Raw genomic sequence first — 54,286 nt, forward strand, 5'->3', positions numbered from 1 at the left:
GGGGGGGGCGCGGGGGGGCGCCCCCGCCCCGGCCCCCCCCCCGGTCCCGCACCAGCGCGAGGCCCTGCGCCCGGTGCGGGGTGCCGCCGCCTGTCCCGGAGTCCCCTTCCTGGCAGGCGGCGGGGTCTCAGGCGGCGCGCACCTGCGGGGTCAGCCCCCACTCGCGCGCCAGCAGTTCGTGCGACCGCAGCCGGTCGGCGTGATCGAAAGCCACACTGGTGACCACGATCTCGTCCGCGCCGGTGAGCTTGTGCAGCGCCTGCAGGCGGGCGGCCACGGTGGCCGGAGAGCCGACGAACTGGGTGGTGACCCGATCGTCGACCAGGCGGCGCTGCTGATCCGAGAGCGGCGGCGCGGTCTCGGGATCCAGGTATTCGGCGGCACCGGCACCACTGCGGATGCTGTAGACCCAGTGGCCGTAGCTGGAGGCCAATCGCTGTGCGGCGGCATCGGTTTCGGCCACCACCACATCGGCGGACACCACCAGGTACGGGCGTGGGAAGCGGGCCGACGGGCGGAATGCCGCGCGATACGCCTCCACGGTTTCCACGATGGTGCCCGGCGAGACGTGGTAGTTCGCGGCGAACGGCAGCCCCAATCGTCCTGCCAGCTGGGCGCTTTCGCCACCGCTGCTGCCGAACAGCCACGGCTGGATGTCCGCACCCTCACCGGGGATCGCGTGCAGATCGACACCGTCGGGGGTGACGTAGCTGCCGTCCAGTAGCGCGAGGATGTCCTCGACCTGATCGGTGTAGGGCAACGGTTGCGCGCCGGGCAGGTGCAGCGCACCCAAAGCCGCCTTCACCCTGGAGAAGTCGAGCAGCTGGCCGGGGAAGAACGGCGGCGGCAGCACCACGCCGTCACGCACCTCGGTGGGGCGATCCGGCGCGGGCACCGGGGGCACGCCCGCCGAGCGCACCTGTTCGCCACGGTGTCCGGATCGGCCGAGGCCCAGGTCCAGGCGGCCCGGATACAGGGCGTCGATGGTGCCGAATGCCTCCACCACCGAGATCGAGGTGTGGTGGCCGAGTTGCACGGCTGCCGATCCGACGCGAATGGATTCGGTTGCCGCGGCGATCAATCCGATCAGCGTGGTGGGCGCGGCGCTGGCGACCTTGACGAAATGGTGCTCGGCGACCCAGAACCGGTGGTAGCCGAGATGTTCGGCATGCCGGGCCAGCTCGACGGTATTACGAATCGCCTGCTGCGGAGTGGATCCGGCGCTGATGGGCGCCAGATCCAGGACCGAGAGTGGGATGGTCATGCTGCGTGCTCCTTCCGCGGATCCTGTTCGCCCGCTTCGACGGCCAGCGGCAGCCGGTTCTCAGCCGGGGCGAGCGGGCAGGTGGCGTAGTCGGTGAACGCGCAGGGCAGGTTGACCGCGCGATTGAAGTCGAGGGTCAGGGTGCCGTCGGCGTCCGGCTTGGTGAGATCGAGTCGCCGGGCACCGCCGTAAGTGGTGACGCCGCTGGTCGCGTCGGTGAACAGCACGTGCAAGCCGAGGGCCTGATTGCCGAAGACGACGAAGGCGTGCTGCTCGCCGCCGAGTTCGAAAGTCACTGTGCCGGTGGCATTGTGGTGGTGTTCGAGACCGGCCACCACCGCGCCGGTGGTCACGATCTGCGCCACCTCGAATGGCTGGAAGGTACCGGTGACGACCCAGGCCGGATCCGGCCGATACGACGGAATCTCGGTGAAGGCGGCCAGGGTCGGTGAGGCGGGGTCGTGCACGCGCAGGGCGAACAGCCCGCTGCGGCGGATCACCTCGATGACGCGGTCGCCGGTGCGCACCTCGAGGCCCGGCGCGCCCTCGCCCGGGGTGAGCACCACGGATCCGGCGAGTGCCGAACCGTCGAGGGACAGTTCCCCCGATTCGACGGTGACATGGACGTTCTCACCCTCGGCGCGCCAGCGGCCGGGCAGTCCCTCGACGATCTCGTCCTTCGCGTCGAGCCAGTGCAGCGCGGTCAGGCTCAGCCAGCCCAGCGGTTGCCGCGCCCAGGCGGCGCGTTCGGTGCGGAAGGTGGCCCACTGCTGATCGAATTCGGTGGTCGTAGCGGTCATGAGGCGCGTACTCCTTCGGTGCCGTGGTGTGGGTGACGCAACCCCAGGTGGTGACGCAGGGTCGGGCCGGTGTACTCGGTGCGGAAGCTGCCCAGGGACTGCAGTTCCGGGACGACCTGGTCGACGAATTCGTCGAGTCCGGCCGGGGTCAGGTAGGGGACCAGGACGAAACCGTCGGCGGCGTCGGACTGGACGTAGCGGTCGATCTCCGCGGCCACCTCACGCGGCGTGCCCACGAACTGCTGGCGGGCGGTGGTCGCGATGATCAACTCGCGGATGGAGAGATTTTCGGCGGCGGCCTTGGCCCGCCAGGCCGCGGCGATGGCGTGCGGATCCTTGGCGTGCCGGACCCGCCCGCGGGTGATGTTCACGTCGGCGGCCGGATCGACGTCCGGCAGCGGGCCGTCCGGGTCGTAGGCGGAAAGGTCACGGCCCCAAACCTGTTCGAGGAAGGCGAGGGCGGTCTGCGGCGTCACCTGCTGACGGCGCAGGTGGTGGGCACGCTCGTGCGCGTCGGCGGTTGTCTCGCCGAGCACGAATCCGGCGGCGGGCAGAATCTTCAGCTCGTCGCGGCCACGGCCGTACTTGGCCAGCCGGCCCTTCACATCCTGGTAGAACCGCTGCCCGTCCTCGAGTTCGCCGTGTGCGCTGAAGATGACATCGGCGGTGGCGGCGGCGAATTCGCGGCCCTCGTCGGAGTCCCCGGCCTGGATCTGCACCGGATAGCCCTGTGGACTGCCCGGCAGTACGAACTGCCCGTCGATCTCGAACTGTTCGCTGACGAAGTGGACGGCCGGAACCGGCGGCGCGAAAACGCCACGCTCCCGATCGATCACGAGCTCACCCGCGGGGCGGCTGTCCCACAGTGCCCGGGTGGCGTCCACGACTTCGCGAGCGCGGGTGTAGCGCTTGGCGTGTTCGAGGTAGCCGCCGCGCCGGAAGTTCTCGCCGGTGAACGCATCGGAGGAGGTGACCGCGTTCCAGGCGGCACGGCCACCCGAGAGATGGTCCAGGGTCGCGAATTGCTTTGCCAGTTCGAAGGGTTCGTTGAAGGTCGTGTTGATGGTTCCTGCGAGCCCGAGGTGCGTGGTGACCCCGGCCAGCGCGTTGAGCACCGTGAAGGTATCGGGGCGACCGACCACGTCCAGATCGTGGATGCGCTCGCGGTGTTCACGCAGGCGCAGGCCCTCGGCCAGGAAGAAGAAGTCGAACAGGCCACGTTCGGCGGTGCGGGCCAGGTGCACGAAGGAGTCGAAGTCGATCTGGCTGCCCGAGGATGGATCGGTCCACACGGTGTGGTGATTGACGCCCGGGAAGTGAGCGGCCAGGTGAATCTGTTTGCGCAGTCGCGGATCCGGCATGGTGACTCCTCAGGCGGTCGCGTAGCGGGAGGCGGGGCGCGCCAGGCCCAGTCGTCCACGCAGGGTCGGGGTGAGGGCGGGCAGGTGCGGCAGCGCGGCGGGTAGCGCCAGCGGTCGCAGCACCACACCGTCGGCGGCACAGTCGTTTTCGATTCGGCGCAGGATGTCGCGGAGTTCGGCGGTGGTGCCGATGTGGAACACCGTCGGCGGAGCCGGGGTGGCGATCCAGTCCTCCAGCTGGGCGACCTCGGCGGCCGCCGCGTCCACACTGTCGGCGAGATGAATGTCGAGGTCCAGCAGCACGCGCACCCGGTTCGGGTCGCGGCCCGCGGCGGCGACCGCGGTCCGCAGTTCGGTGCGGGTGGCGGCGGCGGACGCGAGATCCGGTGCGGCAATACGGATCAGGTCGGCGCGGTGCACGGCGAGCCGGATGCTGTGCGGGTCGCCGGCGCGCACGGTGACCAGCGGTTGCCCCTGAGGTGGGCGCGGGGTGATGGAGGGCCCCTTCACCGAGAAGTGCGCACCGGTGAAGTCGATGTAGTGCAGTTTCGCGCGGTCGATGAAGCGGCCGGTGGGTTCGTCGCGGATCTCGGCGTCGTCCTCCCAGCTGTCCCACAATCGGGTGACCACCTCGACGGCCTCATCGGCTTCCTGCCAGCGCGAGCGTTCGTCCTGCTCCGGCTTGCGCCCGAACAGCGCGGCCTCGCCCGCCGACACGGTGACCTCCCAGCCCGCCCGGCCCTTGGTCGCGAAGTCCAGGCTGGCAATGGCTTTGGAGAGGTGGAAGGGCTCGGTGTGGGTGACCGACGCCTGCGGGATCAGGCCGATGCGGCGGGTCGCCGCGGCGGCGCGGGCTGCCACGGCCACCGCGTCCAGGCGGCCCGGCACACCCGCCGTCGGCAGCGTGAAGGCGTCCGGCAGGAACGCGAGATCGATCCCGGCGTCCTCGGCGGCCCGCAGCACGTCCACCCAGTAGGGCGCGCCGAACACGTCCTCGGCGCGGGAGTCGGCCCGCCGCCAGGAGGCGGGGTGTACGCCGGTCCCGGACAGTTCCAGGCCCAGCAGCAACGGTGACGGGTGCGGCATCAGGCTGTCCTTTCGAGCGGGGTGGGGACCTCGGGCACGGCGACCCGGGGCACGGCCGCGAGCAGCTCGCGGGTGTAGTCATTGGCCGGATGGTCGAAAAGCTGTGCGGTGTCTGCCGTCTCGACGACGACGCCTTGGCGCATGACGGCGACGCGATCGGCCAGGCGGCGCACCACGGCCAGATCGTGGGAGATGAACAGGTAGGCGAGACCCAGTTCGGCTTGCAGGCGTTCGAGCAGCTCCAGAATCTGCGCCTGCACCGAGACGTCCAGCGCGGACACCGGTTCGTCCAACACCAGCAGCTCCGGGCGCAGAGCCAGCGCGCGGGCGATGGCGACGCGCTGCCGCTGCCCGCCGGACAGTTCGGCGGGACGCCGATCCAGGTAGGCGGCGGGCAGGGCGACTTGGTCCAGGAGCTCCGCGACCTGATCGCGACGCGAGCGCCGGTCGCCGATGCCGAACGCCTGCAAGGGTTCCGCGACGATCTTGCCGATACTGAGCTTGGGGTTCAGCGAGACGTAAGGGTTCTGGTAGACGACCTGGATGCGGCGGCGCAGCGCGCGCAACCCGGACCCGCGCAGAGCCGTGATGTCCTGGCCGTCGAAAGTGACCGTGCCCGCGTCGGATTCGGCGAGCCGGGCGATGATACGGGCGGTGGTCGACTTGCCCGAACCGGATTCGCCGACCACGGCCAGGGTTTCACCGCGATGGATCTCCAGGGAGACGTCGTCGACGGCGGCCAGCGTGAAATCCTTGGTGATGCGGAAGGATTTGCGCAGGCCGGTCGCCGTCAGCAGCGGCGTCGTCCGTTCCCGGGCCGGGCGCGGTGGCACGGCGTCGGCCGCCTCGAGGCTCGGCGCGGCGGCGATCAAACGCCTGGTGTACTCGTGCCGCGGATTGCCGAGCACCTCGGCGGCGGTGCCGGTTTCGACGATCAGGCCCTCGCGCATGACCGCGATCCGGTCTGCGCGTTCGGCGGCCACCGCCAGGTCATGGGTGATCAGTAGTACCGCCGCCCCCGTTTCCTCGGTGCGCCGGGCGAGATGGTCGAGGATGCGGCGCTGCACGGTGACGTCCAGTGCGCTGGTCGGCTCGTCCGCGATCACCAGTTCCGGCCCACACGCCAGCGCGATTCCGATCAGCACCCGCTGGCGCTGACCACCCGAGAGGTCCTGCGGATACTGCCGCGCCCGCAGCTCCGGCCGATCCAGCCCGGCCTCCTCCAGAATCCGCACCGCCTCCAGCCGAGCGGTCCGGCGATCCGCCCGGCCGTGGATGCGCAGCACCTCCCCGACCTGTTCGCCGATGCGCAGCACCGGATTCAACGAGGTGCCCGGATCCTGCGGCACCAGCCCGATGTGCGCGCCCCGAATCCGCCGCAGCGTCCGCTCCGGGGCCTGCTCGATACGCTCCCCGGCGAAGGTGATCTCACCCCCGGTGACCTGGCCACCGTTCAGCAGCCCGATCACCGCGTGCGCGAGAGTGGACTTCCCCGAACCGGACTCACCCACCAACGCGACGGTCTCCCCGCGCCGCACCTCGAGCGATACCCCGCGCACCGCGGCCGTCGTCCCGGTGCTGCCCCGGTATTCGACCTGTAGCCCCTCAATGCTCAACAGGTGATCGGTCATCGCGCACCGTCCTTCTGCAATGCGCGCGCAATGCGCTGGGTGGACAACACCAGGACGACGATGACCAGGCCCGGCAGCGTGGTCAGCCACCAAGCGGTGGCCAGGAACGCGCGCCCGTCCGAGACGAGCGAGCCCCACTCCGGAGTGGGTGGCACCGCCCCGTAACCGAGGAAGCTCAACGAGGCCACGAACAGGACCGCGACCCCGAAGTCGACCGCCGCCAGCGCTGCCACGGGGCCGTAGGCATTACGCAGTACATGCCGAAACAGCACCGTGTGCCACCGCACCCCGGAGGCGAAGGCCGCCTCCACGTACGGTGCGCGCCGCACCCGCAGTACCTCACCGCGCATTACTCGCGCGAACCTGGCGATGAGCGAAACACCCACCGCGATAGCGACATTGCGGGTGCCCAACCCCAGCACCGTGATCATGGCGAGCGCCACCAGCAGGTCCGGGATGGACAACATGACGTCGACGACCCGCATGAGCGCCGAATCCAGCCTGCCACCCGCGGCCCCCGACACCAGCCCGACGAGCGAGCCCACGACCAGACCCAGCAACACGGCGAAGACGGTGGCGCTCAACGAGAGCCCGGTACCGTGCACCACCCGCGTATACAGATCGCGGCCGAGATTGTCGGTACCGAACCAATGCTCGCCGCTGGGCGCGCGCAGTTTCTGCGCCGGAATGCCCCTCAGCGGATCACGACTCGCGAACGCCGACGGCAGGACGGCCCAGGCCAGCACCAACAACACGACGACACCGGAGGCGGCCAGTCCGAGATGGCCGCGCACCCACGTCAGTGCGGCACGGCCGGAAAAGGCTCGAGCCGAGCCGAATCCGCGCGGCCGGTCGGACTGCTCGGCGCGCTCATCGACCGTGTCACCGCGCTCACGCAAGGTCAGGGCGTCAGGCATCGGACGCCTCCCCGTCCTCCACCCAATAGGCGATGCCCGGGTCCAGGAGGGGATGGGTCAAGGTGATGACGCGTAGTTGGGAGCGCGGGCCGGACGGGACGCGCAGGCGCCGGCGCAGGTTGCGGATCAGGTGGCTGGTCGGGCGGTCAGGCATGAGCGCGCTCCTTCGGTGCGTTGCGCTGCACCACACGGGGATCCAGAAGTGGATAGGCGAGGTCGATGAGCAGGTTGACGGTGACGAAGGCCAGCGCGGCGAACACGACGATGCCCTGCACCACCGGGATGTCCTCGTGCAGCACCGATTCCTGGGTCAACCGGCCCAGTCCGGGGCGGGAGAACACGGTTTCGGTGACCACGGAGCCCGCCAACACCTGCCCGACCCAGAGACCCGCGACCGTCAACGCGGGCGCAGCGGCGGGCCGCAGGACATGGCGCAGCTGCACCCACCAGCGGGACGCGCCCTTGGCGAACGCGACCTCCACGAACGGCTGCCGCCACGTGTCGACCAGGCTCGCGTAGAGCACCTGCGCGATCACCGCGCCGACCGGCAGCGCGAGGGTGACGGCGGGCAGGATCGTGCCGCCGAATCCGGTGCCGCCGAACGCGGGTACCAGTCGCAGCCGGAATGAGAACAGTTGCAGCAACAGCAATCCCACCCAGAACGCGGGCAGCGACGCGCCGACGGGCGGCAGTGCGGTCAGCAGACCGCGCAACCACGGCCGCCGGGTATAGGCGGCGGCAAGCGCGAGCGCCGTCCCGCCCGTGATCGCCAGCAGCAGGCCGAGCCCGGCCAGCGCCAGGGTCGAAGGCAAGGCATCGGCCAGCGCGCCGGTGACGGTCTGACCGCTGAAGATCGAGTGTCCCAGATCGCCGCGCACCGCATGCGTGAGCGCCGTCCAGTACTGCGTCCACAGCGGTTGATCCAGGCCGTATCTGGCCCGCATCTCGGCCACCGCGGCGGCGTCGACCGGGGTCCCGGTGGCGGCGTTGGCGGCCATGTCCACGGGATCGCCCGGGAGCAGGTACAACACGATGAACGACAGCGTGAATGCCGCCCACAGCACGCCCACCGCCTGCAGTACCCGTCCGATCACGTAGCGGCCCATGGGATTACCGCCTCAGCCAGGTGTCGTGGAACTGGAGGCGGGCCGAGGCTTCGAACTTGACTCCGGCGGTGTTCTTGCCGACGCCGATGGCTTGGGAGAGTTCGATGGTGGGGATCCACAGGCCCTGGTCGAGGACTGCGGACTGGGCGTCGGCGATGATCTTGGCGCGGGCGGCCGGGTCGGTGACCGAGAGTTGCTGCGACAGCAGGGTGTCCAGGGGTTCGGCGGGGCCGCGGGCGTTCAGGTTGCGCTGGTCGACGGCGAAGGTGGTGCGCAGGATGTCGCCGTCGGCGCGGGTGGAGTTGTAGTAGTCGAAGTCGAAGTCCTTGTTGTTCTGGCGCACATTGGATTCCGCCACCGACAGCGGTTCCAGGCGCAGATCGAAGCCGACGGCCCGCAGCTGCTGCTGGGTGAGTTCGAGAATGGCCTGGTTGCCGGCGAACACCGGGGCGAAGATGACGCTCGCGGTCAGTCGCTGACCGTCCTTGACGCGGATGCCGTCCGCGCCGGGCACCCACCCGGCCTGGTCGAGCTGCTTCTTCGCCGCGTCCGGGTCGTACTTCACCCGAGCCGAAAGGTCCACGTAGCCGGGCGTTTTGGCGGCCAGCACGCTGGTCGCGAGCTGGAACTGCGGGCCCAGCACGGTGTCCACCAGTTCCTTGCGGTTGATGGCGGGCACCAGGGCCGACCGCACCGCCGGATCGCGCAGCGGGCCCCGGGTCACATTGACCTGCAAGCCGAACGGCACGCCCGGGTTGGCGGTGAACTGCACCCGGCCGCCGCCGGACTCGATCTGCGAGACATCCTGGGGCAGTGCGTCACTGATGGCGTCGAGCTGCCCGGAGGCGAGACTGCCGGTGCGCACCCCGGACTCCGGGACCACGGTGAACACGATCTTGTCGAGGTATGCCTCGCCCTGCGTGGCGAACACCGCGGAGCCCCAGGCATATCCGGTGCGCTTGGCCAGCGTCGCGGAGGTGTTCTGCTTCCACTCGGTGTAGGTGAACGGGCCGCTGCCGACATTCGTGCCCAGGCAGCGGTCGTCGGCCGACTTCGCGACGGTGGCATCGGACTGGATGCCGAGCTGCGGGGTCGAGGTCGCCTGCAGGAACTGCGCATTCGGGCCGGTGAAGTCGACTCGCACGGTGTGCGGATCCACCACCGTGCTGCCGCTGTATCCGGCCAGGTAGCTCGCGCCGAGCGGAGCCTTCGCGCCACCGAGCGCCACGATCGAGTCGAAATTCTTGCGCACCGAATCCGCGGTGAGCGGGGTGCCGTCGCTGAAGGTGATGCCGTCCTTCAGGTGGAAGGTGAAGGACTTGGCGTCCGGCGAGACCGTCCAGCTGTCGGCCAGCCACGGCTTCAGGTCACCGGTGGCCGGATCCTGATCGACCAGGGAGTCCACGATCTGCCGGGTCACGTAAATGGTCTGATTGGTGGCCGACTGCGCCGGATCCGAGCAGGTCGGGGCGAGCGACAGGCCATAGCGCAGGGTGCCGCCGGTCTGCGGCGGGCCCGACGGCTCGCCGGTGCCGCCATTGTCACCACCGCTGCCGCAGGCGGCGAGGGTGAATGCGGCGGCGACCGCACCGGTAAGTGCCACAGCACGTCTCATCGGGGATCTCCGGAGGGGTAGCGGTCGGCGCCGAGCGGACGGCTCGGAATGCGGCGACGCAGTTCGGGGGCGACCTCGGCCTGGAACAGTTCGAGGCTGTCGTAGTGCTGGGCCTCGGTGCGGCCGTCGGCGTCGGCACTCAGGTGGATGACCTCGTGGCCGAACCGCTCGTGGTAGCGGCTCACCTTGTCCAGCACCTGCTGCGGGCTGCCGATCAGCGCCGAGGAGCGCGCGGCGAAATCCTCGACCGTCTCGAAGACGATGGGCACGTCGAACTTTCGCGCCACCGCCTGCCGCGCCTCGAAGATCGGCCGATAGAGGTCCAGCGCCTCCTGCGAGGTGCGGGTCACCAGGAAGCCCGCGGTGCCTGCCCCGACCAGCGCCTGCGCCGGGTCATGGCCGTAGGCGGCCCAGCGCTCCCGGTAGTGGTCGATCAGCTCCGCGTATGGCTCGATCGAGTAGGTGACGTTCGCGGAGAACAGCGGATCACCGTGCTGCGCAGCATAATCCGCGGACTCACGGCTGGTGGCGCTGCCGTGCCAGACCCGCAACCGCGGCTGCAACGGCCGGGGCAGCGCCTTGGCCTCGGTCAACGCCGGACGGAAACGACCCGACCAGGTGACGCTCTCGCTCTCCCAGAGCTTGCGGAACAGCTCGTAGCCCTCGCGATTGCGGTCCCACTGGTCATCGGTGGTGACGTGGAACAGCTTGGCCTGCGCCGCACCGTTGCCCTTGCCGATGATCAGTTCCAGGCGACCGTCCGACAGATTGTCGAGGGTGGAGTAGTCCTCGAAGGCGCGCACCGGATCCAGCAGGCTCAGCGTGGTGACACCGGTGAACAGGGCCAGCCGCGAGGTGACGGCCGCGAGATGGCTCAGCACCACCGGCGGGGCGGCGGAGATGAACGGATCCTCGTGCCGCTCCCCCACCGCGAAGCCGTCGTAGCCGAGATCCTCGGCCAGCCGGGCGTTGTCGACCACCCGGCGCAGGCGCTGCCGGGGCGTCTCGGTATCGCCCGTCACCGGGTCGGGGGTGTGCGTGATCAGCGTCAGGAGCAGGAATTTCATGCCGGAATCGCCTCCGAGTCGCGCGCCACGCTCATCCCTTCTTCTTGGGTAGTCCGGGGGGATTGATCTGCGACTGCTTCACCGCTTCGCCGCCGAGGCCCCAGCGGTCGAGCACCTTCTGATACGTGCCGTGATCGATGGCGTACTGGATGGCCTGCCGCACCGGGCCGATCAGCCCGTTGTCCTTACGCGTCAGCGCCGCGATCTCGGCCTGCAGCGCATCGCCCGCGCCCGACCAGGTGGTCAGGATCTTGGTACCGGTCGTCGCGGAGTGGTACTGCGCCGACGGGTTGGGGCCCACATAGCCGTCGATCCGGCCCGACGAGAGCGCCAGGTAGTAATCCGAAGGCTGCTGGTAGTAGGCGAGATCCAGCTTCGGCAGTCCCTCGGCCACGTTCTGGTCGTTCCAGCCGACCAGCAATTGCTCCTGATTGGTGCCGGACGTCACGCCGATCTTCTTGCCCGCCAGCGACTTCCGGTCCTGGTAGGTCCAGGTCGAGTCCTTGGGCACCTCGAGGGCGATATTGTCCAGGCGGTAGGTGGCGAAGTCGTACTTCTCCTTGCGCTCCTCGGTGACCGTGGCATTGCTGACGAACAGGTCCGCCTCACCGGAATCGATCTTCACGAAGTTCTGCGCCCAGTCGCCGTTGCGGCGCTCCGCCTTCAAGCCGAGGATGTCGGCGATCAGAATGGAGATGTCCACCTCGGAACCGACGATGGTGCGGTCGTCGGTGGCGTAGAAGCCGAGCGGCGGCGTCGCACCGATGGTGCCGGTCACCACCAGCGTCCCGCGATCGCGAATCGCCTGCGGCACCTGCGCGGCAATCGAATCCACCTTCTCCGCGTGCACCCGTCCGGCCTGTTCCGGTGACAGGTCGTAGGTCAGGCCGTTCACGCTGCGGGTGTCGGAGGTACCGCCGTCGCCCTTGCCACAGGCACCCACCAGCAGGCTCAGCAGGGTGACGGCGATCAAGGCGCTGGTCCGTCTGCGACGGCTCGCCAGGGACATGGGCGGATTCCTTACCTAGTGGGGACGTCAGAGGACGTGGGCGAGAAAGGCTTTGGTGCGCGGATGCGCGGGGTTGTCCAAGACCTGGGCGGGCGGACCCTGCTCGACGATGCGGCCGGCGTCCATCAACACCACGGTGTCGGCGACCTCACGCGCGAACCCGATCTCGTGGGTGACGATCACCAGCGTCGAACCGCCGCGCGCCAGATCCTTGATCACATCCAGCACCTCGCCGACCAGCTCCGGGTCCAGCGCGGAGGTCGGCTCGTCGAACAGCAGCACCTCCGGCCGCAGAGCCAGCGCCCGCGCGATGGCGACCCGCTGCTGCTGGCCGCCGGACAGGTGGCGCGGATACTCATCGGCCTTGTCCGCCAACCCGACTCGCGCCAGCAGTACCAGCGCCTCGGCATTCACCTCCGCCTTCGAGCGGCGTTGGGTGGCGACCGGCGCGAGCGCCACATTCTCCCGAACCGTCAGGTGCGGAAAGAGATTGAAGCTCTGGAAGACGAATCCGATGCGGGCCCGCTGGCGCAGCACCGCGCGCTCGGGCAGCTCGTAGAGCTTGTCGCCCTTGCGGCGATAGCCGACCAGTTCCCCGCTCACCCGGACCGTGCCGCCGTCCACCTGCTCGAGGTGGTTGATGGTCCGCAGCAGCGTCGACTTCCCCGACCCCGACGGGCCCAGAATGACCGCGACCTCGCCGGGCCGCACCGTCAGATCGATGCCGGACAGCACCTCGTGGTGGCCGAAAGACTTTCGGATGCCCCGCAATTCGATCGCGAACTCGCTCATCGGCGATCACCCTTCACGAAGTGCCGCTCGATATAGAACTGGATGACGCTCAGCACGGTGGTGAGCAGGATGTACCAGACCGTCGCCACCATGAGCAGCGGCACCACCCGGCCATTACGCCCGTAGATCACCTGCACCTGGTAGAACAGCTCGGCGATGGCCATCACCGACACGATCGAGGTGCCCTTGAACAGGCTGATCACCTCATTGGCGGCGTTCGGCAGGATCCCGCGCATGGCCTGCGGGGCCACGATGGTGAAGAACTGCCGGCGCCACGGCAGGCCCAGCGACCGGGCGGCCTCCCACTGCCCCTGATCCACCGAAATGATCCCGGCCCGAATGATTTCCGCCGAGTAGGCGGCCTGATGCAGCGCCAAACCGATGACGGCCGCGGTGAATCCGCTGATCACGCCATTGGTCTGGAACCGGACCAGCTCGGGCCCGAACGGAATGCCCAGCGACAGCGTCTTGTACAGGTACGCCAGGTTGAACCAGAACAGCAACTGCACGATCAGCGGGATCGAACGGAAGGCCCAGATGTAGGTCCACGAGATCGCCCGCAGCACCGGGCTGTTCGACAACCGGCCGATGGCCAGCCAGATGCCGAGGAAGAAGCCCAGCAGCGTGCCCCAGAAGGTCAGCTCCAGGGTCACCTTCAGCGCCGACAGCACCGACGCCGCGGTGAAGTACTGCGCGAAAGTGCCCCAATCCCAGCCCGCATTGGTGATCAGGCCGTGCGCGAACTGCGCGACCAGCACCAGCGCGACCGCCGCCGTGGCCCAGCGCCACGGGTGGCGGGTGCGGACCACGGGCAGTTCGCCGTCGGGGTGCTCGACCGCCGCCACCGACTGCGTGGATACCGCTACGGTGCTCATGAATGCGACGATACGAATTCGGCGGTTTGCTGTCGCCGGTCCCGCTCAGGCTGAATTCAATTGTGTGGCAGATAATTTCCCGAATTCACGCGGGAATAAGGAAATTCAGACCGCGGCTTCGTCGATCTCCGGCGCACCGTCGTAGAGGGCGCGGAAACCGCTGCGGTGGAACACCAGCGGCTCGGACTCCGGGCGCACGCTCACCCGATGTACCCGCAGCAGCACCACCGCGTGATCACCCGCCGGAACCTGTTCGTGCACCGAGGTTTCCAGCCAGGCGGTGGCCCCGCCCACGAACGCCGCATTGCCATTGCCGGTGTGTAGCTCCACATTCCGGAACCGATCCCCGCGCCGCGAACTCAAGCTCCGCGCCGCAGGCTGCTGCGCACTGCTGAGCAGGCTCAGCCCCAGCCGACTGGCATGCTCCAGTCGCGGCCAGGTCTCCGAGGAGTACTGAATGCACACCGACACCAGCGGCGGATCCAGCGAGACCGGCACGAAGGTGCTGGCCACCAGCCCGTACGGGGTCCCGCCGATCCGCGCGCAAACCGCCACCACACCACTGGGGAAGTGCGCGAAGGCGCGTCGCAGGTCGGTGCCGTCCACCGGTGAAAGCGCGGCAGCCGCGCCGTGAATCGAAGTCAGCTCGCCCATCACAGCATTCCAGCACCGGCGCGGGTGCGGCGACAGATTTGAGCTCACCCCGATTACAAACGAACCCCCGTCCGGGTGCATCCGGACGGGGGTTCGAGGGTCTCGAAACGCAGCGTGATCAGTTCGCCGGCGGGGCGATGTGCGGCTGGTTGATCGTCACGAAGTAGTTGTAGGCCGCGGCGATGGCGATCGGCGCGGTCACGAACAGCTGACCGGCGATGGTGCCCAGGAAGCCGACGGTCGCGGCGCCGAACAGGCAGCCGCCCAGCGGGCCGAGGCCGAACAGCGTGGCCAGCGCGCCGGTGGCGACCAGACCCACACCGATGCCCAGGACACAGCCGACGGCCGCGCCACCCAGGCCGCCGACCAGGGTGCCGATGGTGGCGCCGGTGGCGATGGTGTCCTTCATGCGGTTCCAGGCCGCCTGCTCACGGTCGTAGTCCGACTTCCACGGCGCCTGGTCCTCGTAGGGCAGGTTGACGTCCTTGGCGACCGGCGCGTAGGTCGCGTGGTCCATGTCGTACTGCGGGGTCAGGGTCGCGGTGTGATCGGCGATGTCCGCGGCGATCGGGAACGTGAAGTCGTCGACCCGGAACGACAACGGCAGGCTCGCCACCACATTGCCGTTGGCGGCCTTGATCTGGAAGGTGTTGTTGTCGACCACCATCGAACCCGCGTCCGTGCGGATGACGGCATTGGTGTCGGAGGTGGTGGCGGCGTAATCGATGACGCCATTGTCAGCCGGAGCGGCGTTGACGGTGCCGGCGGTGACGCCCATGGCAGTCGCCACCAGTGCCGCGGTCACGGCGAAATTCTTGAAGCGCATCTCTTCTGTTCCCTCATCGAGCAGGTCCGTAGGTGTGGACCGGATGATCGAAACTGGCCGACGCTAACGAATTGTGTCCACGGGGTGCTGCTTCGATGAACTCTCGAGAATTAGGAAACCCGCCCGGCCGAAAGGCCGAGCGGGCTGTCCCGATGAGGTAATGCTGATTCTATAGAGCCCCTTGCTCTTTCAGTTCGCCGTGCAGATCGTCTTACTTGGGCGCGACGACGTGCGGCTGGTTGATGGTGGTGAAGTACTGGATCGCGGCGGCGATGGAGACCGGCGCGGTGATCAGCAGCTGACCGGCGATGGTGCCGATGAAGCCGACGGTGGCCGCACCGACGAGGCAGCCGATGATCGGGCCCGCGCCGAACAGCGCGGCGAGCGGGGCCGAGGCCAGGCCCGCGACACCGAAGCCGAGGACACAACCGACGGCCGCGGCACCCAGGCCACCGACCAGGGTCGCGATGGTCGCGGCCATGGAGATGGTGTCCTTCATGCGGTTCCAGGCCGCCTGCTCACGGTCGTAGTCCGACTTCCACGGAGCCTGGTCCTCGTAGGGGAGGGAGACGTCCTTGGCGGCCGGCGCGTAGGTCGCGTGGTCCATGTCGTACTGCGGGGTGAGGGTCGCGGTGTGATCCGAGATGTCCGCGGCGATCGGGAACTCGAAGTCGTCCACGCGGAACTTCAGGGGCATGCCGGCGACGGTGTTGCCGTTGGCAGCCTTGATCTCGAAGTTGCCGTTCTCCACGACCATCGAACCGGCATCCGTGTGGATGATGGTGTTGGTCTCGGAGTTGGTGGCGGTGTAGTTGATCGGCGCGTTGTCAGCGGCCGGAGCGGCATTCACGGTGCCGGCGGTGACGCCGAGAGCGGCGACGACGAGCGCGGAAACCGCGGTGAATTTCTTGAGGCGCATGTGTTTTGGAGATCTCTCTTCAGATGAGCATCGATGCGTCCCAGGGGAACATTGTCAGGTGTGTCCCCTGGGACGCTGTGATGGAAACCCGCCTTGACTAACATCAAGTGGCAGGCCGGTTCACCTCGAGTGAACTTTTGCTCATCGGTTGCCGAAATGCCTACTTCGCGGCCGTGAAAGGCTGGTTGATAGTCGTGAAGTACTGCACCGCAGCGGCGATCGCGACCGGCGCAGTTACGAATACCTGACCTGCGATGGTGCCCAGGAAGCCGACCGTCGAGGCGCCGATCAAGCAGCCCGCCACCGGACCCACACCGAACAGGGTTGCCAGCGGAGCAGTCGCCGTCGCGAAGACGACGCCACCCAGCACGCAACCGAGCGCCGCGCCACCCAGGCCACCGGCCAGCGTGCCGATGGTCGCGCCCAGGCTGATGGTGTCGCGCAAGCGGTTCCAGGCGGCCTGCTCACGGTCGTACTGGGACTTCCACGGAGCCTGGTCCTCGTACGGGAGCGCGACCGGCTGATAGACCGCGTGCGCCTCGTCGAATTGCGGCGTCAGCGTCGCGGTGCGGTCGGAGACCTGCGCCGCGATCGGGAACGCGAAATCATCGACCCGGAACGACAATGCCGTTCCCGCGACCGTGGTGCCATCGGCCGCCTTGATCTTCAGCGCACCGTCCTCGACCACCAGCGAACCCGCGTCGGTGCGAATCACCGCACCGGTATCGGTGGCCTGATTGGTGAAATTGATGACGCCGGGACCGCTGTCGGCCCCGGCCGGGGCGGCATAAGCGGTACCGGCCGTCACGCCGGTAGCCGCGATCAACAATGCCGCGACCCCGGCGAATTTCCTCATCTGCATTTTGCTTACTGCTTCCACTGCCCGAAATGAACTGTCGGCGGCAAGCATTAAGCAACCTCACAGGATTCTGGAGGTTAAAAACCAGCTTGATTCGATCGGGCCGGGCGGGGGCCGGTTACTTCTCCTTGGCGGCGGCCTTCGCCTGCTTCTTGAATTCCCTTACCTGCGTGAGCGATTCGGCGTCGGTGACGTCGGCGACCGAGCGGCGCGAACCGTCCTCGCCGTAGGCGCCCGCGGCCTCGCGCCAGCCCTTCGCGGTCAGGCCGCGCTGTTTCCCCAAGAGCGCCAGGAAGATTCGGGCTTTCTGGTCACCGAAGCCGGGCAGTTTCTTGATCCGCTTCAGCACTTCCTTGCCGTCCGGATCACCGTCGGTCCACAGCGCCGAGGTCTTACCGTCGTAGTTCTCCTCGATGTAGCGGGCCAGTTCCTGTACCCGCCGCCCCATGGAACGGCCGTAACGGTGGATGGCCGGCGGCGTCGAGGCCAGCTCCTCGAATTCCTCGGGATCGGCGGCGGCGATCTTGTGGATATCGAAGCCGCCCATTCGATCGGCGAGTTTCCACGGGCCGCGGAATGCGTGCTCCATGGGAAACTGCTGATCCAGCATCATTCCGACCAACAGGGCGAAATCATCGGTCGAAAGCAGCTCGTCGGCATCGGATTCCTGCGCAATACACAGCGTGCGGCTCACCATGCCTCGATCATCCCATTGTTCATGCGTTGCGGTGACGCGGGTCACGGCTAGGCTTCAACTCATGCCCGACACCATGGCTAATTCTTCAGTACGAGCCGCGTCGCAACCTGACGCAGGGTCCGGACTGCGACCGGACCGTTTCGACCGTGATGGACAAGATCAACTCGTCGACGTGCACGACCTACAGGCAGCCCTGCCGGGCATCCGGCGGCTGCGGAACTGGGCCCATGAGGCCCTGGCCACCCGGCCCGGTGAGAGCGCCGTCGATATCGGATCCGGCACCGGTTCCGAAGTGCTGACCCTGGCCGACCGGGTCGGCCCCACCGGCACCGCGCTCGGCGTCGAACCCGACCCGGACCTGTTGTTCGCCGCCGAACGCCGCGCGACCCAGGCCGGATCCAGCGCCACCTTCATCAGCGGCGACGCCTACGGCCTGCCGGTCGGCAGCGAGAGCTTCGATGTGGCGTTGTGCGAGCGCGTCTTCCAGCACCTCACCTCCCCGGCCCGCGCGGCCGGCGAGATCGCCCGCGTACTGCGACCCGGCGGGCGCGTGGTGGTCATGGACAGCGACTGGGGCACGGCCATCGTGCATCCCGGCGACCGGCACGTCGTGCACGAGGTCATCGAGACCATGATCGCCGGAACCACCAACCCGTTCGCGGGCCGCCGCCTGAGCGGCCAGCTCACCGCGGCCGGGCTGGTCGTCGACGACATCGCCTCGCACGCACTCATCCAGGACGGCGGTGTCGGTGCGGGCGCACTGGTGGCGCGCGTCGCCGATCGCGCGGTCGCACGCGGCGCCATCAGCCAGCGCCAGCGCGACGAGTTGCTGGCCGATCTGGAGGCCGGTGCGGCCAGCGGTGACATTCACCTGTCGGTAACCATCTTCGCGGTACTGGCGCACAAGCCCAGCTGACCCGGAAACGTAAGAGGCGCGCACCGTTTCGGGGTGCGCGCCTCTTATTTCGTTGTGCCGCTTACAGGCTCATCAGCTTCTCGCTGGCGGCCAGCAGCACGCAGGTGGCCAGACCGTCCATCGCCTTCTCCAGTTCCGCCTCGGACGGGAAGCTGGGGGCGATGCGAATGTTCTTGTCCTCCGGCTCTTTTCCGTACGGGTAGGAGGCCCCCGCGGGGGTCAGCGCGATACCCGCGTCCTTGGCCAGCGCGACCACCTTGCTCGCGGTGCCCTCCAGCACGTCCAGGCTGATGAAGTAGCCGCCCTTGGGCTCGGTCCAGGACGCCACCTTCGACGCGCCCAGGCGATCCTCCAGAATCCGCAGTACCAGTTTGAATTTCGGCTCCAGGATCTCGCGGTGGCGCTGCATGTGCGCCCGCACGCCCTCGGCATCCTTGAAGAACCGCAGGTGCCGCAGCTGGTTCACCTTGTCCGGGCCGATCGTCTTCTTGCCCAGGTGCTTCAGGTACCACTCCACATTCGCGGTGGAGGAGCCGAAGAAGCTCACGCCCGCGCCCGCGAAGGTGATCTTCGAGGTGGAGGCCAGCACGAACACCCGGTTCGGGTGCCCCGCCGCCTCGGCCATGCCCAGCACGTCCAGCACCGGCTCGGCGGTATCGGTGAGCGGGTGCACCGCGTAGGCGTTGTCCCAGATCAGGCGGAAGTCCGGCGCGGCCGTCGGCATCGAAACCAGCTCGCGGGTCACGGCTTCGGAAAAGGTGATGCCGGTCGGGTTGGAGTAGTTGGGCACCGCCCACATGCCCTTGATGCTGGGATCCGAGGCCACCAACTCCGCGATCAGATGCGTGTCGGGGCCGTCACCCTTCATCGGGATCGGGATCATCTCGAAGCCGAGCGCCTCGGTGATGGCGAAGTGACGGTCGTAACCCGGTACCGGGCACAGGAACTTGAGCACCGGCTCGTCGATCCAGCGGCGCACCGAATCCGCGTTGCCGTGCAGCATGGAGAAGACCAGCAGGTCGTTCATGATCTCCAGGCTGGCATTGTTGCCGGCCAGCAGGTTCGACACCGGAATGTTCAGCAGCTCGCCGAAGATGGCGCGCAGCTCCGGCAGGCCGTGCAGGCCACCGTAATTGCGCACATCGGTGCCGTTCGCGTCCCGGTAGTCGGCGGCGCCCGGCAGCTCGAGGAGTTCCTGCGAGAGGTCCAGCTGCTCGGGCGAGGGCTTACCCCTCGTAATATCCAGCGTCAGCTTTTCGGTCTTGAGCTTCGCGTAGTTCGCGGTCTGCGTCTCGTGTTCCGTCACGAGTTCCGCATGGCTCATCAAACCGAATTGCGTCTGCCGAGGCATCTGACAGCCTTTCCAAGGGCGTGGGATCTTGTCGGGGTTCGCGCCCCCCGTTACTCGAACACGGAGGCGCGAACCCAACCGCCCACGTTACTAGGACGCCCCCGGGAATCCGCAGGGATATACGGACTCTGCGCACTGCGACCGGAGACTCCGTGCACTTGCACCCACAAGTGTGCTGCGCCACAAAAAGAAAGGGGACCCAGCGCACCCGGCAGAGCCCGTTGACCCTTGCTGCCTTCCGGCCCTGGGGGAGTTCACAGGATGCGCGCCGCGCTGGATCCGTCGGCCAGTGTAGCGGCTCACCGCGCCCCCCGCCGCCCGGGGTCGATACGATGCCAGCGACAAGCGGGGTGCCCCGCTCAATTCCGGAGGGGAAAGAATCCAATGACGAGTTCCGATCCAGGACAGGGTGGGGCGCACGACCCGGCGAAGGCGCAGGAAACCGCGCAGTGGTGGGCCACCACGCCCACCGGAACCGAGCCCGGCCAGCCGGTCCAGGGCGCGGACCCGACCATGCTGAACTACGGAACATCGGGCATGCCCGGCGCCTACACCCCGCCCGCCCAGCCGATGCCGCCCGCCCAGTCCGGCGGCGGTTATCCCCAGCAGGCGATGCCCGGTTACCCCCAGCCGCCGGTGTCCGACGCCTACGCGCAGCAGCCGATGTCCGGCGGATTCCCGCAGCAGGCCGCGCCGGTCGGTTACGCGCAGCCGATGTCGGGTGGATTCCCGCAGCAGCCGCAGCAGTTCACCCCGCCGCCCCCGGTTCCGCCGGTCGGACCCGGTTACGGCTATCCGGCGCAGCCGCCCCGTTCGGGCGGCAACAAGACTCCGCTGATCATCGCCGCGGTCATCGGTCTCGTGGTGGTGGTCGGCGCGGTCATCGGCATCGTCGCGTTCTCGGGCAGTGACAGCGGCCCGGGCGGCACCAAGAAGGACGCCGGCAAGTACACGATGAACGGTGTCACCAACGGCTGCACCGTGATCGACACCTCGGTGCTGAGCAAGTTCGCCGCCAATTCCAAGGGCACCCCCGAGCACTCCGAGACCAAGCCCACGGATTACTCGGGTGGCCGCTTCGATTGCCGCGCGGGCAACGAGGAGACCACCAAGCCCGACAAGTACGGCTCCACCAACACCAACACCGCCGACCTGACCCTCAATGTGTCCTTCCTGAGCGGTTCGTCGAGCGCGTACAACCGCGCCGAATACGACATGTGGAAGTCCTCCGACACCGGCACCACCGGCAGCGGCCGTACCTCGGGTGACCTCGCCGGCATCGGCGAAGCCGGCTACTGGACGTCCAAGTCCGACGACTACACCTACTTCACCACCACCGACTACACCTGCGCGGTCAAGGACGACAACGCCTCGGTCAAGATCAACATCCGGCTGACCATGTACAAGGGCAAGGACGTCAGCAAGGACGACCTGGCCCAGGTCTGCAAGGACCAGACCCGCAAAGCACTCACGAATGTGAAGAAGAAGTAGCCGCCGACCACGGCATTTGCTTAGTGCGGGGGTACACCCGGTATATTGCTCGACGGAGGATTCGCCTAGTGGCCTATGGCGCTCGCCTGGAACGCGGGTTGGGTTAACGCCCTCAGGGGTTCAAATCCCCTATCCTCCGCTGGGACGGCCCCGGTTGGAAACTCATCGAGTTTCCGGCCGGGGCCGTGTTCGTTCCCGAGACCGGTCGCAGCGCGTGGACGGTCTCGTCCACCGCCGACTCCAGCAATGCGGCATATCCGTCGAGATCCGTCAGCACCGCGGGATCGGCGTGCACCGAGATGGTGACGGTGTCGCCCAGGCCGTGCACACCATGGGTCAGGTGCATGACCGCGCCGAGCGCCGGGAACCCGGCGGTGAAACGCACCGCGCCACCCCCGAATTCGAGATCCGCCGGGCCGCGGTCGACGCTGGATACCACGGTGTGACCCGAAACCCGTTCGGGGAGTATGTCGATAGGGGCGTGCGCCACGTCCCGGTACAGCAGCGGGGCCGGAAGGACGGCCGTCACGGCGTCCTGGGCCTGCTGCAGCGGGTGGGCGGCGCGTTCGCGGCGGGTGGACAGGTCGGCCGCGATCCGGTCGGCGCACTGCGGGAGCGGTTCGGCCACGGCCAGATCCACCGAGAGGTCGCGGTAGCCGTTGCGGGCAGCTCCGGCGACGGCCATCGGCACCTGGGCACGGAGTTCGGGCAGCGGCTCGCCGCGGCTGCGCAGGTAGCGCTCGAGTGCCAGCGATACGGCGGTGAGCGCCACCACCGTCACAGAACGGCCCGGTACCCGCAGTCGGTCCCGGTCGCACACCAGCATTCGCACGCCGTGCGTCCGTGGCATGGTGCCGCCACCGTTCAGGACGTTCGGTTCGACATCGGAGGCCGGCGGCGGGAGCTGACCGGCGGCCGTGAGCTCGGCCAGCCGGTGCTGGGCGCGGGCGGCACCGAGACCGCGAACCACGGTGCGTGCCATACCGATTGGGATTTCCGGTATGGCCAAGGTAGCCGAGAGAGCGCCCATTATCTTTTCCCGAACCGTATTCGGTACTAGTCCGCGGCCGACCCGCGACGATGAGCCGGTGCCGCGCACTGCCGGAAATTCGCTGTGGCCGAACAATGCCCGGGAGATGACGGCAGCACGCCGGCCGTCTGCCAGGGCATGGGATAGCTGGAGCACCGCTACCAGCGCGGACTCACCGGTAGCGAATCCTGGGGCTTCCCGGACATTTCGGAACACGTGCAGCCGCCAGGCGCGTTCGTTCGCACGCAAACCCGTGCCCAGCAGCGCGCCCACGGCGGCCGTGACATTCGCCCACGTCGCCGCCTCGTGCGGATGATCGACGAACTGGTCATTCGTGAATTCGCAAGGCGCCCAAATCGGATACGCAATGTTTGCAGGAGTGTCCAGCACGTGTATCAGCAAATCCGGAATATGCGCGACCCGGTTCGCCACCGCCGTCCGCAGCTGCTCGGCGTCGCATCCGGTGTCGGCGAAGCAGTAGAGCAGGAACAGATCGTTGCGGGTGCGCGCGGACAGCCAGTACATGGTCGCGTCGCGAGCAGCCAGGGAATTCACCCGATGACCCTAGCGAAACTCCGTACGGTACAACCGCGCTGGGTGCTACCGTTTGTAGTAGAAGCCTTAATCACTGTCCCGGGGGCGGGGTGACCGCAATGGCAACCACGGCACATCGATCCAAGTCTGCCGTTCGACTGGCGACGCAAGCCAATGAGGCGGATGAGCGGTACCGGGGTGCCGCATTCCTGAAACGCTCGATCAACAAGGTCTTTCCGACCCACTGGTCGTTCCTGCTCGGCGAAATAGCGCTCTACAGCTTCATCATTCTGCTGCTCTCCGGCGTCTATTTGACCTTGTATTTCGACCCGTCCATGCAGGACGTGACCTATAACGGGTCTTACCAGCCGCTGCGCGGGGTCACCATGTCCCGCGCCTACGAGACCGCGCTGAATATCTCCTTCGACGTCCGCGGCGGATTGTTCGTGCGGCAGGTACATCATTGGGCCGCACTGCTTTTCACCGCGTCCATGATCATCCATATGTGCCGGGTCTTCTTCACCGGCGCGTTCCGCAAACCGCGCGAGGCCAACTGGGTGATCGGCGCGCTGCTGTTCATCATGGCCATGTTCGAGGGCTTCTTCGGGTACTCGCTGCCCGACGACCTGCTCTCGGGCACCGGCCTGCGCGCCGCCTTCGCCGGGATCACCCTGGGCAGCCCCGTCATCGGCACCTGGCTGCACTGGCTCATGTTCGGCGGCGACTTCCCCGGCACCATCATCATTCCGCGCCTCTATATCGCGCATGTGCTGCTGCTGCCCGGAATCATGCTGGCGCTCATCGGGGTTCACGTCGCGCTGGTCTGGTATCAGAAGCACACCCAGTACCCGGGGCCGGGCCGCACCGAGAAGAATGTGGTCGGCACCCGCATCGTGCCGGTGTTCTCGCTGGACCAGGGCGCGTACTTCGCCTTCACGCTCGGCGTGCTGGCGCTCATGGGCGGGCTGCTGCAGATCAATCCGATCTGGAACCTGGGGCCCTACAACCCCTCTCAGGTCTCCGCCGGCACCCAGCCCGACTTCTACATGATGTGGACCGACGGGTTCCTGCGCCTGTTCCCGGCCTGGGAGATGTACCCGTTCGGGCATACGGTGCCCGGGGCCTTCTCGGTGGCGCTGTTCATGCCGCTGATCTTCACGCTGATCATCGCCTACCCGTGGATCGAGAAGCGGCTGACCGGCGATCGGGCCCGGCACAATCTGCTGCAGCGGCCGCGTGATGTGCCGGTACGCACCGCGATCGGGGCGATGTCGCTGAGCTTCTACGTGATTCTCACGCTGGCCTGCGTCAACGACATCATCGCCTTCAAGTTCGACATCTCGCTCAATGCCACCACCTGGGCCTTCCGCATCGGGCTGCTGACCATCCCGCCGCTGGCCTACACCGTCGCCTACCGGCTGTGCCTGGGCCTGCAGCGCAGTGACCGCGCCATTCTCGAGCACGGCATCGAAACCGGTGTGGTGCGGCGACTTCCACACGGTGAGTACATCGAGATCCATCAGCCGCTCGGGCCGGTGGACGAGCACGGCCATCCGATCCCCCTCGAATACCAGGGCGCGAAGGTGCCCCGGAAGATGAACGAACTGGGCATCGCCGGGCGGCCGGGCACCGGCGCGTTCTTCCGCGCGGACCCGGCGCAGGAACAGGAAGCGAACGTCGCCAACGACCGCGAGGCCGAACACGCCCAGCTGGCGGTGCTGCGGCAGGTGCAGGAGAACACCGCGGGCAACGGGCACTCCAGCAACGGGCACCGGCCGGACTAGCGACCGCAAAAGCGAAGCCCCGAGTCTCCGGGACTCGGGGCTTCTGTTTTCTCCCGGCAGCAGCTGATCAGGTTGGGGCTGATCAGTGCAGAGGGTCTGGCAGAGGGCCGGTCAGGCCCGCTTGAACTCTCCGTCGGAGACGCCGGCTACGAAGGCATCCCACTCGCCGGGGGTGAAGGCCAGGATCGGCCCGCGGCCGGATTCCTTGCTGTCGCGGACAGCCACATTGCCGTCACCGAGAAAAGCAACCTCAACGCAGTTGCCGTTGGGGCCGCTGTGTTTGCTCTTGCGCCATACGGCGCCTGTGTAATCCACCTTCACGGTACTAGCTCCTTAGTTGCGGTCAGGCTCGAGATCTTGCTGGCATCGATCTTGGTGACCTCGGGATCCACCGAGAATGGCGAATCCCTGGTGCGCCACAGGCCGCACGCAAACGCTCCGTACAACCAGTTCTCTGCACTTCGCGATGGGAATGCACCCCCGATGGCCGTTCCCGCGCTAAACACTAGCAGGGTTCGTCATAAGGAGATCGCATTCTTTCGTTTTCAATCAGCAAATTTGCGGCAAGGTTAGCCAGCTAATTATTTGCGCTAAATTAGCCGCAATTTGAGGCTTTTCAATTTCAGAAGACCGAATTCCGTTACCTGACATTCGCGCATCCCCGGGCAAACTCCGCGCGGACCCGAACCCTCGCCATGGTGAATCATGGAGGACATGCCCGACCTGCCCCCGGACGATGCCGGACGAGCCCGCGACGAGAACGGACGCGCCCGGAATGCCCGACCTCGTGACCGTTTTGGGCGCCCACTCCCCTTCGGCAGTCCGGGCGTCCCCCGCATACCCGACGATCTCGACCTGCCGCCCGCGGAAACCCTCGACTACGCCCAACAGCTGCTCGATGCCGGCCTCGCTTTCAACGCGCACGAGGTACTCGAGGCCGCCTGGAAGAACGGTCCGTTCGCGGAGAAGTCGCTGTGGCAGGCCCTCGCGCAGTTTGCCGTTGGACTTACCCACATTCAACGGGGAAATCCGAAGGGGGCCCGCACCCTGCTGGAACGCGCGACCCAACGCCTTTCCAGCTACGGTCCGGCGCCCTACGACATCGACTCCCCCGGGTTGATAACCCTTGCCGAGAGCCTGCTCACCCTGCTCGAGCAGGGAAAACCCATCTCCGAGAACGATCTTCGGCCGCAACTCACAATCTCGCACTGAATTCGCAACACGGCTATCCACCCACACTCGGTGTGTGCGCCCGCAAGAATGCGAAGGACCAGGGGCACTGCGAAGCGTGCGAACTACCATCGACAGACGTGCCCGCCGAACCCGCCACAGCAACGTCCGAGGCCCGGGGAACCGCGCCCGGATCCGGCCGCTTCGCGCCCAGCCCGTCGGGCGACCTGCACGTGGGCAATCTCCGCACCGGACTGCTCGCATGGCTGTTCGCCCGCTCCACCGGGCGCGGATTCCTGATCCGAGTCGAGGATCTGGACCGGGTGAAAGCGGGTGCCGCGCAACGACAACTCGAGGACCTCGCGGCCATCGGACTGGACTGGGACCCGCCGGTGGTGTGGCAGTCGCAGCGCCTGCCGTTGTACGAGACCGCCCTCGAACGCCTCACCGCCGCCGGACTGACCTACGAATGCTTCTGCACACGAAGGGAAATACAGCAGGCGGTGATCGCGCCGCACGGCCCGATGGGCGCGTACCCGGGAACCTGCCGGAATCTGACGGAACGGGAACGACAGCAGCGTCGCGCCGAGGGCCGCCCCGCCGCGCTGCGCCTGCGCGCGGACGTCACCGAGTTCACCATCACCGACCGGCTGTTCGGTGAATACCGCGGCGCGGTGGACGATCTGGTGCTGCGCCGCGGTGACGGCACCCCCGCCTACAACCTCGCCGTCGTCGTCGACGACGCCGAACAGGGCATCGACCAGGTGGTCCGCGGCGACGACCTGCTGCCCTCGACCCCACGCCAGGCCTACCTGGCGACCCTGCTGGGACTGCCGGTGCCCGAATACGCCCATGTGCCACTGGTTTTGAATCCGGCCGGGCAGCGCCTGGCCAAACGCGACGGCGCGGTCACGCTGCGCGACCGGACCGCGCTCGGCGAAACCCCAGGCCAGGTATTCGCCGCGCTCGCCGCCTCACTGGGCTACGCCGACCCGAACACCCCCTCGGACCTGCTGAAACGATTCCGACCGGATAACCTGCCGCGGGAACCCTGGCGACTCGACCCGAACGGCTTGTCGCTACCCAGTACGTGTCCGTAACGTACGCACTCGACCAGATCGACCAGATCCCGAACGAATTCGACGAGGACGGCGAACAATGACGAGCGGTGGGTACGACCCCAACCAATATCCGCAGGGTGGCCAGCCGTACGGGCAGCAGCCCCAGCAGCCGTACGGTCAGCAGCCCTACGGACAATCCGACCCCTACGGCCAGCAGCCGCAGCAGCCCTACGGGCAGCCGTCCGATCCGTACGCCCAGCAGCAGCCGCCGTCCTACGGACAGCAGTCCGATCCGTACGCCCAGCAGCAGCCCCCGGCGTTCGGCCAGCAGCCGCCGTCGTACGGCCAGCAGTCGTTCGGTCAGTCCGACGCCTACGGCCAGCAGCAGCCCTACGGTCAGCAGCCCTACCAGCAGTTCCCCGGCGGCCAGCAGGGTTACGGCGCACCGGGATTGGGCGGCGCGCAGCCGGGTGACCTGTGGACCCGTTTCGGCGCCCGCGTCATCGACACCCTCATCGCCGGTATCCCCGCCGCCATCGTCGCCGGGATCATCGAGGTCGTGCTCGGTCGCGGCTTTTTCGCCAACATCATCGGCGGGGCCCTGCTCTGGGCCGCCATCACCGGCTATTTCGTGGTGATGGAGACCCAGATGGGTGGCCAGACCCTCGGCAAGAAGCTGCTCGGCCTGCGGGTGGTCGGCCCCGGTGGCGCGCCCATCGATCCCCGGATGTCGTTGATGCGCAATATCTTCTTCGCGGTCAATGTTCTCTCCTGCCCCGGTTACCTGGCCAGCTTCGGCCTGATGATCTGGGCTGCGATCAGCATCGAGCAGGACCCGAACAAGCAGGGTTGGCACGACAAGTTCGCGGGCGGCACCCAGGTCCTCAAGGCCTGACACCCGGTCACCACGAAGAATGGGGCGCATCCAGCAGGATGCGCCCCATTCTTTTTGCCGCACAGCCGCTCTCGGCCGGGTGCCGCTAGTAGGTCGAGTGCCAGTTTCCGGCGATGACGAGGATCAGCAGGAGCCCCACTCCGAGCACGGTGCCGATCGCACCCACCCAGATTCCGCCCAGCGCCAGGCCACGGCCCTGCTGCTGCGGATTGTTCTTGACCTGGTTGAGCGAGACGATGCCCAGCACCAGGCCGACGATCGAGACCACCGGAATGAAGATGCAGAAGAACAGGCCGGGCAGGCCGATGATCGACACGATCAGCGAGGCGATGGCCAGCGGATTGGTCTGCTGAGCGGATTGCCCGTATCCGTAGGGCTGGTAGCCCGGGTAACCGTAGGCCGGGGGCTGCTGCCCGGCGGGCGGATATCCGGGCATCGGATTCGCCTGCGGCGGAGTGTAGTTCGTCTGCGGCGGCGGGTAGCTCGGATACACCGGCTGCGGCGGCGGAGTCATCGGCGGATTTTGGTACTGCGGAGCCGAGGTGTAGCCGGCCGGGGGCGGCGTCGGCTGCTGGGGCGCCGGTTGCGGTGGCACCGCGGGCGGGGTTTCGGGCGCGACGCCCTCACCGCCGTACTGCTTCCACCATTCGTCGGAATCACCGGGACTCGTCATTGGCTCAGCCTAGGCTGTGAATCCGGAACACACCCACCGGTCCGTGTGTATCGGTCCAGGCAGGGATACTTTCCGCGTGAGTGATACGAAAACGGTCGACAACGACCGATCTGGACACCCCACGCCGGAACACGCGAGCTTCGCGGACGCGGCTGGGGGCTATTTCACACCGGTGGCGGTCGCCTTCACGGCGGTGCTGCTTATTTCCAATGTGTGCGTCGCCAAGGGCGTGCAGTTCTTCTCCGGACACCATCTGTCCTTCGGTCCCGTCACCGTGCTGCCGCTGACGCTGGACGGTGCGTTCTTCCTCTTCCCGCTCGCCTATGTCATCGGCGATATCCTCAGCGAGGTCTACGGCTTCCGCGCGACCCGCCGCCTGGTCTACTACGGGTTCGGCGCGCTCCTGCTGATGATCGCCTGCTTCCAGATCGTCATCAAGCTGCCCGGCAACGACAATCAGAACGCCCAGTCGTTCGCGGATGTCCTCGGCCATACCCCGCAGCTGGCCTTCGCCGGAATCGCCGGGTACTTCGTGGGCCAGTTCCTGAACTCGGTCACCTTGGTGCTCATCAAGGAGAAGACCAAGGAGAAGCATCTGTGGGCCCGGCTGCTCGGCTCCACCGTTGCGGGCGAGATCGGCGACACCCTGGTGTTCTGCTCCATCGCCGCTACCGCCATCGGCATCAACACCTGGGGCGACTACCTCAACTACACGATCGTGGGCTTCCTCTGGAAGACCCTCGTCGAGATGTGCGTGCTGCCGATCAGCTACCGCTGCATCGCCTTCCTCAAGAAGAAGGAACCCTCGTACCGCCCGCGTGAGCGTTCCGCGATCTACGAGTAGGGGTTTCGGCGCGGTCGTGTCTAATCCGCCTGCAGCCCAGGGGCTTTGATGCGACCGCGCCAGCGGCCCAGGAAATCGGTCTTGTAATCGTCGAAGTAGCCGCCGTCCAGGCTTTCCCGCACGCGATCGACCAGCCGCACCGTGAACCGCTCGTTGTGAATGGTGCACAGCGTCGCCGCCAGCATCTCCTTCGCCTTGAACAGGTGATGGATGTAGGCGCGGGTGTAATGGGCGCAGGTGTAGCAGTCGCAGGTCTCGTCGATCGGCGTGAAGTCCCGCTTGAACCGGGCGGTATTGATATTGAAGCGGCCCTCGTCGGTGTACATCGCCGCATTGCGCGCCACCCGTGAGGGATTCACGCAGTCGAAGGTGTCCGCGCCGTGCTCGACCGCGGTGAAGATGTCCTCCGGCTCACTGATGCCCAGCAGATGCCGCGGCTTGTGCTCCGGCAGCTCGTCGCAGCACCAGCCGACGATGGTGCCCAGATTGTGCTTCTCCAGCGCGCCGCCGATGCCGTACCCGTCGAAACCCGTCCCGGCCTCGCCGCGCAGGGCTTCGAGATCGCGACATGCCTTGCGGCGCAAGTCTTCGTACTGCGCGCCCTGGATCACTCCGAACAACGCCTGATACGGCTTGTGTGAGCGGGCCGCGGTGAGGCGCTCGTGCTCGTCCAGGCAGCGCTTGGCCCAGCGCCGCGTGCGCTCCAGTGATTCTTCCTGGTAGCCACGGGTATTCATGAGCGTGGTGAGCTCGTCGAAGGCCATCATGACGTCCGCGCCCAGCTGATGCTGGATGCCCATGGACACCTCGGGCGTGAACCGGTGCTTGGAGCCGTCGAGGTGCGAGCGGAAGGTGACGCCGTCGTCGTCGACGTGCGCCAGCCGTTCCTTGCCCTTGGCGATCACATCGTCGTTCTGCACGCCGACGGATTCCATCGCCAGCACCTTCTTGAACCCGACACCCAGCGACATCACCTGGAAGCCGCCGGAATCGGTGAAGGTGGGCCCGTGCCAGTTCATGAACTGGGCCAGTCCCCCGGCCTCGTCCACGATGTCCGGGCCGGGCTGCAGGTAGAGGTGATAGGCGTTGGCCAGCAGCGCCTGCGAACCGAGTTCCTTCATGGTCTCCGGCAGCACGGCCTTGACCGTGGCCTTCGTGCCGACCGGTGTGAAGGCGGGCGTGGCAATCTCCCCGTGGGGAGTACTGATCACGCCCGTCCGACCATGCCGTCCTTCCAGACGGGTACCGACCTTGAACGAGAACTCGGAGGGAGAAGACACCGAGTTATCTTCTCAGCCCTTGCTGAGCGCGACCGCGTCCGGCTCCGGATCGTCCACATTGTTGCCCTCGCCATCGGTGATGGCGGCGGCGAACTGAGCGTTGTAGAGCCGGGAGTACGCGCCCCGGGCCTGCAACAGTTTCTCGTGGGTGCCCTGCTCGACGATGCGGCCCTTCTCCATCACCACGATGGTGTCGGCGTCGCGGATCGTCGAAAGCCGGTGCGCGATCACGAAACTCGTGCGATCCCGGCGCAGCGCCGCCATGGCGTGCTGCACCAGCAGCTCGGTACGGGTGTCGACCGAGCTGGTCGCCTCGTCCAGGATCAGGATGGACGGCTTGGCCAGGAACGCCCGCGCGATGGTGATGAGCTGCTTCTCACCGGCGCTGACGCCGGAGCCCTCCTCGTCGATGACGGTGTCGTAGCCCATCGGCAGCGCGTGCACGAACCGGTCCACGTAGGCGGCCCGGGCGGCATCCAGGATCTCCTCGTCCGAGGCGTTCGGATTGCCGTAGGCGATGTTCTCCTTGATCGTCCCGCCGAACAGCCAGGTGTCCTGCAACACCATGCCCATGCGCGTACGCAGGTGATCACGGGTGATGCGGGTGATGTCGACGCCGTCGATGGTGATGGCGCCGGAATCCACCTCGTAGAACCGCATGAGCAGGTTGACCAGCGTGGTCTTGCCCGCACCGGTCGGCCCGACGATGGCCACCACGTGCCCGGGCTCGGCCACCAGCGAGAGGTTCTCGATGATCGGTGTCTCCGGCTCGTAGCGGAACGACACGTCCTCGAACGCCACCCGGCCGCGATCCAGCGGCCGCGAATCCTCCGGATCCGGATCCGGCGACTGCTCCTCGGCATCCAGGATCTCGAAGATCCGCTCCGCCGAGGCCACCCCCGACTGCAGCAGGTTCATCATCGAACCGATCTGGGTGAGCGGCTGGGTGAATCCGCGCGAGTATTGGATGAACGCCTGCACCTCACCCAGCGAGAGGTTGCCCGACGCCACCCGCAGACCGCCGACCACGGCGATCAGCACGTAGTTCAGGTTCCCGAGGAACATGATGGCGGGCATGATCAGCCCGGAGATGAACTGCGACTTGAACGACGAGTTGTAGAGCTTGTCATTGGTCTCGTCGAACCGCTCGCCGACCTCGCGCACCCGGCCGAAGGCGCTGACCACCTCGTGGCCGGTGAACGCCTCTTCGACCTGAGCGTTCACCTCACCGGTGAGCTTCCACTGGTCCACGAAGTGCGGCTTGGAGCGCTTGGCGATCTGCGCGGTCACGATGATCGCCAAAGGCACTGTCAGCAGGGCGATCAGGGCCAGGATCCAGGAGATCCAGAACATCATGATCAGGATGCCGATCACCGACAGCACATTGATGATCAGCTGAGACATGGTCTGCTGCAACGTCTGCGCCATATTGTCGACGTCGTTGGTGACGCGGGAGAGCACATCGCCGCGCGGCATCGAGTCGAAGTAGCGCAACGGTAGTCGGTGCAGCTTCTCCTCGATCTGCGCGCGCAACCGCTTCACGGTCCGGTTGATCACGATGATCAACAGCTGCGCTTCCAGCCAGCCGAACACCGCCGAACCGATGTAGAGCGCCAGCACCCAGGCCAGCACATGGCCGACCGCGGTGAAATCGATTCCCGTACCGGGAATCACGTTCATGCTCGACAGCATGTCCGCGAAAGTGGTGTTGCCGCTGGCCCGCAAACCCTGGACCAGCTCGTCCTTGGTCTGCCCCGCCGGCAGCGACTTGCCGACCACACCGTCGAAGATGAGGTTGGTGGCATTGCCGAGGATCTGCGGGCCCAGGGTATTGAGCACCACCGAACCCACGGCCAGCAGGAACACGACGATCAGATACGGCTTGTCGGGCGCGAGCATGCGCAGCAGGCGCTTGAGCGACGGGCCGAAGGACTTCGCCTTGGCGTCCGGCGCACCGGGATTGACCGCTCCGGGCCTCATCGCACCTCCTCCGCGCTGAACTGCGACTCCACGATCTCGCGGTACTCGTTGCAGTCCCGCATCAGTTGCTCGTGGGTACCGATCCCGGCCATCGCGCCGTCCTCCAGCACCACGATCTGATCGGCGTCGCGGATCGTCGAGATCCGTTGCGCCACAATGATGACCGACGCGTTCGAGGTCTCCGGCTTCAGGGCGTCGCGGACCCGCACATCGGTGGAGACGTCGAGGGCGGAGAAGCAGTCGTCGAACAGGTAGACGCGCGGCTTGCGCACCAACGCGCGGGCGATGGCCAAGCGCTGCCGCTGACCACCGGAAACCGTCGTACCGCCCTGTGCCACCGGCGTTTCCAGGCCCTGCGGCATCTCCCGCACGAAGTCCGCGGCCTGCGCGATCTCCAGGGCGTGCCACAACTCCTCGTCGGTGGCCTCCGGCTTGCCGTAGCGCAGGTTCGAAGCCACCGTGCCGGAGAACAGGTACGCCTTCTGCGGCACCAGGCCGATCTCCGAACGCAGCGCCTCCAATTCGAGGTGGCGCACATCGGTGCCGCCCACGTACACGGCGCCGTCGGTGACATCGATGAGCCGCGGAATCAGATTGATCAGGGTGGTCTTACCGGCACCCGTCGCGCCGACGATGGCCGTGGTGGTGCCCGGCGCGGTCTGGAAACGGATGGCCCGCAACACCGCCTTCTCCGCACCCGGGAACTTGAACTCCGCGAACCGCACATCCACCGTGCCCGGATCGCCCTGGAACGGTTGCGGCAGTGGCGGTTCCGCGACCGACGACTCGGTGTCGAGCACCGCGCCGATACGCTCGGCCGACACCGTGGCGCGCGGGGCCATCATGGCCAGGAACGAGGCCATCATGACGGCCATCAGAATCTGCATGATGTAGGCGAGCATCGCGGTCAGCGAACCGATCTGCATCTCACCGTTGTCGATGTTGTGGCCGCCGAACCAGATGACGCCGACCGTGGTCACGTTCGAGATGAGCATGACCGTCGGGAACATCAGCGCCATGTACTTACCGACATAGAGCGACTGCTCGGTCAGCTCGGTATTGGCGACCCCGAAACGCTGGGTCTCCTGCCGTTCCCGCACGAACGCACGCACCACGCGAATGCCCGTGATCTGCTCGCGCATCACCCGGTTCACCGCGTCGATGCGCTCCTGCATGCGCCGGAAACCCGGCACCATGCGGCTGATGATGAAGGCCATCGACAGCCCCAGCGCCGGCACCGCGATCAGCAGCAGCCACGACAGCTGCAGGCTCTCCTTCAGCGCCATGAAGACGCCGCCGATGCACATGATCGGGGCCATCACCAGGATGGTGGCGCTCATCAGTACGAGCAGCTGCACCTGGCCGACGTCATTGGTATTGCGCGTGATGAGCGACGGCGCACCGAACACGCCGACCTCCCGCGCGGAGAAGGTGCCCACCCGGTGCAGCAGGGCGGCGCGCATATCGCGGCCCGCGCCCATGGCGGCCTGCGCGCCGAGGTAGACCGAAACCGCCTGGGCCACGATCTGGATGGCGGTGACCAGCAGCATCCAGCCGCCGGTGGACCAGATGTAGCCGATATCGCCCTTGGTGACGCCGTAGTCGATGATGTCGGCGTTCAGCGTGGGCAGATACAGCATGGCGATGACCGAGATCAGCTGGAGCACGACGACCCCGGCCAGTTGATTGCGATAGGGCCAGAGGAAGGTGCGTAGAAGTCGGATCAACATGATGTTGGCAGGCTACCGCCAGAACGTGACCGTTGCCGCGACGTTTTAAGGTGTGGTCGCAGCGTGGCCGGGATCACACCCATCCGGCCTGGTCCGGCAATGCTTCAGATATCGGGCTGGTCCAGGTCTCGCCATTCGACGGCGTCCTGCCATTCGATCGCGGGCTGCTCGCCCGGCGCGGCCGGGGCCTCGTTCGGGCGGGGACGGCGAGTCCAGGCGTGCGGGTCGTGCAGCAGTTCGTCCAGGAAAGACGGCAGCAGATCGTGGGCGATATCGGCGATGCTGACCCGTTCGAGCACCGAGCGGATATTCACCCGCAATCCGATCCACACCCGCTGCAAAGGTTCCGCCGCACCGGGATAGCCGACATCCTCCGGCCGTTGCCCGCGAACCGAGGCCAGCGGGCCCTCCACCGCGCGGATCACATCGGCCACGCTGATCTGCGCGGCCGGGCGGGCCAGCCGGTAACCGCCGTCCGGGCCGCGGCGGCTGGTCACCAGTGCGCCCTTGCGCAGGTCCGACACCACCGATTCCAGCACCTTGGGCGGAATGTCCTGGGCGGCCACAATGGCGTCTGCCTTCACCGAATCCGGTTGCGCCTTCGCGATTTCCACGAGCGTACGCACCGCGTAATCGACCTTCGCGGTGATGTGCACGTGAACTCCTGAGCTAGCGGTGAGCGATTTCCGGACGGTGAAGGAAAACCCTATCGGTTCGGATTCAGCACGCCGAGTGCGGCATTCAACAGCGTCGCTTCGATGTGATCGGTCTCGGTGTCGGGCACGATCTCCTGCGACATCATGGCGGTGCTGAGCACCTGCATGGCGGCGGTGGCGCGCAGCAGGGTCTCGGCGTCGGCCCCGGGTCCGGCCAGCCAGCGGCAGGTGCGGTGGTGCAATTCGATCAGGTCGGGATAGCGATTGCCGAGCGCGTTGACGATGGCGACGGTGTCGCGCATGCACAGTGCGCCCACATTCCGATTGGCCAGTGTCGAACGCAGGCGGTCGCGGATAACCCGGCGCACGTTCTCGGGGGTGTGCTCGATCTCGTCGAGGCCGTCCACCTGATCGCGCAGTTCGTCGAACATCGGCTCGATGATGGCGACCAGCAGGTCGACCTTCGAGGCGTAGTGATAGTAGAGCGAGGCTTTTGTGATTCCCACCGCATCGGCGACCTCGCGCAAGCTGCTGTGGTCGAAGCCCTTGGTCGAGAAGAGCTGGAGCGCGGCCTCACGGATCGCATCCTTGGTGCTTCTACCTGCGACAACTGTTCCGGAAACGACTGGGGCGCCCATACTCTCATCCTCTCACCCGCGCCGGGTTCGCGATTCACTCAGCCAGGTATGCGACGTACGCCACCTAGAGTTGAGGTTGTTCCTCCGCTTACTGGCTCGGTAGTCTACCTACCGCACGGTAGGCAGATTAGTTTTCGTGGAGGCGGGGGGCCGAGGCTCCCGGCGGCAGTGCCTGTCTACGCGCTTGCGCACAAGCACCCTGTTTCGCCCGCATACCCATTCGCCAGGAGAACCCCTCGTGTCCGTATACCTCTATCGGTGGGGAAAGTTCGCCTTCCGCCGGAAATGGATCGTCATCACGGCGTGGATCGCCGCGCTGCTCATCATCGGCGGCACCGGCGCCGCCCTCAGCAAGCCCTTCCAGGACAGCTTCTCCATGCCCGGCCTGCCGTCGGAGCGGGCCACCGAAATCCTCGACAAGCACTTCCCCGGTGCCTCCAAGGATTTCGACGCCAATGCCGTCACCGGCACCTATGTGATCGCCGCACCCAACGGCGAGAAGCTGACCGACACCAAGAACGCGCTTGCGCTGCAAGGGTTCATGGATGAGCTGAACAAGCTGTCGATCGTGGACAAGTCGGACCCGAAGAAGGCTCCGATGAATCCCATCGATCTCACCAAGAAGATCGGTGAACCGGCCGGTGTCAACTGCCTCGACGGCGACCGATCCGCCACGAACTTCGCCGCCAACTGCTCGAACGCGCCGCTCAACGTCCTGAACCCGACCAGCCCGGACTCGGTCGCGGTCGTGAAGGCCACGTACACCATTCCCAAGTTCGCCGACATCAAGCCGGCCGACCAGGACGCGGCCTATGACGTCGGCAAGAACGCCCGGGCCGCCGGGCTGCAGGTGGAACTCACCGGCAATATCGCGCAGAAGCAGGCCGCCGGTGGCGCGTCGGAGATGATCGGCATCGGCGTCGCGCTGGTCGTCATGATCATCGCGTTCGGTGCGATCGTCGCCGCCTTCGTGCCCATCATCACCGCGATCTTCGGTGTCGGCACCGCCATGGCCATCGTCATGTTCGGCACCCACTGGCTGACCGTGCCCGCCTTCACCCCGACCCTGGCGTCCATGATCGGCATCGCCTTGTCGATCGACTACGCCATGTTCATCGTGTCGCGGTACAAACACGAACTGGCCGTATCGGATTCGCCGGAAGAGGCGGCGGGCACCGCGGTCGGCACCGCCGGTTCCGCGGTCATCTTCGCCGGTCTGACCGTCATCATCGCGCTGGCCGGGCTCAGCTTCGTCGGCGTCAACTTCCTCACCTACATGGGTATCGGTGGCGCGATCACCGCCACCATGGCGGTACTGGTCGCCGTGACCCTGATGCCCGCGCTGCTCGGCGCGTTCGGCGGCACGCTGTTCAAGCCGAAGCTGCCGCTGGTCGCCCAGCACGATCCCGAGGACGAGCACTCGGTCACCAACGGGATTCGCTTCGCGCGCTTCATCGGCAAGGCGCCCTGGCTGACGCTCGCGGCGTCGGTGGTGCTGCTCGGACTGCTGGCCGCACCGGCCGCGAATCTGCAGCTGGGTCTGCCCGGCGGCGACTCCATGCCGAAGGACACCACCCTCTACAAGGCGTACGACCTGCAGACCAAGGGCTTCGGCGAAGGCTCCAACGGCACGCTGATGATCGCCGTGGACCTCAGCAAGACGCCGGAAGGTGTGCGCGATCAGGCGCTCGAGCAGCTGCGCAATTCGCTGAAGACGCCCGGCATGGACTACCTGACCGCCACGCAGCGCAGTCAGGACGGACAGGCCGCGCTGTTCATGGGCGTGCCCAAGTCCGGGCCGAACAACAAGGAAACCAAGGATCTCGTCGAGAACGCGCGCAACGCGGAAGCCAAGTTCAATGCCGATTACGGCATGGAATACGGCATCACCGGTAGCACCGCGATCTTCACCGATGTCTCACAGGCCCTGCTGCACAAGATCATTCCGTATCTGTCCATCGTGGCGGGCGCGGCATTCCTGTTGCTGCTGTTGGTCTTCCGTTCCGTGCTGGTCCCGCTGACCGCCGCCCTCGGCTTCCTGCTCTCCATGGCGGCCACCTTCGGCGCGACGGTCCTGCTCTTCCAGGAGGGCACCTTCGGCCTGTTCGACCCGCATCCGCTGGTCAGCTTCCTGCCGATCATGTTGATCGGCTTGGTATTCGGTCTCGCCATGGACTACCAGGTCTTCCTGGTGACCCGCATGCGTGAGGAATACGTGCACGGCAAGTCGGCCAAGGAAGCCATGATCAGCGGCTACCACCACGGCGCCCGCGTCGTGACCTCCGCCGCCATCATCATGATCTCGGTCTTCTCCGCCTTCATGCTCGACGACAACGTGGTCGCCAAGTCCATGGGCTTCGCCATGGCCGCGGGCGTCTTCTTCGACGCCTTCATCGTCCGCATGGTCCTCATCCCGTCCCTGCTCGCCCTGCTGGGCGACAAGGCCTGGTGGATCCCCAAGTGGCTCGACCGCATCCTCCCCGACATCGACGTCGAAGGCTCCAAGCTCACCGAGCTGAAGCAGGCCTCCGCCCCGATCGAGGACAAGCAGCCCGCCACGGTCGGCTGACGCTCCGGTAATCCGCTCGGCCCCTTGCCATCTCGGCAGGGGGCCGAGCTTATTTACACGTCGATCTTCTTGCCGCCCGTGCTTGGATGAGCCCATGAACGACGAATGTTTCCGGTTGATCCCACCTCGCGCGATGGCGACGGCCGCACCCCAGTGGGCGGCACTCTTCCCTCAGTTCGATACCGTCTTCGGCTATTCGGATCTCGGACACATATTCGTTGTCAACCAGGCAACCGGCGAGCACGGCCTGCTGTACCCGTACGACAACGGGGGCAAGAACTACGGATACTTTGCCAGCACAACAGAATTCGTCGACACCATTATCAGAGACGACTACGTCACCCGCGTCATCTTCCTGTCTCACCACGTGGCGGAGATCAGACAGCTACTAGGCCCCCTGGGCCCCGACGAGGTCTATATCCCGGTCCCCTACCCTTTCCTCGGCGGCACCGGAGAACCCGGAACCTACGAGATCGGCAACTACTGGGTATTCCTCGACGTGCTCGCCGGAATGATGTTCGGCGGCTGAATTCGTCGCCGGTGTCGGGCGATCTCCATCTTCCCAAGTCGCCGTGGCCGTTTCAGCGCATGAAGCGGGTGACGGCATTGCGGACGACGATGCCCGGGGAGGTGGCGGGGACCATCATGGCGGCCGCGGCGCGCATGCCGCGCTGCTTGGGTTCGACCAGTTTGCGGTGGCGCTGTTCGTAGGTCGCGAAGGCGGTGCGGGGCTGGTCGGGGGTGCGGGTGAGTTCCTCGGAGAGGGTGTGCGCGCCCGCGATGGCGAGGGTGGAGCCGTCGCCGAAGAGGGATAGGCAGGAAGCGGCGTCGCCGAGTAGGGCGATGCGGCCGTCGGACCAGTGCGGCAGGTCGACTCGGCTCACCGAGTCGAAGTAGAGGTCTTCCGCAGCCTTCACCTGGTCGAGCAGGTCGGCGAAGATGCCGAGCGGGCCGGTGAAGGCATCGGCGACCAACTGCTTGTGCTGGGCGAGGTCGCGGTGGTCGAAGCCGGGTACGGCGGCGTGGCGGAACATGAACGCCGCCACCGCCTTTCCCTTGGAAGGGTGCACGGTGATGGCGCTGCCGGGGCGGTTGAACATGATCACCTCGCGCTCGCCACCGTAGGCCCGGTCCACCGGCAGGGTCGCGACATAGAGACCCATGTGCTTGATGAATTCGGATTCCGCGCCGAAGACCAGCCGCCGGACGTTCGAGTGCAGGCCGTCGACGCCGATGACGTAGTCGTAGTGGCCGGTCGTGCCGCTCTCGAAGGTCACCTCCACCCCGTCGACATCCTTATCGAGTCCGGAAATCGAATCGGCCCAGCGGATTTCGGCCTGATCGCGGGCCGCGTCGAGCAGGATGGACGCCAGATCCGCGCGAGCGATCTCCACTTCGCGATCACCGGCCCCACCCTGAAACGCGCTGAGCCGCAACCCCGACCGCTCCCGGCCGGCCGCGTCCACGAAGCTCATCCGATCCACCCGCGACCCCGCCGCCCGCAGTCGCGGCATGACTCCCATGGCCTCGACCACGTCGACCGCGGCCCCCTTCACATCGATGGGATTCCCGCTGGACCGTTGCACCCCGGCACGTTCCACCACGGTCACGTCGAATCCGTTGCGCCCCAGCCAGTACGCGAGGGTCGACCCGCCGATTCCAGCCCCGGAGATCAGCACCGTCTTGTTCATCGCCATCACCTTCGATCCAAGTGGACGATTTTCGTCCGCTTCCAAGAAGGTACAGTAACCGGAAGAAATTCGTCCACTTTTTTCGGAGGTGAGGACAACGGCCGAGCTCAGAGCCGACGCCCGCAGCAATCGCGACCAAATCCTGGCCGCCGCCCAACTGGTCTTCCGCGAACAAGGCGTCAACGTCTCGATGAAGGACATCGCCGACGCCGCAGGCGTCGGCGTAGGCACCCTCTACCGCCGCTTCCCCGACCGCGGCTCCCTCATCACCGCCGCCGCCCACTCCTACCTGTCGGCCCTGTCCGACCTACTCGCCACCGCCGACCGCGAATCCCCCACCGCCTGGCAAGCCCTCTCCCGCTTCCTCCGCGACTGCGCCGAACTCCGCCTGGGCGCCCTAGCCGCCGCCATCGAGCCGGCCCTCCACACCGACATCCAATCCACCCCCGCCCTGACCGAAGTCCGCGCCACCATCACGGATCGCCTAGCCGCCCTCACCACCCGAGCCCACACCGAAGGCGCCCTCCGCCCCGACGCAACCCCCACCGACCTAGCCCGCCTGATGACCCTCCAGATCTACACCCGCCCCGACGAGCCCTACCCCACCGCCATCAACCGAGTCCTCGACCTCCTCCTCGACGGCCTGCACACCTGAACCGCCGCGGATTACGCGTAGGTACGGGTGCGGATCCAGCGACCAGTGGCAGGGTGCGCGGCCAGCACGACGATGGCCAGGTAGAAGGCAAAGAAGGCCACGGGGAAGATGAGGTCCGCGATGCCGTGGACGATGCGTAAGGTCGGGTCCGCGAAGGCGTCGCCGAAAACGGCGAGCACTCCGACGATCACAAAGACACGGCCGACGGTGAGACGGCGCAGCAGCAGAATGCCGCCCGCGACAAGCAGCATGGCCGCGAGTGGCCGGAAGATCAGCTGAGGTTCGCTGGCGAACAACGAGCGGAATTTCTCGTCGTCCGACCAGATCGAATAAGTCGCGAAGGTCCCCATCGTGAACCACACGCCCAGGCAGAGCCCGAAGGTGGCGGCCAGGACCGCGGTGGCGTTGTTCGGCGGGGGCGCGGGTGCCGGATACCGCTGCTGGCCGAACTGATTGTGCGGGTACGACATCGGAGCTCCTGATCCTTCGGCCGCGTGGAAAGTGCCGCGCTACAACCGATCTTGGTCAGGTCCCCTTAATCAATCCTTGCCATCCGGATAAGAGCGGTGGCGGGAATGAGAAAGGCTCCGACCTGGAATCAGGTCGGAGCCTTTCTTGGCGGTGGCGGAGGGATTTGAACCCTCGGAGGGGGGTTACCCCTCACACGCTTTCGAGGCGTGCTCCTTAGGCCGCTCGGACACGCCACCGGTGGTGACTTTACCTGAGGACCATGCCGATTCCGAAATCGGCTGGAGAGAGGGGTCAGGGGCGGTGGGATCGGAAGAAATCGTCGAGGAGGGCGGCGCATTCGGGTTCGAGGATGCCTGCCCGGACTTGAGGGCGGTGGTTGAGACGTCGGTCACGTACTACGTCCCAGAGGGAGCCGACCGCGCCGGTCTTCGGTTCCCAGGCGCCGAAGACGAGGCGGGAGACGCGGGAGAGGACGAGGGCGCCGGCGCACATGGTGCAGGGTTCGAGGGTGACGGCGAGGGTGGCGCCTTCGAGACGCCAGCCGTCGCCCAGCACGGCGGCGGCCGCGCGCAGGGCGAGGACTTCGGCGTGGGCGGTCGGATCGCCCAGTGCCTCACGGGCATTGGCGGCGCGCGCCAGTTCCCGGCCCTGGGCGTCGAAGACGACCGCACCGACGGGGACGTCGCGCGGGTCGGCGTCCCGCGCGGCGGCGATCGCGGCCCGCATCATCGCCTCGTCGGCGGCGAGCGAGCCGATCAACGCGGCAGCTTGTCCAGGACCGCGGAGAGTTCGTTGGCGAAGCCGAGGCGCTGGGCGACCATGCCGAGCTGCTCGTCGGGGTAGAGGTCGGTCTCGGCGAGGATGACGGCGAGCACCGGTTCGGGCAGGCCGAGATCGGCGAGCACGCCGAGGTCACCCTCCTCCCAGGGCTCGATGTCGTCGAGCTCGTCGGGATCGATGTCGGGGATCTCGATATTGAGTTCCTCCAGCACATCGGCCGCGATGTCGTAGTCGATGGCGGCCGTGGCGTCCGAGAGCAGGATGCGGCTGCCGGTCGGGCCGGGGCGCAGGATGATGAAGAACTCGTCGTCGATGTCGAGCAGACCGAAGACCGCGCCGGAACTTCGCAGCGCACGCAATTCGTCCTCGGCCGCGGACAGACTGGTCAGTGCCGCATCACTCAGCGGTGTCACTTTCCAATTGGCTTCTTCGCGGACAACCGCCACTGCGAACCCTTCTACGTCGTCGTTTTCGTCCGACGCCGCCCTGTTCGTGCTCGAGCGCTGTGCTGCCATGGGCGCAACGGTAGTCCGCTTCGGGGGAAATGTTGAAGTCGTATGCGAATCTGATCCGATGACGGGCACTTCGAAACCAGCTGTCTGCGTCCTGGGTACCGGTTTGATCGGGGGTTCGGTGGTGCGCGCCGCCGCCGCGGCCGGGTACGAGGCGTTCGGCTACAACCGTTCCGAGGTCGGCGCGAAGGCCGCGCGACTGGACGGCTACGACGTGATCAGCGACGTGTCCGCGGTGCTCACCCGAGCGGCCGAACGCGACGCGCTGATCGTGATCGGCGTGCCCATTCCGGCCCTCGACGCCGTGCTCTCGGACGTGAAGACCTACGCCCCCGAGTGCGTCCTGACCGACGTGGCGAGCGTGAAGGCCCCGGTGGCGGCGGCCGTGCAACGGCACGAGCTGGGCGCCAAGTACGTGGGCGGGCACCCGATGGCCGGGACCAGCGAATCCGGTTGGGCGGCATCGAGTCCGGACCTGTTCAAGAACGCGGCCTGGGCGGTCAGCGTGGATCCGGGCGTGCACGCGGACCAGTTCCGGCGTGTCGCGCAACTGGCCTTGGATTGCGGCGCGGTGGTGGTGCCGGTGCTGGCGGTGGAACACGATCGCGCGGTGGCCCGCATCTCCCACCTACCCCACCTGCTGGCGGAGGCGCTGGCCATCGAGGGTTCCAACGGCGGCCCGCTGGCCCTGGGCCTCGCGGCGGGCTCGTTCCGCGACGGCAGCCGCGTCGCGGCCACCGCCCCCGACCTGGTCCGCGCCATCTGCGAACCGAATGCGGCGGCCCTGCTGGACGTCCTGGACGACACCCTGGAAGTACTGACCCAGGCCCGCGACAGCCTCCGCGCCGACGGCACCATCACCGAACTGGCCGAGGCCGGGCACGACGCCCGCACCGAATACGACGATCACGAGCGCTGGGTGATCACCGATATCCGCCCCGGCGACCACAACTGGCTCACCAAGCTGATCGATGCCGGACGCGACGGCGGCGTCCTCACCGCCCTGGATTAGATCCGCTCGGCCAGGCCCGGATAGTCGAGCAGGAAGCCGTCCTCGTCGACCGTGACGGTGGCCGAGGAGACCGGCGACAGCACGTGGATGCCGTCCGGGCCGCTGCTGTAGGTGAGGCCGGCTTCCTGCACCAGCAGATCGGGTAGGCGCACGTAGACGACGGGCACCTGCACGTCCTCGTTGGTGTGGGCCAGTCCGTAGCGGCGGATGGGCAGGGTGTTGAAGAACGGGCTCAGCACCACGTCCACGTCCAGCGCGCCCCCGAAAGTGGAGCGGACGTGGGTGTTCCCGGCGTCGATGAGCCAGTAGTTCTCCTCGTCGCGGGCGATCGAGGCGTGCCGTTCACCGGTGGCGAGGGTGCTGCGCAGCGACAGCCGCTTGGTCACCCCGGACTCGTCGGTGACCAGGTCGTACGAGGCACTGAAGGCGGGGTGGTCCTCGCAGTCGCCCGCGATGATGCGACCCGCGGCGCGAATCCGATTGCCGCTCAGCACCACCCGCACCGACTCCATCCGGGAGGCGTTGTGCGCCCGCCAGGTGAGAATGGCCGGCCACCGCCGCGCACCCGGCTCGGCTTCCGCACTCCCGTTATCCGTCACGCCTATCACCGTAGTTGCCACGGCCCACCCGCCCACGCTCCCCGGCCGGTATCACTCCCCCCGCGCAACATCGTGATCAACATGCAATGGTGCGGACCGCTTCTCGGCGTTTGCCCACGCCACCGCATGCTGATCAACCGCCCGAGTGATAGCGAGAAGCTCTGGGAGAGGGTCGTGATGGGTGTTGGTCACGATGCGTGCTGGGGGACTCGAGTAACCTGCTCTGGGCACGGGGGACACCGGGGTGAAAGGGACTGTTGTGACGAGCGCGCGGATGGTCGGCCTGTTCGCCGGCATCGGCGGGCTGGAACTCGGGCTCGCGACGCACGGGTGGCGCAGTGAACTGCTCTGCGAGATCGATTCCGGCGCGCAGGCCGTGCTCGCCGCGCACTTCCCCGATGTGCCACTGCATTCCGATGTGACCAAGCTGCGCTCGCTGCCGTCGGGAACCGAACTGGTGGCGGCCGGATTCCCCTGCCAGGACCTCTCCCAGGCCGGGCGCACGGCCGGAATCACCGGCCCCCGTTCGGGTTTGGTCGACGAGGTGTTCCGGCTGGTCAAGCGCCAGAAGGGCCCGCGCTGGCTGCTCATCGAGAATGTGCCGTTCATGCTGCAGCTCGGTGGCGGTGCGGCCATGCGCCACATCACCGATGCCCTCACCGAACTCGGCTACACCTGGGCCTACCGGGTGGTGGACGCGCGCGCCTTCGGGCTGCCGCAGCGGCGGGAGCGGGTGCTGATGCTGGCCTCGCGTACGGAGGATCCGCGGCCGGTGCTGTTCGGGACGGACGCGGGGCCGCGGGATGTGGGCGATCCGGCGCACGATCCGTGCGGTTTCTACTGGACCGAGGGCAATCGCGGTCTGGGCTGGGCCGTCAACGCGGTGCCGACGCTGAAAGGCGGTTCGGCGCTGGGCATTGCGAGTCCGCCGGCGGTACGGCTGCCCTCGGGTGAGCTGGTGACCCCCGGGATCACCGATGCGGAACGGCTGCAGGGCTTCGACCGGGATTGGACCACACCGGCTTTGGAGGTGCCCGGCGTCCGCAAGGGTCACCGCTGGAAGCTGGTCGGCAATGCGGTGAGCGTGCGGATGGCGTCCTGGATCGCCGAGCGGGTCACCAACCCGGCCGACGATCCCTATCCCGACGGCGAACCGCTGCCCAGCCGCAGCTGGCCCACCGCCGCCTGGGGGCACGGCGGTGTGGTGCAGCGGGTTCCGGTGTCCACCTGGCCCGTTCACGCGCCGTACGAGGATCTGCGCTGGTTCCTCGATGATTCCCGGCTGCTGTCGGCGCGGGCGACCGCGGGCTTCCTGAAGCGCACCGGCATGGGTTCGCTGCGTTTCCCCGAGGGTTTCCTCGAGGATGTCGCGAACCATCTCGAGCGCATGGGGGGCGCCCCGCGCGAGGCCGCCTGACGGCCCGCCGGATCTTGCCGGGGCTGCCCGGCGTCAGCAGGATGGCGGGATGGCAGACGCACGCCCGAAGACGGACGCGGCGACCAGTGCGCGCATGGCCAAGCAGCGGCGGACGGGCACCAAACCGGAAATCGACCTGCGGCGGGAATTGCATCGCAGGGGAAAACGGTTCTTCGTAGATCGGGCTCCGCTGCCCGGGCTGCGGCGGCGGGCCGACCTGGTGTTCCCGCGGCGGAAGGTGGCGGTCTATGTGGACGGATGCTTCTGGCACAGCTGCCCCGAGCATGCGACACGCCCGAAGAACAACGCCCGGTGGTGGGCCGAGAAGCTGGCCGGAAACGTGGCACGCGATCGCGACACCGATACCAAGCTGGCGGCGGCGGGGTGGACCGTGGTGCGGGTCTGGGAGCACGAGTCCCCCGAATCGGCCGCCGAGCTGGTGATGGCCGCACTGACGCGCGGCGTGTGACGGCCATGTTTCCGAATGGGCGACAATGGACCTACAACCGGACCAGCCGACCAGTCCGAACAAAGCAGCTCCGGGCAGGGAGTACGAGTAAGCGAGGCCAGCGAAAGCGAGCGCGGTGATGACGCCAACCGAGCAGAAACTAGCCGAAGCGGCTCCGAGCACAGTGGCTCGGCAGCCGCGCTGGCGACGGGCGCTCCGATGGTTCATAGCGATCTTGATCGCGGTCGCCGGACTCGGATATTCGTCCTGGGTGCTGGAGTTCATCCTGCCGATCGACAGCAACCCCACCAATACGTTCCTCAGCCAGCTGGCCGAGAAGGGCGCACCGTTCCGCTGGGTGTTCTCCACCGGCGACACCGTGTCCGGTTCGCTGCTGGTGGCGGCGGGAATCGGTGGCCTGCTGCTGTTCTCGCGGCGGCGCTACACGAATATCGGCTGGGCGGCCCTGACCTGCTTCGGCCTCTCCACCATCGCGGATGCCCAGTGGCCCATCGAACCGGAGGATCCGGACGGGCCGAAACGGTACGTCGACACCGGACTTTTCCCGCAGCTGCATCAGATTCACGCGCTGACCAGCACCCTGGCGGTCTTCTCCATCTACATCGCCATGTTCGCGTTCACGGTGGCGGCCTTCAAATACCGGCGCTGGCCGATCCTGCGGCACACCGGCCTGTGGATTCTGATCGTCGGCTCCGCCGTGACGGCGTGGATGCTGATCGCCGACAATCTGCCCGGCAACTACGGGCTCGGGATCGCGCAGCGCATCCAGGTCGGGGCGATGTCGCTGTGGCTGGTGGCGCTGGCGGTGCAAATCGTTGTCGCCGAACGGGATTCCGGGGTGCCGAACCACTAGGGTCGGAGTCGTGACCAGCGACGCATCGCAACTCGCCGACACCACCGCCCAGCTCGATATCGTCGCCACCGCGACCGGTCGACTGCTCCCCGCGGTCGCCGCGCTCGGCGAGGCCGACCTGGCCGAGCCCTCCCTGTTGCCCGGCTGGACCCGCGGCCATGTGCTGGCCCACCTGTCCCGCAATGCCGACAGCCTGGTCAACCTGCTGCTGTGGGCCCGCACCGGCATCGAAACCCCGCAGTACGCAAGCCAATTCCTGCGTGAGGCCGATATCGAGGCGGGTGCGCCCCGCCCGCTGCGGGAACAACTCGAGGACCTGACCGCCTCGCACGAGCGCTGGCTCGCCCTGGCCCGGGTCATGCCCGCCGACCGCTGGTCCACCCCGGTCCGCAATCGCGCGGGCGGCGAGATCCCCGCCACCCGGGTGGTCTGGATGCGCCTGCTGGAGGTCGAGATCCATCACGTGGACCTGAATCTCGGCTACACCCCCGCCGACTGGCCCGCCGACTTCACCACCCGCCTGCTCGCCCAGTCCATCACCGAGGTCAAGCCCGCCGAGGGCACCGGCTTCACGGTGACCGCCACCGACACCGGCTTCACCGACACCGTCGGCACCCCGGCCACCACCGTCACCGGCCCCGCCGCCGCCCTGGCCGCCTGGCTCATCGGCCGCTCCCCCGGCACCGACCTCACCGGCGACCTCCCCAACCTCGCCGCCTGGAAATAGCACGCCAAAAGCCAGGAGCCCCACACCATTCGGTGTGGGGCTCCTGTTACGTGCGCCCGGAGAGACTCGAACTCCCAACCTTCTGATCCGTAGTCAGATGCTCTATCCGTTGAGCTACGGGCGCAGGGTTATTCAGTTAAATTGTTCACCCGGCGTACCGGGTGGTGGCGGAGGCGAGAGGATTTGAACCTCCGGTCCCCGTGAAGGGACAACTCATTAGCAGTGAGTCCCATTCGGCCGCTCTGGCACGCCTCCTGGTGGCCCTCTTCGAGGCCGCCGGTTCTCTTCGAACCGCCGGGACAGAAGATTACACAGCGGGTGACCAATAGGCCAAATCGGCTGGTCAGCGGGGTGGATCAACGGAGATGGCTGTCGAACCAGTCGTAGATTCGGGTCTGGGCGTCGAGGACGAAGGCGTCGTCGAGGGCGGCGGCGTCGAAGCCGGGGTGGTCGGGGCGGTGGTGCAGGCCCGGATAGGTGACGACCAGGGTCGCGACATCGGCGTTGGCGGCGGCGTCGCGCAGGCGGTCGACCTGGTCGGGCGGGGTGAGGGGGTCGTCCTCGCCGAAGAGGCCGAGCCAGGGCGCTTTCAGGCCGGGGGCAGCGGCGAGCAGGGCGACGGCCTGCGGGGTGAGCGGGGTTTCGATGCCGGGGGCGGCGACGCTCACGGCGGCGCCGACGCGGCGGTTGGTGGCGACCAGCGCGGCGGCGGTGCCGGCGGAGTCGAAGCCGAGCACGCCGATGCAGTCGCGGAAGACGCCGTGCGCGGTGAGCCAGTCGAAGCAGGCGTCGAAATCGGCGAAGAGGTCTTCCCCGAAGATGCGGTCGGCGGTGTGGCCGTTGGCGGGGCGATGGAACAGATCGGGCGCGAGCACGGTCCAGCCGTCGGCGGCGAGCGCGCGCATGAGTTCGAGCAATGGCTCGGTGAATTCCCGTGATTCGTGCAACACCACGATGCCGCCGCGGGCGTGACCCTCGGGTTCGAGCACGGTCAGCGGGACCGCGGTCGTGTCGTGCACAGGGGCGTGTTCTCGATAGATGCCCGACATAGGGCCACTGTAGTTGCGCTAGGTAAAAACGCGATAAATCTTTCGCGCGGTCCGATCTTCCGGAGATATTCCGGCTGAGCCGCATTCGCGCGCGCCGGGTCACCACCGGGTCACCGCTCGGGCAAACGGGGTGACACCGCGAGCCGACCCCGGACACGCGGGACTTAGGGTAGAGGGGTGAGTGCGCACATTCGCCCGGATCTCGATGCCATTCCGGCGTACGTCGCCGGCAAGACCCACCCCGGTGCGGTGAAGCTGGCCAGCAACGAGACCACCTTCCCGCCGCTGCCGTCGGTGACCAAGGCCATCGCCGAGGCGGTCGAGCTGTCCAACCGGTATCCGGACAACCACGCCGTCGAATTGCGCGGCGCCCTCGCGGATTTCCTGGGTGTGGAGCTCGAGAACGTCGCGGCCGGCTGCGGCAGTGTGGCGCTGTGCCAGGAGCTGGTGCAGATCAGCTGCCGCCGTCCCGAGGACGAGGTGCTGTTCGCGTGGCGCTCGTTCGAGGCCTACCCGATCGTCACGCAGGTGGCGGGGGCGAAGGCCGTGCAGGTGCCGCTGGATGGTGAATTCACCCACGATCTGGACGCTTTGGCGGCGGCGATCACACCGAATACCCGGGTGGTCTTCGTCTGCAATCCGAACAATCCGACCGGTACGGCCCGCGGCAAGGCGGAGATCGTCGAGTTCCTCGACCGGGTGCCGTCGGATGTGCTGGTGGTGCTGGACGAGGCGTACTTCGAATACCTGCGGATGCCCGCCGAAGACTTCCCCAATGGCGTCGAACTGGGTCGCACGCGCCCGAATGTGCTGGTGCTGCGGACGTTTTCGAAGGCGTACGGCCTGGCCGGGCTGCGGGTCGGTTACGCGGTCGGCGCGCCCGAGGTGATCACCGCGCTGATGAAGGTGCACATCCCGTTCAGCGTGAGCCGGGTGGCACAGGCGGCGGCCATCGCCTCGCTGGAGGCGCGGCACGAACTGCTGGAGCGCACCGACGCGGTGGTGGCCGAGCGGGATCGCATGCGCGCGGCGCTGATCGAGGCGGGCTACCGGGTGCCGGTCAGCCAGTCCAACTTCCTCTGGCTGCCGCTGGGCGACCGCAGTGCCGAATACGGTGCGGCCAGTACCGAAGCCGGGGTCATCATCCGGCCCTACGGCACCGACGGCGTGCGCGTCACCGCGGGCGACCCGCACGAGAACGACGCCTTCCTGCGCTTCGCCACCGATCCGGAGACCGTCGCGCGGTTCCTGGGCTAGCCCGGATTACCCGAGGCCCAAACCCGCGGCCAGCGTCGGCCAGGAGCGCGGCAGTTCGTCGGCCCAGTAGGGCCAGGAGTGGGTTCCGGTCGGGCGGCGGTTGACCGTGGCCGGGATGCCCAATTCCGTGAGCTTGTCGGCCAATTGGCGGGTGCACATGTCCGCGCCCGCCTCGATCGGCCCGCCGAAGAGCACCGCGTTGCGCAGATCCGGATTGCCGGGGGTGTCGTGCTCGCCGGGCAGGCCGCTACCGGAGGAGAGGTAGATGGCCTTGCCGCGCAACGCTTCCGCGTGCGACACCACATCGTGGTCGGCCCACTCCGGATCATCGGTGGGGCCGAACATATTGTCCGGATCGCCGCCGAAGGTGCCGACCACCGCCCGCGCCTGCGCCTGACCGAAGTCGGAACTCATTGCGTAGCAGCCGCTGTGGGCCGCCACGGCGCGATACAGGCCCGGATTGCGGGTCGCCAGCATCATGGCCGCCTCCGCGCCCATCGAGACGCCCTCGAGGCCGTTGCGGCCGTCCCCGGCGAACCGGGCGTCGATGAGCGGCGGCAGTTCGCGGGTGAGGAAGGTTTCCCAGCGGTTGGTGCCGAGCTTGGGATCGCTGTGCCGCCAATCGGTGTAGTAGCTGGCGGGACCGCCGAGGGTGAAGACCGCGTTCACGTTCTTGTCGGCGAAGAACGACAGCGCGTTCGCGCGGGCGGTCCAATTGTTGACGTCGGGGGCGGCGCTGCGGCCGTCGAGCAGGTAGACGGTGGGCCGGGGCCCGTCGGCGTGCGCGGGGACCAGCACCTGCACCTGCACGGTGCGGCCCATGGCCGGGGAGGCCACGTAGACGCCGAAGAGGTTGCCGGACAAGGACTCGACCCGTTCGATGCGCGCCTGCGCGGGATGCACCGGATCGGTGCCGGGCGCGGATTCCTCGTTGGAGCCGGTCTCGACGGGCGGATCGGCCACGCCCGGCGGTGCTTGCGTGATCACCGCTCCGGCCAGCAGGACGGCACCGGCGAAGGCACCGAGAAGGCGACGTGCGCTGCGGCTGACCACTCAGCCACATTTACCAGAAACGATCAATCGGCGGCGAGATCACGTTCCCAGCGCGTCTCGATATCGGTGAATCGCCACACCGCCAGCGCCACCGTCCAGGTGAGCGCGAACAAACCGACCACGATGTAGCCGAGGCTGCCCAGGTCGAGATTGCCGATCCAGGCCACCGAACCCGAGGTGATGTCCAGCTTTTCGACGAAGATCGAGATGATCTCCTGCACGCCGATGAGCAGCGCCACCGCGACCGACAAGCCGGTGATCACCAGGTTGTAGTAGATCTTGCGGACCGGGCGCGCGAAGGCCCAGTCGTAGGCGTGGCTCATGAACGCGCCGTCGAGCGCGTCGAACAGTGCCATACCCGCCGAAAACAGCAGGGGCAGCACCAGAATCGCGTACCAGGGCAGTCCGGTGGCGGCCGCGCCGCCCGCGATGACGAGCAGGCCGACCTCGGTGACGGTATCGAAGCCCAGGCCGAACAGCAGGCCCACCGGGTACATCTGCCACGGCTTGCGCACCAGCTTCACCACGGGGCCGAGCACGCGCGTGAGCAGACCGCGATCGTTGAGCGCCTGCTCCAGTGCGGGCTCGTCGAAGTCGCCGCCGCGCATCCGGCGGTACACCCGCCAAATGCCGAGCAGCGACACCAGATTCAGCAGTCCGATGGCGATGAGGAAGGCGCCGGAGATACCGGTCCCCCACAGGCCGGTCCAGCGGTGCAGTCCGGAGCCCTCGTCCTCGATGGACCCGGCCAGCGCCCGCACACCGAACGCGAGCAGCGCGACCATCACGAACACGATGCTGGAATGACCGAGCGCGAACCAGAACCCGACGGTCTGCGACTTCGCACGACCGTTCTCGGCCACCAGCTTTCGCGTGGTGTTGTCGATGGCGGCGATGTGGTCGGCGTCGAAGGCGTGCCGCATGCCCAGGGTGTAGGCGGTGATCCCGAGTCCGACCCCGAACACGGAGCCCTGCACCACGTGATGGGCGGGCACCACCACCAGCAGCAGGGTGCCCCACCCGAGAACGTGTAGTGCGAGCACGGCGAGACCCATACCGATCCAACCGCGCACGCACACACCTCATCATCGACAAGAAATGGCGGAAGCGGAGGGATTTGAACCCCCTGCCACCGCCGCCGAAAACACTCCGACCTGCGCAAAAGCTGATTTGAGTTCACGAAGACGGATGGAACTACCAGGGACTTTACGGAGAGGTGTTGACGTGGTCAACACGCCCCGGACGCCACCGGTGGGGGGTGTCACAAGCCCTTCGAGCAGGCATACCCACCCTGAATAGGGTCGGGCCACATGGCGCGAATCCGATTCCGACGAGCTCACCGGAGGTTCGCCGTCCTGGGAATTCGGCCCGCGAGCACGGCCGGGTGACCGGGTTCGGCGTCACGTCCCTGTCGCCGAGGCCGAAAGCCAAGTCGAGGCGCAAGCGGACATCGAATTGGTACCTACAGTCAGATGTTGGCACACATGCTGAGATACATTGTCTCGCAGCACATTCCATTGCGGAACACCGTTTGCCGAGCGTGCCCGAGTGCGCACAGATGTAGATGCAGACAGGCCCGGGTTTCCTAGATCATTTGACCGGGATTACTTCCCATTTACTCTGCGCCGCACTAGTGTTCGGACTCAGGGTTTTCTCAGTTTGAATATCAGTGGGGATGGGTATGGGCTTACGAATGCTTCGGGCAGGACGCGCGATCGGACCCGAACTTGTCCGACTCTGAGCCCCTATTCGCAGCGACGCCCGGCGGCCCTCGAGATCCCGACGAACTCCAAGGATTTCGCGATCGAATGGCCACCGTTGCGCCGCACTTGGCCGCCCTGGCCGAGGTAGGCGTGATCTACTCCCCGCCGGTTGGCGAAATCGAGGTGCGTGGCGATGAGATCGTGATCGGCGTCCTCGTGCTTATCCCCAACCGCGACCGGAACACAGTGAAAATCGTTCCCCGCCAAGGTCTGACGCTGTACCAGTTCGCCGACCTGGAAATTCAAGCCCAGCATGCGCTTACACACGGGTGCGACCCCGCCGACTGCTGGCGGTATCACGAGCGCTTGGCATGCTGGTTCTCCGAGGTAATTCAGCCGTTATGATGCTCGCGCTCCGCAGCTTCATTTGCTGCATAGCGCTCTAGGGCCTCGTCTGACGGCGCAGCGAGTTTCGTTCCCGCCGTGTGCAACAGACGTGGAATGCCCGGCGCACTCGCCGCTTGAAGTAGCGCGGTCCGCTCAAGCTCGTCGAGCATCTGCACAACGGTCCTCGCCCGAGGATCGGGTACATCGAGCAGTAGGCCGGCAGCCTGCCGAATTCCGTTGGCCAGCGTCACGAACTGATCGCGTGTTGCTCGCGCCGCCTCAACCTGCGAGCCCCCCACTTCAGTGGCATCGGAGATTTCCGCCGCGTCCTGAAGCTCCGTTGGTTTGCCTCCTGCACGGATTTGCTCGAGAGAGCCGGCCGACCACCCGAGCGCTTTCTCGATCTTCAGCCGCGACATGTCGCGCGGCCAGCGCTCCCCAGCCTCGAGGGCCCGTGTCGTCTTGGTATCGACACCGGCGTTTCGTGCCAGCGTCGTTGGGTCCATGCTCAGGCCGAGCCGTCGGCGCTGGACTTCCCGGCCCACTCGCTCGAGCGATGTCGCGTCGGTCATGCGCAATCCCGTCGTATGTCAACTTTCAGTGGTGCCAGTGTTTCAGGGAACAGTAGGGAACTTCAAGCACCTCTGACTATTGGCCCTAACAGGACATAGAGACCTCTACTTCCGGGTAACTACCGGCAAACTGTGCCCTGGTGACCCAAGTTCCCGAAACATCTTCCCTTTAGTTCCCCCCGTTTCCGTTGACGAGTTCCCTTTAGTTCCCTACAGTTGCCCTCGTGAGATCGGAACAAGCGGGACGTCCCGGTAAGAAACCGGCCACCACACCCGTCCTCGAGGCAGATCAGGAGCGCGTAGGCGCAACGGTCCGGACGATCCGCGAGCTTCGCGGATTCACTCCCCAGCAATTCGCGACCGCGATCGGCATCTCGCGGCCGCACCTGGTCAAGATCGAGCTCGGCCAGAAGAAATTGACCAACGTTCTGCTCGCGAAGGCTGCGGGCGAACTCGGCGTCGCCCAGATCGCGATCATGCGGCCGCTCCCGAGCGAGGACGGCACGCGATGACCGAAACCAGGACTGACAACCGCACATTCGCGCTCGAGATCGCCGCTGACCGGATCGGCGCGTCGCGCGACTGGGTCATGCGTCAGCTGCGCACCGGCCGGTTTCCGGGCCGCAAGGTCGGCCGCGATTGGCGCATGACTGAGTCCGACATTCTCGCCTCGATCGAGATCGTCGCCCGACCTGCGAGGTCGACAGACATGTCGGGATTGACCGCGCGCAGTAGCAACCACACCATCACGACCGAGCCGACTGGCCTCGCCGATCTCGCGGCCGGCCTCACGTCCACCAGCCGGCGCCGCCTCACCGCGCGCATCTGACGACTCCCCCGATGGTCTCCGTCGACGCCGTCGGGGTCGCGCACGTGGTGAGGGACCGCCGAGGCCCCTCACCTCGCCTCACCACGTGCGCACAACCACCCATCCCACCGAGAGGACCGCCGAATGTCCGGCATCCCTTGCCGTTTCAAGGACGGCACGCCCGTCTCCGA

56 protein-coding genes, 4 tRNA genes and 1 other RNA gene (1 of these 61 cut by a window edge) are annotated in these 54,286 nt (G+C 67.0%); 21 read left to right on the forward strand and 40 right to left on the reverse strand.

Annotated elements, in window-relative coordinates; genetic code table 11:
• Window positions 1–127: 127 nt before the first annotated feature.
• From ACFXHA_RS44765 to ACFXHA_RS44850, 18 genes are all read right to left on the reverse strand, one after another.
• Window positions 128–1,264 carry an LLM class flavin-dependent oxidoreductase gene (locus tag ACFXHA_RS44765; RefSeq protein WP_379367448.1) on the reverse strand — a complete coding sequence of 379 codons (1,137 nt, stop codon included), beginning with the start codon at window positions 1,262–1,264 and terminating at the stop codon, window positions 128–130.
• The gene (locus tag ACFXHA_RS44770; protein WP_379367450.1) at window positions 1,261–2,064 is read right to left on the reverse strand and encodes a DUF1684 domain-containing protein; all 804 of its coding nucleotides are present in this window, start codon (window positions 2,062–2,064) and stop codon (window positions 1,261–1,263) included. Before ACFXHA_RS44770 ends, ACFXHA_RS44765 begins: the two co-directional genes overlap by 4 nt.
• Window positions 2,061–3,425 (reverse strand): NtaA/DmoA family FMN-dependent monooxygenase, encoded by a 1,365-nt coding sequence (locus ACFXHA_RS44775; RefSeq protein ID WP_379367452.1) that lies wholly within the window; start codon window positions 3,423–3,425, stop codon window positions 2,061–2,063. Before ACFXHA_RS44775 ends, ACFXHA_RS44770 begins: the two co-directional genes overlap by 4 nt.
• Before the next feature lie 9 nt (window positions 3,426–3,434).
• Window positions 3,435–4,511, reverse strand: coding sequence for an LLM class flavin-dependent oxidoreductase (locus ACFXHA_RS44780; protein WP_379367454.1), 1,077 nt, complete (start codon window positions 4,509–4,511; stop codon window positions 3,435–3,437).
• Entirely contained in the window at window positions 4,511–6,142 is a 1,632-nt protein-coding gene (locus tag ACFXHA_RS44785; protein ID WP_379367455.1) for an ABC transporter ATP-binding protein, read from the reverse strand. Before ACFXHA_RS44785 ends, ACFXHA_RS44780 begins: the two co-directional genes overlap by 1 nt.
• Window positions 6,139–7,059, reverse strand: coding sequence for an ABC transporter permease (locus tag ACFXHA_RS44790; protein WP_379367456.1), 921 nt, complete (start codon window positions 7,057–7,059; stop codon window positions 6,139–6,141). The genes ACFXHA_RS44785 and ACFXHA_RS44790 overlap by 4 nt, the downstream gene beginning before the upstream one ends.
• Entirely contained in the window at window positions 7,052–7,213 is a 162-nt protein-coding gene (locus tag ACFXHA_RS44795; protein WP_379367458.1) for a hypothetical protein, read from the reverse strand. Before ACFXHA_RS44795 ends, ACFXHA_RS44790 begins: the two co-directional genes overlap by 8 nt.
• The gene (locus ACFXHA_RS44800; RefSeq protein WP_379367460.1) at window positions 7,206–8,165 is read right to left on the reverse strand and encodes an ABC transporter permease; all 960 of its coding nucleotides are present in this window, start codon (window positions 8,163–8,165) and stop codon (window positions 7,206–7,208) included. Before ACFXHA_RS44800 ends, ACFXHA_RS44795 begins: the two co-directional genes overlap by 8 nt.
• Window positions 8,166–8,169: 4 nt before the next feature.
• Window positions 8,170–9,780 (reverse strand): ABC transporter substrate-binding protein, encoded by a 1,611-nt coding sequence (locus ACFXHA_RS44805; RefSeq protein ID WP_379367462.1) that lies wholly within the window; start codon window positions 9,778–9,780, stop codon window positions 8,170–8,172.
• On the reverse strand, window positions 9,777–10,847 hold the full coding sequence (locus ACFXHA_RS44810; protein ID WP_379367464.1) for an LLM class flavin-dependent oxidoreductase: 1,071 nt from the start codon (window positions 10,845–10,847) through the stop codon (window positions 9,777–9,779). The genes ACFXHA_RS44805 and ACFXHA_RS44810 overlap by 4 nt, the downstream gene beginning before the upstream one ends.
• A gap of 31 nt (window positions 10,848–10,878) precedes the next feature.
• Window positions 10,879–11,856, reverse strand: a complete 978-nt coding sequence (locus ACFXHA_RS44815) for a transporter substrate-binding domain-containing protein (RefSeq protein WP_379367466.1) — start codon at window positions 11,854–11,856, stop codon at window positions 10,879–10,881.
• A gap of 27 nt (window positions 11,857–11,883) precedes the next feature.
• The gene (locus tag ACFXHA_RS44820; RefSeq protein ID WP_379367468.1) at window positions 11,884–12,648 is read right to left on the reverse strand and encodes an amino acid ABC transporter ATP-binding protein; all 765 of its coding nucleotides are present in this window, start codon (window positions 12,646–12,648) and stop codon (window positions 11,884–11,886) included.
• Complete coding sequence (locus ACFXHA_RS44825) at window positions 12,645–13,523, reverse strand: amino acid ABC transporter permease (RefSeq protein ID WP_379367470.1); 879 nt, start codon at window positions 13,521–13,523, stop codon at window positions 12,645–12,647. Before ACFXHA_RS44825 ends, ACFXHA_RS44820 begins: the two co-directional genes overlap by 4 nt.
• A gap of 105 nt (window positions 13,524–13,628) precedes the next feature.
• On the reverse strand, window positions 13,629–14,177 hold the full coding sequence (locus tag ACFXHA_RS44830) for a flavin reductase family protein (protein ID WP_379367472.1): 549 nt from the start codon (window positions 14,175–14,177) through the stop codon (window positions 13,629–13,631).
• 118 nt (window positions 14,178–14,295) lie between these two features.
• The gene (locus ACFXHA_RS44835) at window positions 14,296–15,003 is read right to left on the reverse strand and encodes a hypothetical protein (protein WP_379367474.1); all 708 of its coding nucleotides are present in this window, start codon (window positions 15,001–15,003) and stop codon (window positions 14,296–14,298) included.
• Between the two features lie 211 nt (window positions 15,004–15,214).
• The gene (locus tag ACFXHA_RS44840) at window positions 15,215–15,922 is read right to left on the reverse strand and encodes a hypothetical protein (protein ID WP_379367475.1); all 708 of its coding nucleotides are present in this window, start codon (window positions 15,920–15,922) and stop codon (window positions 15,215–15,217) included.
• Window positions 15,923–16,082: 160 nt separating this feature from the next.
• A complete protein-coding gene (locus ACFXHA_RS44845; protein WP_379367477.1) occupies window positions 16,083–16,784 on the reverse strand; it encodes a hypothetical protein in 702 nt (233 codons plus the stop codon).
• A gap of 115 nt (window positions 16,785–16,899) precedes the next feature.
• Window positions 16,900–17,478 carry an HhH-GPD-type base excision DNA repair protein gene (locus ACFXHA_RS44850; protein ID WP_379367479.1) on the reverse strand — a complete coding sequence of 193 codons (579 nt, stop codon included), beginning with the start codon at window positions 17,476–17,478 and terminating at the stop codon, window positions 16,900–16,902.
• A gap of 73 nt (window positions 17,479–17,551) precedes the next feature.
• Here ACFXHA_RS44850 and ACFXHA_RS44855 point away from each other — a divergent pair, with 73 nt between their 5' ends.
• Window positions 17,552–18,394: a methyltransferase domain-containing protein gene (locus ACFXHA_RS44855; RefSeq protein WP_379367651.1), complete on the forward strand. Its 843-nt coding sequence runs from the start codon at window positions 17,552–17,554 to the stop codon at window positions 18,392–18,394.
• A gap of 61 nt (window positions 18,395–18,455) precedes the next feature.
• On the opposite strand, the gene ACFXHA_RS44860 is transcribed toward ACFXHA_RS44855, so the two are convergent.
• Both ACFXHA_RS44860 and ffs read right to left on the reverse strand, forming a co-directional pair.
• Entirely contained in the window at window positions 18,456–19,745 is a 1,290-nt protein-coding gene (locus ACFXHA_RS44860; RefSeq protein ID WP_379367481.1) for an aminotransferase class I/II-fold pyridoxal phosphate-dependent enzyme, read from the reverse strand.
• Between the two features lie 189 nt (window positions 19,746–19,934).
• Window positions 19,935–20,029: signal recognition particle sRNA small type (gene ffs / locus ACFXHA_RS44865), an RNA gene on the reverse strand.
• A 100-nt stretch (window positions 20,030–20,129) separates the two neighbouring features.
• Between ffs and ACFXHA_RS44870 the strand changes: the two genes are divergently transcribed.
• Complete coding sequence (locus ACFXHA_RS44870; RefSeq protein ID WP_379367483.1) at window positions 20,130–21,236, forward strand: DUF2613 family protein; 1,107 nt, start codon at window positions 20,130–20,132, stop codon at window positions 21,234–21,236.
• A 54-nt stretch (window positions 21,237–21,290) separates the two neighbouring features.
• Window positions 21,291–21,375: transfer RNA gene (locus ACFXHA_RS44875), tRNA-Ser, on the forward strand.
• On the opposite strand, the gene ACFXHA_RS44880 is transcribed toward ACFXHA_RS44875, so the two are convergent.
• A complete protein-coding gene (locus ACFXHA_RS44880) occupies window positions 21,349–22,821 on the reverse strand; it encodes a hypothetical protein (RefSeq protein ID WP_379367484.1) in 1,473 nt (490 codons plus the stop codon). The genes ACFXHA_RS44875 and ACFXHA_RS44880 overlap by 27 nt on opposite strands.
• A 98-nt stretch (window positions 22,822–22,919) precedes the next feature.
• Here ACFXHA_RS44880 and ACFXHA_RS44885 point away from each other — a divergent pair, with 98 nt between their 5' ends.
• Window positions 22,920–24,584 carry a cytochrome bc complex cytochrome b subunit gene (locus tag ACFXHA_RS44885; protein WP_379367486.1) on the forward strand — a complete coding sequence of 555 codons (1,665 nt, stop codon included), beginning with the start codon at window positions 22,920–22,922 and terminating at the stop codon, window positions 24,582–24,584.
• 111 nt (window positions 24,585–24,695) lie between these two features.
• Here ACFXHA_RS44885 and ACFXHA_RS44890 read toward each other — a convergent pair whose 3' ends face one another.
• Entirely contained in the window at window positions 24,696–24,905 is a 210-nt protein-coding gene (locus tag ACFXHA_RS44890; protein ID WP_379367488.1) for a DUF397 domain-containing protein, read from the reverse strand.
• A gap of 384 nt (window positions 24,906–25,289) precedes the next feature.
• On the opposite strand from ACFXHA_RS44890, the gene ACFXHA_RS44895 reads away from it, so the two are divergent.
• The 3 genes from ACFXHA_RS44895 (at window position 25,290) to ACFXHA_RS44905 (ending at window position 27,710) form a co-directional block, all read left to right on the forward strand.
• A complete protein-coding gene (locus ACFXHA_RS44895) occupies window positions 25,290–25,796 on the forward strand; it encodes a DUF309 domain-containing protein (RefSeq protein ID WP_379367490.1) in 507 nt (168 codons plus the stop codon).
• Between the two features lie 98 nt (window positions 25,797–25,894).
• Entirely contained in the window at window positions 25,895–26,854 is a 960-nt protein-coding gene (gene gluQRS / locus ACFXHA_RS44900) for a tRNA glutamyl-Q(34) synthetase GluQRS (RefSeq protein WP_379367492.1), read from the forward strand.
• Between the two features lie 58 nt (window positions 26,855–26,912).
• Window positions 26,913–27,710, forward strand: coding sequence for an RDD family protein (locus ACFXHA_RS44905; RefSeq protein ID WP_379367493.1), 798 nt, complete (start codon window positions 26,913–26,915; stop codon window positions 27,708–27,710).
• A gap of 85 nt (window positions 27,711–27,795) precedes the next feature.
• On the opposite strand, the gene ACFXHA_RS44910 is transcribed toward ACFXHA_RS44905, so the two are convergent.
• A complete protein-coding gene (locus tag ACFXHA_RS44910; protein WP_379367494.1) occupies window positions 27,796–28,383 on the reverse strand; it encodes a DUF4190 domain-containing protein in 588 nt (195 codons plus the stop codon).
• A 76-nt stretch (window positions 28,384–28,459) separates the two neighbouring features.
• Here ACFXHA_RS44910 and ACFXHA_RS44915 point away from each other — a divergent pair, with 76 nt between their 5' ends.
• Window positions 28,460–29,227, forward strand: coding sequence for a queuosine precursor transporter (locus ACFXHA_RS44915; protein WP_379367496.1), 768 nt, complete (start codon window positions 28,460–28,462; stop codon window positions 29,225–29,227).
• Between the two features lie 20 nt (window positions 29,228–29,247).
• Here the strand turns inward: ACFXHA_RS44915 and tgt are convergent, their stop codons facing one another.
• The 5 genes from tgt to ACFXHA_RS44940 all read right to left on the reverse strand — a co-directional run bounded on the left by tgt (window position 29,248) and on the right by ACFXHA_RS44940 (window position 35,511).
• The gene (gene tgt, locus ACFXHA_RS44920; protein ID WP_379367498.1) at window positions 29,248–30,507 is read right to left on the reverse strand and encodes a tRNA guanosine(34) transglycosylase Tgt; all 1,260 of its coding nucleotides are present in this window, start codon (window positions 30,505–30,507) and stop codon (window positions 29,248–29,250) included.
• A 12-nt stretch (window positions 30,508–30,519) separates the two neighbouring features.
• Complete coding sequence (locus tag ACFXHA_RS44925; protein ID WP_379367500.1) at window positions 30,520–32,487, reverse strand: ABC transporter ATP-binding protein; 1,968 nt, start codon at window positions 32,485–32,487, stop codon at window positions 30,520–30,522.
• Window positions 32,484–34,217, reverse strand: coding sequence for an ABC transporter ATP-binding protein (locus ACFXHA_RS44930; protein ID WP_379367502.1), 1,734 nt, complete (start codon window positions 34,215–34,217; stop codon window positions 32,484–32,486). Before ACFXHA_RS44930 ends, ACFXHA_RS44925 begins: the two co-directional genes overlap by 4 nt.
• A 104-nt stretch (window positions 34,218–34,321) precedes the next feature.
• A complete protein-coding gene (locus ACFXHA_RS44935; RefSeq protein WP_379367504.1) occupies window positions 34,322–34,873 on the reverse strand; it encodes an RrF2 family transcriptional regulator in 552 nt (183 codons plus the stop codon).
• Between the two features lie 50 nt (window positions 34,874–34,923).
• On the reverse strand, window positions 34,924–35,511 hold the full coding sequence (locus ACFXHA_RS44940) for a TetR/AcrR family transcriptional regulator (RefSeq protein ID WP_379367505.1): 588 nt from the start codon (window positions 35,509–35,511) through the stop codon (window positions 34,924–34,926).
• A 238-nt stretch (window positions 35,512–35,749) separates the two neighbouring features.
• Here ACFXHA_RS44940 and ACFXHA_RS44945 point away from each other — a divergent pair, with 238 nt between their 5' ends.
• Both ACFXHA_RS44945 and ACFXHA_RS44950 read left to right on the forward strand, forming a co-directional pair.
• Entirely contained in the window at window positions 35,750–38,080 is a 2,331-nt protein-coding gene (locus ACFXHA_RS44945) for an MMPL family transporter (RefSeq protein ID WP_379367507.1), read from the forward strand.
• A 133-nt stretch (window positions 38,081–38,213) separates the two neighbouring features.
• Window positions 38,214–38,609, forward strand: coding sequence for a T6SS immunity protein Tdi1 domain-containing protein (locus ACFXHA_RS44950; protein WP_379367509.1), 396 nt, complete (start codon window positions 38,214–38,216; stop codon window positions 38,607–38,609).
• Window positions 38,610–38,661: 52 nt separating this feature from the next.
• Here ACFXHA_RS44950 and ACFXHA_RS44955 read toward each other — a convergent pair whose 3' ends face one another.
• Window positions 38,662–39,771 (reverse strand): FAD-dependent monooxygenase, encoded by a 1,110-nt coding sequence (locus tag ACFXHA_RS44955; RefSeq protein WP_379367511.1) that lies wholly within the window; start codon window positions 39,769–39,771, stop codon window positions 38,662–38,664.
• An 88-nt stretch (window positions 39,772–39,859) separates the two neighbouring features.
• On the opposite strand from ACFXHA_RS44955, the gene ACFXHA_RS44960 reads away from it, so the two are divergent.
• Window positions 39,860–40,426, forward strand: a complete 567-nt coding sequence (locus tag ACFXHA_RS44960) for a TetR/AcrR family transcriptional regulator (protein WP_379367513.1) — start codon at window positions 39,860–39,862, stop codon at window positions 40,424–40,426.
• Between the two features lie 11 nt (window positions 40,427–40,437).
• Here the strand turns inward: ACFXHA_RS44960 and ACFXHA_RS44965 are convergent, their stop codons facing one another.
• The 4 genes from ACFXHA_RS44965 to ACFXHA_RS44980 all read right to left on the reverse strand — a co-directional run bounded on the left by ACFXHA_RS44965 (window position 40,438) and on the right by ACFXHA_RS44980 (window position 42,192).
• Window positions 40,438–40,896, reverse strand: a complete 459-nt coding sequence (locus ACFXHA_RS44965) for a hypothetical protein (RefSeq protein WP_379367514.1) — start codon at window positions 40,894–40,896, stop codon at window positions 40,438–40,440.
• Window positions 40,897–41,042: 146 nt separating this feature from the next.
• Window positions 41,043–41,133 (reverse strand) — tRNA-Ser (locus tag ACFXHA_RS44970).
• 55 nt (window positions 41,134–41,188) lie between these two features.
• Entirely contained in the window at window positions 41,189–41,626 is a 438-nt protein-coding gene (locus tag ACFXHA_RS44975; RefSeq protein ID WP_379367653.1) for a nucleoside deaminase, read from the reverse strand.
• Window positions 41,627–41,652: 26 nt separating this feature from the next.
• A complete protein-coding gene (locus ACFXHA_RS44980) occupies window positions 41,653–42,192 on the reverse strand; it encodes a tRNA adenosine deaminase-associated protein (RefSeq protein WP_379367516.1) in 540 nt (179 codons plus the stop codon).
• A gap of 58 nt (window positions 42,193–42,250) precedes the next feature.
• Between ACFXHA_RS44980 and ACFXHA_RS44985 the strand changes: the two genes are divergently transcribed.
• Window positions 42,251–43,201, forward strand: coding sequence for a prephenate dehydrogenase (locus tag ACFXHA_RS44985; RefSeq protein ID WP_379367517.1), 951 nt, complete (start codon window positions 42,251–42,253; stop codon window positions 43,199–43,201).
• Here the strand turns inward: ACFXHA_RS44985 and ACFXHA_RS44990 are convergent.
• Window positions 43,198–43,800 carry a putative glycolipid-binding domain-containing protein gene (locus ACFXHA_RS44990; protein WP_379367519.1) on the reverse strand — a complete coding sequence of 201 codons (603 nt, stop codon included), beginning with the start codon at window positions 43,798–43,800 and terminating at the stop codon, window positions 43,198–43,200. The genes ACFXHA_RS44985 and ACFXHA_RS44990 overlap by 4 nt on opposite strands.
• Window positions 43,801–44,074: 274 nt before the next feature.
• Between ACFXHA_RS44990 and ACFXHA_RS44995 the strand changes: the two genes are divergently transcribed.
• From ACFXHA_RS44995 to ACFXHA_RS45010, 4 genes are all read left to right on the forward strand, one after another.
• The gene (locus tag ACFXHA_RS44995) at window positions 44,075–45,217 is read left to right on the forward strand and encodes a DNA cytosine methyltransferase (RefSeq protein WP_379367655.1); all 1,143 of its coding nucleotides are present in this window, start codon (window positions 44,075–44,077) and stop codon (window positions 45,215–45,217) included.
• Between the two features lie 49 nt (window positions 45,218–45,266).
• A complete protein-coding gene (locus ACFXHA_RS45000; RefSeq protein ID WP_379367520.1) occupies window positions 45,267–45,686 on the forward strand; it encodes a very short patch repair endonuclease in 420 nt (139 codons plus the stop codon).
• 118 nt (window positions 45,687–45,804) lie between these two features.
• Window positions 45,805–46,539 (forward strand): DUF998 domain-containing protein, encoded by a 735-nt coding sequence (locus tag ACFXHA_RS45005; protein WP_379367522.1) that lies wholly within the window; start codon window positions 45,805–45,807, stop codon window positions 46,537–46,539.
• 10 nt (window positions 46,540–46,549) lie between these two features.
• Window positions 46,550–47,266: a maleylpyruvate isomerase family mycothiol-dependent enzyme gene (locus tag ACFXHA_RS45010; protein WP_379367524.1), complete on the forward strand. Its 717-nt coding sequence runs from the start codon at window positions 46,550–46,552 to the stop codon at window positions 47,264–47,266.
• Window positions 47,267–47,317: 51 nt separating this feature from the next.
• On the opposite strand, the gene ACFXHA_RS45015 is transcribed toward ACFXHA_RS45010, so the two are convergent.
• The 3 genes from ACFXHA_RS45015 to ACFXHA_RS45025 all read right to left on the reverse strand — a co-directional run bounded on the left by ACFXHA_RS45015 (window position 47,318) and on the right by ACFXHA_RS45025 (window position 48,315).
• Window positions 47,318–47,390, reverse strand: a tRNA-Arg gene (locus ACFXHA_RS45015).
• Window positions 47,391–47,431: 41 nt separating this feature from the next.
• Window positions 47,432–47,521 (reverse strand) — tRNA-Ser (locus tag ACFXHA_RS45020).
• Between the two features lie 101 nt (window positions 47,522–47,622).
• A complete protein-coding gene (locus tag ACFXHA_RS45025) occupies window positions 47,623–48,315 on the reverse strand; it encodes a dienelactone hydrolase family protein (protein WP_379367526.1) in 693 nt (230 codons plus the stop codon).
• Window positions 48,316–48,492: 177 nt separating this feature from the next.
• On the opposite strand from ACFXHA_RS45025, the gene hisC reads away from it, so the two are divergent.
• Window positions 48,493–49,572, forward strand: coding sequence for a histidinol-phosphate transaminase (gene hisC / locus ACFXHA_RS45030; protein WP_379367528.1), 1,080 nt, complete (start codon window positions 48,493–48,495; stop codon window positions 49,570–49,572).
• Window positions 49,573–49,578: 6 nt separating this feature from the next.
• Here the strand turns inward: hisC and ACFXHA_RS45035 are convergent, their stop codons facing one another.
• Both ACFXHA_RS45035 and ACFXHA_RS45040 read right to left on the reverse strand, forming a co-directional pair.
• Window positions 49,579–50,625 carry an alpha/beta hydrolase gene (locus ACFXHA_RS45035; RefSeq protein ID WP_379367530.1) on the reverse strand — a complete coding sequence of 349 codons (1,047 nt, stop codon included), beginning with the start codon at window positions 50,623–50,625 and terminating at the stop codon, window positions 49,579–49,581.
• A gap of 23 nt (window positions 50,626–50,648) precedes the next feature.
• Complete coding sequence (locus ACFXHA_RS45040) at window positions 50,649–51,680, reverse strand: HoxN/HupN/NixA family nickel/cobalt transporter (RefSeq protein WP_379367657.1); 1,032 nt, start codon at window positions 51,678–51,680, stop codon at window positions 50,649–50,651.
• A gap of 753 nt (window positions 51,681–52,433) precedes the next feature.
• Between ACFXHA_RS45040 and ACFXHA_RS45045 the strand changes: the two genes are divergently transcribed.
• Window positions 52,434–52,733 carry a hypothetical protein gene (locus ACFXHA_RS45045; protein WP_379367532.1) on the forward strand — a complete coding sequence of 100 codons (300 nt, stop codon included), beginning with the start codon at window positions 52,434–52,436 and terminating at the stop codon, window positions 52,731–52,733.
• Here the strand turns inward: ACFXHA_RS45045 and ACFXHA_RS45050 are convergent.
• Window positions 52,721–53,287, reverse strand: coding sequence for a hypothetical protein (locus ACFXHA_RS45050; protein WP_379367534.1), 567 nt, complete (start codon window positions 53,285–53,287; stop codon window positions 52,721–52,723). The genes ACFXHA_RS45045 and ACFXHA_RS45050 overlap by 13 nt on opposite strands.
• A 224-nt stretch (window positions 53,288–53,511) precedes the next feature.
• Between ACFXHA_RS45050 and ACFXHA_RS45055 the strand changes: the two genes are divergently transcribed.
• The 3 genes from ACFXHA_RS45055 to ACFXHA_RS45065 form a co-directional block, all read left to right on the forward strand.
• The gene (locus tag ACFXHA_RS45055) at window positions 53,512–53,799 is read left to right on the forward strand and encodes a helix-turn-helix domain-containing protein (RefSeq protein WP_379367535.1); all 288 of its coding nucleotides are present in this window, start codon (window positions 53,512–53,514) and stop codon (window positions 53,797–53,799) included.
• A complete protein-coding gene (locus tag ACFXHA_RS45060) occupies window positions 53,796–54,116 on the forward strand; it encodes a helix-turn-helix domain-containing protein (RefSeq protein ID WP_379367537.1) in 321 nt (106 codons plus the stop codon). Before ACFXHA_RS45055 ends, ACFXHA_RS45060 begins: the two co-directional genes overlap by 4 nt.
• A 123-nt stretch (window positions 54,117–54,239) precedes the next feature.
• Window positions 54,240–54,286, forward strand: the start of a protein-coding gene (locus ACFXHA_RS45065) for a hypothetical protein (protein ID WP_379367539.1). 160 nt of this gene lie beyond the right edge of the window; 47 of the gene's 207 nt are visible here — the first part of the coding sequence; it begins with the start codon at window positions 54,240–54,242; its stop codon lies off the right edge, out of view.

Origin of the sequence: Nocardia sp. NPDC059240, from assembly GCF_042753865.1 — a bacterium.
Classification (GTDB): domain Bacteria; phylum Actinomycetota; class Actinomycetes; order Mycobacteriales; family Mycobacteriaceae; genus Nocardia.

Coding starts and splice junctions, on each gene's coding strand:
- ACFXHA_RS44765 (WP_379367448.1), bottom strand. CDS start 1,264: ATGACCATCCCACTCTCGGTCCTGGATCTGGCGCCCATCAGCGCCGGA.
- ACFXHA_RS44770 (WP_379367450.1), bottom strand. CDS start 2,064: ATGACCGCTACGACCACCGAATTCGATCAGCAGTGGGCCACCTTCCGC.
- ACFXHA_RS44775 (WP_379367452.1), bottom strand. CDS start 3,425: ATGCCGGATCCGCGACTGCGCAAACAGATTCACCTGGCCGCTCACTTC.
- ACFXHA_RS44780 (WP_379367454.1), bottom strand. CDS start 4,511: ATGCCGCACCCGTCACCGTTGCTGCTGGGCCTGGAACTGTCCGGGACC.
- ACFXHA_RS44785 (WP_379367455.1), bottom strand. CDS start 6,142: ATGACCGATCACCTGTTGAGCATTGAGGGGCTACAGGTCGAATACCGG.
- ACFXHA_RS44790 (WP_379367456.1), bottom strand. CDS start 7,059: ATGCCTGACGCCCTGACCTTGCGTGAGCGCGGTGACACGGTCGATGAG.
- ACFXHA_RS44795 (WP_379367458.1), bottom strand. CDS start 7,213: ATGCCTGACCGCCCGACCAGCCACCTGATCCGCAACCTGCGCCGGCGC.
- ACFXHA_RS44800 (WP_379367460.1), bottom strand. CDS start 8,165: ATGGGCCGCTACGTGATCGGACGGGTACTGCAGGCGGTGGGCGTGCTG.
- ACFXHA_RS44805 (WP_379367462.1), bottom strand. CDS start 9,780: ATGAGACGTGCTGTGGCACTTACCGGTGCGGTCGCCGCCGCATTCACC.
- ACFXHA_RS44810 (WP_379367464.1), bottom strand. CDS start 10,847: ATGAAATTCCTGCTCCTGACGCTGATCACGCACACCCCCGACCCGGTG.
- ACFXHA_RS44815 (WP_379367466.1), bottom strand. CDS start 11,856: ATGTCCCTGGCGAGCCGTCGCAGACGGACCAGCGCCTTGATCGCCGTC.
- ACFXHA_RS44820 (WP_379367468.1), bottom strand. CDS start 12,648: ATGAGCGAGTTCGCGATCGAATTGCGGGGCATCCGAAAGTCTTTCGGC.
- ACFXHA_RS44825 (WP_379367470.1), bottom strand. CDS start 13,523: ATGAGCACCGTAGCGGTATCCACGCAGTCGGTGGCGGCGGTCGAGCAC.
- ACFXHA_RS44830 (WP_379367472.1), bottom strand. CDS start 14,177: ATGGGCGAGCTGACTTCGATTCACGGCGCGGCTGCCGCGCTTTCACCG.
- ACFXHA_RS44835 (WP_379367474.1), bottom strand. CDS start 15,003: ATGCGCTTCAAGAATTTCGCCGTGACCGCGGCACTGGTGGCGACTGCC.
- ACFXHA_RS44840 (WP_379367475.1), bottom strand. CDS start 15,922: ATGCGCCTCAAGAAATTCACCGCGGTTTCCGCGCTCGTCGTCGCCGCT.
- ACFXHA_RS44845 (WP_379367477.1), bottom strand. CDS start 16,784: ATGCAGATGAGGAAATTCGCCGGGGTCGCGGCATTGTTGATCGCGGCT.
- ACFXHA_RS44850 (WP_379367479.1), bottom strand. CDS start 17,478: ATGGTGAGCCGCACGCTGTGTATTGCGCAGGAATCCGATGCCGACGAG.
- ACFXHA_RS44855 (WP_379367651.1), top strand. CDS start 17,552: ATGGCTAATTCTTCAGTACGAGCCGCGTCGCAACCTGACGCAGGGTCC.
- ACFXHA_RS44860 (WP_379367481.1), bottom strand. CDS start 19,745: ATGCCTCGGCAGACGCAATTCGGTTTGATGAGCCATGCGGAACTCGTG.
- ACFXHA_RS44870 (WP_379367483.1), top strand. CDS start 20,130: ATGACGAGTTCCGATCCAGGACAGGGTGGGGCGCACGACCCGGCGAAG.
- ACFXHA_RS44885 (WP_379367486.1), top strand. CDS start 22,920: ATGGCAACCACGGCACATCGATCCAAGTCTGCCGTTCGACTGGCGACG.
- ACFXHA_RS44895 (WP_379367490.1), top strand. CDS start 25,290: ATGGAGGACATGCCCGACCTGCCCCCGGACGATGCCGGACGAGCCCGC.
- ACFXHA_RS44905 (WP_379367493.1), top strand. CDS start 26,913: ATGACGAGCGGTGGGTACGACCCCAACCAATATCCGCAGGGTGGCCAG.
- ACFXHA_RS44910 (WP_379367494.1), bottom strand. CDS start 28,383: ATGACGAGTCCCGGTGATTCCGACGAATGGTGGAAGCAGTACGGCGGT.
- ACFXHA_RS44925 (WP_379367500.1), bottom strand. CDS start 32,487: ATGAGGCCCGGAGCGGTCAATCCCGGTGCGCCGGACGCCAAGGCGAAG.
- ACFXHA_RS44930 (WP_379367502.1), bottom strand. CDS start 34,217: ATGTTGATCCGACTTCTACGCACCTTCCTCTGGCCCTATCGCAATCAA.
- ACFXHA_RS44940 (WP_379367505.1), bottom strand. CDS start 35,511: ATGGGCGCCCCAGTCGTTTCCGGAACAGTTGTCGCAGGTAGAAGCACC.
- ACFXHA_RS44950 (WP_379367509.1), top strand. CDS start 38,214: ATGGCGACGGCCGCACCCCAGTGGGCGGCACTCTTCCCTCAGTTCGAT.
- ACFXHA_RS44955 (WP_379367511.1), bottom strand. CDS start 39,771: ATGAACAAGACGGTGCTGATCTCCGGGGCTGGAATCGGCGGGTCGACC.
- ACFXHA_RS44965 (WP_379367514.1), bottom strand. CDS start 40,896: ATGTCGTACCCGCACAATCAGTTCGGCCAGCAGCGGTATCCGGCACCC.
- ACFXHA_RS44975 (WP_379367653.1), bottom strand. CDS start 41,626: ATGATGCGGGCCGCGATCGCCGCCGCGCGGGACGCCGACCCGCGCGAC.
- ACFXHA_RS44980 (WP_379367516.1), bottom strand. CDS start 42,192: ATGGCAGCACAGCGCTCGAGCACGAACAGGGCGGCGTCGGACGAAAAC.
- ACFXHA_RS44985 (WP_379367517.1), top strand. CDS start 42,251: ATGACGGGCACTTCGAAACCAGCTGTCTGCGTCCTGGGTACCGGTTTG.
- ACFXHA_RS44995 (WP_379367655.1), top strand. CDS start 44,075: ATGGTCGGCCTGTTCGCCGGCATCGGCGGGCTGGAACTCGGGCTCGCG.
- ACFXHA_RS45000 (WP_379367520.1), top strand. CDS start 45,267: ATGGCAGACGCACGCCCGAAGACGGACGCGGCGACCAGTGCGCGCATG.
- ACFXHA_RS45005 (WP_379367522.1), top strand. CDS start 45,805: ATGACGCCAACCGAGCAGAAACTAGCCGAAGCGGCTCCGAGCACAGTG.
- ACFXHA_RS45025 (WP_379367526.1), bottom strand. CDS start 48,315: ATGTCGGGCATCTATCGAGAACACGCCCCTGTGCACGACACGACCGCG.
- ACFXHA_RS45040 (WP_379367657.1), bottom strand. CDS start 51,680: ATGGGTCTCGCCGTGCTCGCACTACACGTTCTCGGGTGGGGCACCCTG.
- ACFXHA_RS45045 (WP_379367532.1), top strand. CDS start 52,434: ATGGCCACCGTTGCGCCGCACTTGGCCGCCCTGGCCGAGGTAGGCGTG.
- ACFXHA_RS45050 (WP_379367534.1), bottom strand. CDS start 53,287: ATGACCGACGCGACATCGCTCGAGCGAGTGGGCCGGGAAGTCCAGCGC.
- ACFXHA_RS45060 (WP_379367537.1), top strand. CDS start 53,796: ATGACCGAAACCAGGACTGACAACCGCACATTCGCGCTCGAGATCGCC.